Below are 56,074 nucleotides of genomic sequence, written 5' to 3' on the forward strand. Positions count from 1 at the left end.
ATCCTGGCAGACCTGGGGATCGGGCCGATCACGATCGCGGCCGCCCTGCTGCACGACACGGTCGAGGACACCGACTACCAGCTGGACCAGCTGCGCCAGGACTTCGGCGACGAGATCGCGATGCTCGTCGACGGCGTCACGAAGCTCGACAAGGTCAAGTACGGCGACAGCGCGCAGGCCGAGACCGTCCGCAAGATGGTCATCGCGATGTCGAAGGACATCCGCGTGCTCGTCATCAAGCTCGCGGACCGGCTGCACAACGCCCGCACGTGGGGCTTCGTCGAGTCGACCTCGGCCACCCGCAAGGCCAAGGAGACCCTCGAGATCTACGCGCCGCTGGCGCACCGTCTCGGGATCCAGATGATCAAGCTGGAGCTCGAGGACCTCTCGTTCGCGGTGCTGCACCCGAAGCTCTACGTCGAGATCGATAGCCTCGTCAAGGAACGGCAGCCGAAGCGCGAGCAGTTCGTGCAGAACGTCATCGGCACCCTCAAGAAGGACCTCAAGGCCGCGAAGGTCCGCGGCGAGGTCATGGGGCGGCCGAAGCAGTACTACTCGATCTACCAGAAGATGATCGTGCGGGGCCGCGAGTTCGACGAGATCTACGACCTCGTCGGCATCCGGGTGCTCGTTCCGACGGTCCGTGACTGCTACGCCATGCTCGGGTCCGTGCACGCGCGGTGGACGCCGCTGCCCGGCCGGTTCAAGGACTACATCGCGACGCCGAAGTTCAACCTCTACCAGTCGCTGCACACCTCGGTCCTCGGACCGCAGGGGCGCCCGGTCGAGATCCAGATCCGTACCCACGAGATGCACCAGCGCGCCGAGTTCGGTGTCGCCGCGCACTGGAAGTACAAGCAGCGTGCCGCCGGCCGCGACGTCGACAGCTCGAGCGCCACCGACCAGGACATGGCGTGGCTCGCGCACATCACCGACTGGCAGGCGGAGACCAGCGACCCGGGCGAGTTCCTCGACTCGCTGCGCTACGAGATCGGCGCGAAGGAGACCTACGTCTTCACGCCGCAGGGCAAGGTCATCGGCCTGCCCGCCGGTGCCACCCCCGTCGACTTCGCGTACGCCGTGCACACCGAGATCGGCCACCGCACCATGGGTGCGAAGGTGAACGGGCGGCTCGTGCCGCTCGAGAGCTCGCTGTCGAGCGGTGACGTCGTGGAGATCTTCACGTCGAAGAACCCCGACTCCGGCCCCTCGCAGGACTGGCTGACCTTCGTCCGGAGCCCCCGCGCCCGGAACAAGATCAAGCAGTGGTTCACCAAGGAGCGCCGCGAAGAAGCCATCGAGCAGGGCCGCGACGCGATCGCCCGGGCGATGCGCAAGCAGAACCTGCCGCTGCAGCGCATCATGAGCCAGGACTCCATCTCCGAGGTGGCCTCGGCGATGCGGTACGACGACGTCTCTGCGCTCTACGCCGCCATCGGTGAGGGCCACGTCTCCACGCAGTCGGTCATCGAGAAGGTGCTCGCCGGCGTCCAGACGGAGACCGAGACCGACGAACCCGAGCTGGCGTTCCCGCGCCAGGTCACGAGCCGGCAGCTGCGCAACAGCGACAGCGGTGTGCTCGTCCGTGGTGCGCCCGACATCCTCGTCAAGCTCGCAAAGTGCTGCACCCCGGTGCCGGGGGACCAGATCGTCGGGTTCATCACCCGCGGTCAGGGCGTCTCCGTCCACCAGGCGTCGTGCACGAACGTGAAGTCCCTGATGAACGAGCCCGACCGGATGATCGAGGTCGAGTGGGCCCCGTCGTCGAAGTCGGTCTTCCTCGTCCAGATCCAGATCGAGGCGCTCGATCGGTCGGGGCTCCTCAGCGACGTCACCCGGGTGCTGACGGACCACCACGTGAACATCCTGTCGGCGACGGTCTCCACGTCGTCCGACCGTCTGGCCCTGTCCCGGTTCGTGTTCGAGATGGGTGACACCACCCACCTGGACCGCGTGCTGAACGCGGTGCGCCGCATCGACGCGGTGTACGACGTGTACCGCGTCAGCGCAGGCTGAGCGACACCGCGCGGACCACGGCAGTCGTGCCGGTGCTGTCTGCGGCGCCCGCGAGCTCGGCCAGTCGTCGCTCGGCCTGACGCACCATCGGCACGGTCCCGAGCCGGTGCAGCCGCTCACGAACGTGGTCGGCCGTCACGTCCGTGACCGCGAGGAGCCCGACCACGGTCGCGGCGCGCTCGGCCCACCCGTCCGGACTGGCGGTGCGCAGCAGGTCCAGCGCCGTCCGGGTCGGCGAGGTCACCGAGGTCCCCGCCAGGAGGACCAGGTCGTCCTCGTCGATCGCGATCTCCCGGATCCGGTCGCCGCCGCTCTGGCGGACGCGTTCCCCGGCACGGACGCAGGCGTCGTGGGGGAGTGGCGGCCGGGAGCGGGCACCCCAGATCCACGCGGCGCTCCGCCCGGAGGCGATGACCCGGTCGTCACCGGTGCTCCACGCGAACGACGCCGCACGGAGTGCCGGGTCCTGCGGCTCGGCGACGGATGCCCAGCAGGCTCCCACGGCGACGAGCTCCCCCGCGAGCACGGCCGCGCGCAACTCCGCTTCGGGCCAGTCCTCGGTGGTGACAAGGCGGGAGGGAGGCACCCGCACATCCTGCCGCACCCACCGGCCCACCCGGTCCCCTTGTGGACAGCGCCGCGCGAAGCGCGCACGAGCGCGACAGCGCCCGGCGAAGCGCGCACGAGCGCGACAGCGCCCGGCGAAGCGCGCACGAGCGCGACAGCGCCCGGCTCAGCGCAGGACGTGCGCCCGGTGCACCAGCGCCGCCGCGCCGATCAACGGCCCGTCCTGCGAGAGCCCGGTCGGGACGATCCGCACCTTCGTGACGAACCCGAACTCACGACGCTCCGCGACCGCCTGCCGCGCGTACTCGAACAGGTCCGGCGTGACGTGCGAGAACCCGCCGCCGACCGCCACCACCTCGAGGTCGACCAGCGACGTCGCCGACGCGATGGCCTGCCCGAGCGCCCGTCCGCTGCGCTTGACCGCGGCGACCGCGATCTCGTCACCCGCCGCGTACGCGGCAGACAGTTCCTCGCCGGTGGTGCCGGCGAATCCCTGACGCTGCGCCCACGCGACGGTCTTCGGGCCGCTGGCCACGGCCTCCAGGCAGCCGGTACCGCCGCAGGCGCACGGATCGTCGTACCCGCCGCACTCGACGTGCCCGATGTGTCCGGCGTTGCCGGTGGGGCCGCTGACGGTCCGGCCGTGCAGGATCAGCCCGCCACCGACGCCGGTGGAAACGATCATGCCCATCACGTGGTCGGAGCCCTGCGCCGCGCCGAGCCAGTGCTCGGCGAGCGTGATCGCGAGCCCGTCCATGCGGAGCGTCACGGGCGTGCCGTCGGGCACGTGCGCGGCGATGCGGTCACGCAGCGGGTACCCGCGCCAGACCGGCATGTTGAGCGGCGAGACGAGCCCGTGCTCCTCGTCGACGGGGCCGGCGGAACCGATCCCGACGCCGGCGAGCGTCGCGTCGGCGGGGAGCGCACCGAGCGCGTCGGTGACGACCTCGTCGACCGCGGCCTGCAGCTCCTCCGAGGTGCGCTGCGGCCCGGTGGGGCTCCGGAAGCGGCTGCCGGGCAGCACGACTCCCTGGTCGCTGACCAGCGCGGCCTCCACCTTGGTGCCGCCGAGGTCGACGGCGAGGGCGAGGGCCCCGGGGTGGTCGGTCGTGGGTTCCGTGTTCGACATGCTCGCTCCGATGCGACGGTCTGGAGGCTCGGTGCGGCCCCGGGACGCGTCGTCGCGTCCGGTCCGCACCCCGGCTCAGGGCAGGTGGTGGGTGGTCGGGAGGGTGCGGTGCACCGCGGTGCAGTGCACTGCGGTGCAGTGCACTGCTGAGCAGTGCGCCGCGGTTCAGTACGAGCTGGTGTCGTCACCCGCGCCGGACGCTGCGCCGGTCTCGAGACGGTGCGCGACCTCGTCGAGGATGCGTGCCGAGGCGCTGGTGCCGATGCGGTCGGCACCGGCCTGGACCATGTCGATGAGGGTGTCGAGCCCGCGGACGCCGCCTGAGGCCTTCACGCCGGTGTCCGCGCCGACGGTCTCGCGCATCAGGGCGATGTGCTCCGTGGTGGCGCCACCGCCGGCGAACCCGGTCGAGGTCTTCACGAACGCGGCTCCACCGGCGACCGCGGCCCGGCTGGCGGCGACGATCTCGTCGTCGGTGAGGAACGCGGTCTCGAGGATGACCTTCACGACCGTGTCACCGGCGGCGTCGACGACGGCGCGGACGTCGTTGCGGACCCGGTCCCAGTCGCCGGACTTCGCGGCGCCGATGTTCTGGACCATGTCGAGCTCGAAGGCGCCGTCGGCCAGGGCCTGCAGCGACTCGGCGACCTTGGCCTCGGTCGAGGTGGTGCCGTGCGGGAAGCCGATGACCGTCCCGACGCCGACCCCGGTGCCCTGGAGGCGCTCCACGGCGTGCCGGACGTCGCTCGGCCGGACGCACACGCTGAAGACGCGGTACGTGGCGGCTTCGTCGAGCTGCGCGTCGACGTCGGCGCGGGCGAGTTCCGGCTTGAGGATCGCGTGGTCGATGAGTCCACGGACTGCGTCGGCGGTGACGGGGAAGGCTGCGTTGTCCACCCGACGAGCCTACCCTCAAGGCGCGCGGCGTACCGTGCCCCGCATGCGCGTCCTCGTCACCGGGGCCACCGGCTACATCGGCGGTCGTCTCGTTCCCCGTCTCCTCGAAGCAGGGCACTCCGTGCGGGTGCTCGTCCGCACCCCGCAGAAGCTCGACGACGTCCCGTGGCACGGTGACGTCGACATCGTGCAGGGGGACCTGCAGGACGCCGACGCCGTGGCCACCGCGGTCGACGGGATCGAGGCCGTCTACTACCTGGCGCACGCGATGGGGGCGGACGGCGACTTCGAGTCGGCCGAGCGGAAGGCCGTCGAGACCATGGCGTCCGCCGCGGAGGCCGCCGGCGTGCGCCGCTTCGTGTACCTCGGCGGCCTGCACCCGGACGGCGAGCTCTCGAAGCACCTGCGCAGCCGGAAAGAGGTCGGCGACGTCCTGCTCGGCTCCGGTGTCCCGACGATCGCGTACCAGGCCGGTGTGGTGATCGGCTCCGGCAGCACCTCGTTCGAGATGATCCGGCACGTCACCGACGTCCTGCCGTGGATGCCCGCGCCGAAGTGGGTCCGCAACCGGATCCAGCCGATCGCCGTGCGCGACGTGCTCTACTACCTCGTCGCGGCGCTCGACATCCCGGACGACGTCAACCGGACGTTCGACATCGGCGGGCCGGACGTGCTCCGGTACGGCCAGATGCTGAACGGCTACGCGGTCGAGGCCAAGCTGCCCCAGCGCCCGATCTCGTCGCTGCCGGTCATGACCCCGGGGCTCGCCGCCCACTGGTTCAACGCCGTCACACCCATCCCGCGCAAGCTCGCGACCCCGATCATCGAGTCGCTGCAGTTCGAGTGCGTGCAGCGCGAGCACGACATCGACGACGTGGTCCCGCGTCCCACCGGGGGACTCACCTCGTACCGACGGTCCGTGCGGCTCGCGCTGACGAAGATGCGCAAGGGCGAGGTCCAGACGAGCTGGCGCAGCGCCACGCTCGCGAGCACGCCGGCCGACCCGCTGCCGAGCGACCCGGACTGGGCCGGCCACACGGTCTACGTGGACGACCGGCACCGCCACAGCGCCGCGCCGCCGGAGGCCGTCTGGAGCGTCGTCGAGTCCATCGGCGGCGAGAACGGCTGGTACTCCTTCCCCCTCGCGTGGGTCGCACGCGGCTGGATGGACAAGATCGCCGGCGGTGTCGGGCTGAACCGCGGCCGTCGCGACCCCAAGCGCCTCGAGCAGGGCGACGCGCTCGACTGGTGGCGCGTCGAACGACTCGACCGCGGGCGCTACCTGCGGCTCCGGGCCGAGTTCAAGTCACCGGGTCGTGCGTGGCTCGAGATGACCGTGACGCCGACCGACGACGGCGGCTGCGACTACCACCAGCGGGCGCTGTACTTCCCGCAGGGACTCGCCGGACGGCTGTACTGGTACTCGATCCTGCCCTTCCACGGGGTCATCTTCCCCGGCATGGTGGAGCGCATCACGGCCCGTGCCGAGCGCGAAGCCCACCGCACCGACTCGACGCAGGCCAACAGCACGCACCAGAATGGGTCTCGCACGCCGGAGCACGAGGAGGCAGCATGAGCGACGACGAACGCGGCACGATCCTGTTCCTGGGGGACAGCATCACCGCAGGCGGGTCCTGGGACGAGCGTCTGCCGGACGAGCAGACCCTGAACCACGGCATCAACGGCGACACGACGGACGGCGTCCTCGAGCGGCTCGACGCCGTCGTGGCAGCCGCACCGGAAGAGATCGTGCTGCTCATCGGCACCAACGACTTCGGCAACCACCGCAAGAGCGCCGAGCACGTCGTGCGGAACGTCGAGACGATCCTCGTGACGCTCCGCCGCGAGCTCCCCGGGGTCCGGCTCCTGCTGGTCTCCATCCTCCCGCGGCAGGCCGAGTACACCCCGCGCATCGAAGAGGCGAACCGGCACCTCCGCCAGTTCGTCGCCACCTGTCACGCGCAGTACCTCGACGTCTGGCCGGCCCTGGCCGACGGGGACCACCTCGCCGAGCAGTTCACCGACGACGGCCTGCACCTCACCGACGAGGGCTACCGGGCGTACGTCGCCGAACTCGTCCCGGCGCTGGAACGGCTCCGCGGCCTCCCGCCGATGTCCCGGCCCATCACCGCGATCGAACTGGACGAGGCTTCCGCCTGATGGCAGCACGGAAGGGACGGCCCCCGGTCGGGTCGTCGTTCGGGGCTGCCGCGTCCAGCGCGCGCCCGGCCCCTGCGGCACCCGCCACCCCGGCGTTCACCCGTCCGGCGCTCGCACCGTCCCTGCTCGCGGCCATCGTGCTGCTGGCGTGCATCGCGTTCCTGGACGCCCCCGCGTTCGTCTTCGTGCGCTGGGGGATCACCGTCCTGGCCCTGATCGTGTTGGTCTTCTGCATCCGCGGCCGCTCCTGGTGGACCGCCGTGCTGATGGCCGCCGTCGCGGTCTGCTGGAACCCGCTCGTCGTCGTCCCGATCCCGGGGCAGGTCTGGGCGGCGCTGCAGGTCGTCGCCGCCGCGCTGTTCATCGTGGTCGGCATCGTCGTCAAGGTGCCCCGAACGACGGAAGCACCGCCCGCCCGGTAGGATCGGCAGCGTCGGGCACGTGGTCCGACCACACGAGACGAAGGGCATGGATGAGCAACGAGACCGAGCCGGTGACCGAGAGTCCTCTGCTGAACCCTCGACCGTCCTCCGGCGGTCTCGATCGATCCGACGTCGTGCTCCGGAAGGGGCGCTTCACCCTGCTGAACGGGCACCTGACCCCGCAGCAGTCCATGATCGAAGACCTGCTCTTCCTCGACGACGCGCTCACCGCCGCGGACGTCGACCACCTGCTCATCCGCGGCAACGACCAGCGCCCGGTGATCGCGCTGGACGAACGGGACCGCCAGCGCGCCGAGTCCGCCGTGATGGACGCAGCCGTCGGTGAGCCCTTCTACGCGAAGCCGCCGGGGAAGCCCGCGGTGCTCGTCGTCGACGACGGCCTCGGCTCGCCGGACGACCTGGTCCTGCGTGTCTTCCGTCCGCGCGTCGAGCCGCTCGGTCGACTCCGCTACGGCGCCGAGACCAGCGTCCAGATGGAGTTCTGGCGGGTGACGGACACCGAGGTCCTCGCACCGGTGGAGAACGCCCTGATGCGCCGCAGCCTGCCGGTCGAGGAGTTCGTCCTCGTCGACATCGAGCGCTACGGTCGCACCTGGCGCACCGTCGAGCACATGTTCGACGACCACGTCTCGGACATCCGCTTCCCGATCGACATCGTCTTCTCGTGGGTGGACGGCAACGCGATCGAGTACCAGCGCGCGCGCCAGGCAGCGCAGTCGTCCGCCGTCCTGGGGGAGGGCGACGACGCCCCCGCCCGCTTCCGGCAGATCAACGAGCTCAAGTACGCTCTCCGCTCCGTGTACATGTACGCGCCGTGGGTCCGGACGATCTACATCGCGACCGACTCCCCGGCACCGGCGTGGCTCGCCGACCACCCGCGCGTCCGGATCGTCCGCAGCGAGGAGTTCTTCGCCGACCCGTCCGTGCTGCCGACGCACAACTCCCAGGCCGTCGAGTCGCAGCTGCACCACATCCCGGGCATCAGCGAGCACTTCATCTACTCGAACGACGACATGTTCTTCGGCCGGCAGGTCGACCCGTCGGTGTTCTTCAGCCCGGGTTCCGTGACGAAGTTCATCCTCGCCACCACGCGGATCGGCCTCGGCTCGAACAACCCGGCACGCAGTGGCTTCGAGAACTCCGCGCGGGTGAACCGCCGGCTCCTCGCGCAGCGCTTCGGCGCCGTGACGACCCGGCACCTCGAGCACGCTCCCACCCCGCTCCGCTCGAGCATCATGACCGAGATGGAGCACGAGTTCGCGGACGAGTTCGCGGCGACCGCCGGCTCCCGGTTCCGTGCGGCGGAGAACATCTCGGTGACGAACTCGCTCTACCACTACTACGCGCTGCTCACCGGTCGCGCGATCGTGCAGGAGAACGCGCCCGTCCGCTACATCGACACCACGATGCAGTCCGGGCTCCGCGCACTCGAGGACCTGCTGAAGAAGCGGAACGTCGACTTCTTCTGCCTGAACGACGGCAGCTTCCCCGAGGTCAGCGACGACGAGCGCACCACACGCGTCACCGACTTCCTGGACCGCTACTTCCCGTTCCCGGCCCCGTGGGAGAACCCGGACGCGTAGCGCCGCGGGAGGACGCGTGCGCTGGCGCTGGCGCTGGCGCTGGCGCTGGCGCTGGCGCTGGCGCTGGCGCTGAGATCGCACTTCGTGTCGGGTCCGTCACAGACGATCCGACACGAAGTGCGATCTCACCAGGTACGGGACCAGCGCCGGGGCCGGGGCCGGGGCGCGTCAGCGGTGGACGGGGGAGACGGGGACCGAGTCGAGCGTGAAGACGGGGATGCTCGAGGTCACCGGAGCCGGCTCGACCGCCGCGGGGATGACGACCCCGGCCGCCGCGAGACGGGCGTCCGTCTGCTCGGACGACACCGGTTCACCGACCGTGGCGTACTGCCCGATCGGCACCACCGAGTGCACGACGTTGTGGCCGTACACGTGCACCAGGTTGAACGACTGCGCACCGTCGCGGCCGCGCGTCCCGCCCTGGAACTCGTTGAGGTCCTGCGTGTAGCACGTGGCACTCGCCACGGAGACCGGGATGCCGGCGAACACGGCGCTCGTCGAGTAGTGCAGGTGCCCGGCGATGATCGCCAGGATGTCGGATCCCTCGACGACCTCGGCCAGCGCCTGCTGCTCGCGGAGCTCCACGAGGACGGTCAGGTCCTGCACGCTCGGGACGGGCGGGTGGTGCATCGCGAGGATCGTGCCGTGCGGTGCGGCCTCGGAGAGCACCTCTGCGAGCCAGTCGAGCTGCTCGGGGGTGACGATGCCGTAGTGCTCGCCCGGGACGCTGGTGTCGAGGGTGATGACGCGGAGGCCGTTCACCTCGTACACGAAGTCCACCGGACGGTCGGTGGGGTGGAGTCCGAAGAGCTCCTGCCGGAACGCGCCGCGCTCGTCGTGGTTGCCCATCGCCCAGATCACCTGGGCGCCGATGCGCTCGGCAGCCGGCTCGATGATCCGTCGGACGCGGGCGTAGGCCCCTGGCTCGCCCTTGTCCGCCACGTCCCCGGTGATGATGATCGCCTCCGGACGGGCACCGGATGCCTCGATCTCGTCGATGATCTGCGACAGCCGTGCGGCCGAGTCGACGTCCCCGTAGAGGTCGCCGTCACCCGCGATGAGGTGGGTGTCGCTGAGGTGGAGCAGGAAGTGGTTCGGCCTGGGGTGCTCGGCCGTCCGGGATTCCATCGGGTTCTCATTCCGTTGGTGGGCCCCTCGGGGGAGGAGCCCGTTCCAGATGCGTGGTGCAACACGATGCCACACCGTCCTGGACGAGTCCAGCACGCCCTCGTGAATCGCGGGTGAACCGAATGCGGCGTGGCACGAAACAACCCCCACCACGATCGTGGCGGGGGTTGTTTCGTTGCGCTGTCCGGACTCAGTGTCCGCCGGCTCCGACCTGCGGGGCCTGGTGCGTGCCCTCGAGGTCTGGGCCGTGGTGCGCGGCGTGCGCAGCCTCGAGCTCGGACTTCGAGACGGGCGCGATGCGGTCCTCGAAGAAGAAGCGCGACATGCCGGCGCGGACCTTCTGGACCGGGGTGATCTGCCCCTTGGCGTTCGGACGGATCATGAGCGGCTTGTACTCGTTGAACTGCAGGAGCTTCCAGCGCTCGTACTCGTCGAGCTGCTCGTGGACCTCGATGTACTCACCGTGCGGGAGTCGGACGATGCGGCCCGACTCGTAGCCGTGGAGGACGATCTCGCGGTCCTTCTTCTGCAGCGCCAGGCACACGCGCTTCGTGATCCAGAAGGCGACGAACGGGCCGAGGACCGTCGTGGCCTGGATGACGTGGATCACGCTGTCGATCGACACCAGGAAGTGCGTTGCGATGATGTCCGAGCTCGCCGCGGCCCAGAGGCTGGCGTAGAGCGTGACACCGGCAGCGCCGAACGCGGTGCGGGTCGGGGCGTTGCGGGGACGGTCCGCGATGTGGTGCTCACGCTTGTCGCCGGTGACCCACGCCTCGATGAAGGGGTAGATGAAGATCGCCAGGATGAGTCCGACGAGCACCGCGATCGGCGCGAGGATGTTGAACGACACCGTGTAGCCGAACCACACGACTTCCCAGTGCGGGGGCACCAGTCGGAGCGCGCCGTCCGCGAAGCCGATGTACCAGTCGGGCTGGGTACCGGCGGACACCGGGGAGGGGTCGTACGGGCCGTAGTTCCAGATCGGGTTGATCGTGAACAGCGACGCGATGAGGGCGAGGATGCCCGCGACGATGAAGAAGAAGCCACCGGCCTTCGCGGCGAACGCCGGGAGGATCGGGACGCCCACGACGTTGTCGTTGGTCTTGCCGGGGCCCGCGTACTGCGTGTGCTTGTTGACCACGACGAGCACGAGGTGGACGCCGAGGACCGCCACGAGGATCGCCGGGAGCAGCAGGATGTGCAGCGTGTACAGGCGGCCGACGATCGCGGTTCCGGGGAACTCGCCGCCGAACAGGATGTAGCCGATCCAGACGCCGATCACCGGGACGCCCTCGATCATGCCGACGATGATGCGGAGACCGTTGCCGGAGAGCAGGTCGTCGGGGAGCGAGTAGCCGGTGAAGCCCTCGGCCATGGCGAGGACCCACAGCACGAAGCCGAAGACCCAGTTGAGCTCGCGCGGCTTGCGGAAGGCACCGGTGAAGAACACGCGGGCCATGTGCAGCATCACCGAGGCGACGAAGAGCAGGGCCGCCCAGTGGTGGATCTGCCGGACGAAGAGCCCGCCACGGATGTCGAACGAGATGTTCAGCGTCGACTGGAGTGCCGTCGACATCTCGACGCCCTTGAGCGGGACGTAGGAGCCGTTGTAGACGACCTCGGTCATCGAGGCACCGAAGAAGAACGTCAGGAACGTCCCCGACAGCAGGATGACGACGAAGCTGTACAGCGCGACTTCACCGAGCATGAAGCTCCAGTGGTCGGGGAAGATCTTGCGACCGACCTCCTTCACCAGACCGGAGATGCTCGTGCGCTCGTCGATGTAGTTGGCGACCCCGCCGATGATGCGGGACCCACGCTCCGGAGCGGGCTTGGTGCTCGCCGTGTTCGGTGCGTTCGTGGTGGTGGTGCTGGTCATCAGCGTTCACGCTCCCAGAAGGACGGTCCGACCGGCTCGTGGAAGTCGCTCTGCGCAACCAGGTAGCCGTCGTCGTCGATCGCGATCGGAAGTTGGGGGAGGGGGCGAGCCGCCGGACCGAAGATGACGTCGCAGTTGTTCGAGACGTCGAAGGTCGACTGGTGGCAGGGGCACAGCAGGTGGTGCGTCTGCTGCTCGTAGAGCGCGACCGGGCATCCGACGTGGGTGCAGATCTTGGAGTAGGCAACGATACCGTCGTAACCCCAGTTCTCGCGGCCCTTCGAGGGGTTGAGGTCCTTCGGGTCGAGGCGCATGAGGAGCACCGCGGCCTTGGCCTTCTCCTCGAGCATGTCTTCCTTGTCGAGGAGCCCGTCCGGGATCACGTGGAAGACCGAGCCGATGGTGACGTCCGAGGCCTTGATCGGCAGACCGGTCGGGTCCTTCGTCAGGCGCGTGCCCTTCGCCCACATGGTGTGGCGGAGGAGCTCGTTCGGGTCGGCGGCCGGGGCGAGGTCGCGGACCAGCACGATGCCGGGCAGCGGGAACGCCACGAGGGCGCCGATCATCGAGTTGCGGATCAGCTTGCGACGGCTGAAGCCGGACTCCTTGTCGGCGAGCTGGAAGGCCTCGACGGCCTTCGCGCGGGTCGCGTCGGTGCCACGGGTGGGGTGGCGGAGCTCGCTGATCTCTCGGTCGGAGACCAGGGACTTCGACCAGTAGACCGCGCCGATGCCGAGGGCGAGCAGCGCGAGCGAGATGGCCAGACCGAGGAAGAGGTTCGCGGTGCGGACCGTGCCGAAGTCGTCGGACTTGATCGGGAACGCGACGTACGCGGCGATCGACAGGACGCTGCCGACGATCGAGAGGTAGAAGAACGTCGCGACCTGGCGCTCGGCCAGCCGCTGCTTCTTCGGGTCGACGTCGGTGCGGCGCGCGCGGTGCGGCGGCTCACCCGGGTTCTCGAACGGTTCCGCGGGCAGGACCGCGGTGCCGGCCGGCACCGAGGTGCCGTGCTTCTCGACAGCCGAGGACGAGTTCAGCGCCTCGTCGTCGTGCTCTGCCATGGTGTTCCCTTCAGTGTCGTGCGACACGGACGATCAGTTGGACTTCGCGGTCAGCCAGACGGTCATCGCGACCACCGCGCCGAGTCCGAAGATCCAGATGAACAGACCCTCTGCCACCGGGCCGAGGGCGCCGAGGCCGAAGCCACCGGGCGAAGCGTTGTCCTGCACGTACTTGAGGTACGTGATGATGTCGGCCTTCTGCTGCGGCGTGATGTTCAGGTCGTTGAACACCGGCATGTTCTGCGGGCCCGTGACCATGGCCTCGTAGATGTGCTTGCCCGTGACGTTCGTCAGGTTCGGCGCGTACTTGCCCTCGGTCAGGGCACCACCGGCACCGGCGACGTTGTGGCACATCGCGCAGTTGATGCGGAAGAGCTCCGCACCGGCGGCGGCGTCACCGTCGGAGCCGTCGGTGAGCGACGTCGAGGGGATCGACGGGCCGGGGCCGAGCGAGGCGACGTACGCCGCGAGGGCGTCGACCTGCGTGTCGGTGAACTGCGAGGGCTTCTCTTCGGCCTGGGGGCCCTGGGCAGCCATCGGCATGCGACCGGTGCCGACCTGGAAGTCGACCGACGCTGCGCCGACACCGATGAGGGACGGGCCCTCGCTGGTGCCCTGTGCGGACAGGCCGTGGCAGGTGGCGCAGTTGGACGCGAAGAGCTTCTGGCCTTCGTTCACCTGCGACTGGCTCGCGGCCGCGACCGTGGTCGTGCTGCTGTCGTCGGCGGAGGCCGTGGAGCTGAACAGCGCGTACGCACCGCCGGTGGTCATCAGACCGACGACGATGAGCGAGACGGTCGCCAGCGGGGAGCGGCGGCCCTTCTTGGACTTGGTTCTGTTGAACATGCGGTGGGTGCTGTCCGATTCCTACTTGAGAAGGTAAATGACGGCGAAGAGGCCGATCCAGACCACGTCGACGAAGTGCCAGTAGTACGACACGACGATGGCCGTGGTGGCCTCCTTGTGGCCGAAGTTCTTCGCGGCGAAGCCACGGCCGAGCGTCAGGAGGAAGGCGATCAGGCCACCGGTCACGTGCAGGCCGTGGAAGCCGGTGGTGAAGTAGAACGCCGAGCCGTAGGCACTGGAGGAGAGCGTGATGCCCTCGTGCCAGAGGTTGGCGTACTCGAAGATCTGGCCGCAGACGAAGACCGCGCCCATGCAGTACGTGACGAAGAACCACTCCGTCATGCCCCAGTCACGGGGGTTCCAGCTCGTGCGGTGCACCTGGAAGCGCTCGGCGGCGAAGACCGCGAACTGGCACGCGAAGCTGGACAGGACCAGCACGATCGTGTTCACCGAGGCGAACGGCACCTCGAGGTGGGCGGTCTCGGTCGCCCAGAGCTCGGGGGAGGTGCTGCGCAGCGTGAAGTAGATCGCGAACAGGCCGGCGAAGAACATGACCTCGCTGCCCAGCCACACGATCGTCCCCACGGCAACGGGGTTCGGCCTGTTGAGGACCGTACCGCTGGCTGGTCTGGAGAGAGGGGTGCTTGTCACAGAGTCCATTATGGCCGAAACCACCGACAGTGTTTTGCCAGGCAACTGGCGGGTCGTTCGAAAACAGTACGATCGCGGGTATGTCTGACGTTCTCTCCTGGCCTGCCGTCATCAGTGCGCTCATGGCGCGCGAGGACCTGACGATCAGGCAGTCCACATGGGCCATGGAGGAGATCGTGCACGGGCGCGCCACCGACGCCCAGATCGCCGCCTTCGCCGTGGCCCTCCGCGCCAAGGGCGAGACCGTCGACGAGGTGGTCGGTTTCCGCGACGCGATCCTCGAAGCCGCCGTCCCGCTGGACGTCGACCCGATGGCGCTCGACATCGTCGGCACCGGCGGCGACGTGGTCGGCACCGTGAACGTCTCGACGATGGCGGCGATCGTGATCGCCGCCGCCGGCGTGCCGGTCGTCAAGCACGGCAACCGCGCGAGCTCCTCGAAGTCGGGCTCGAGCGACGTCCTCGCGGCGCTCGGTCTCGACCTCACGATGGACGCGGTGCGCGTCGCGGACACGTTCCGGCGTGTCGGGCTGACCTTCGCCTTCGCGAGCGCCTTCCACCCGGGCTTCGCGCACGCCGCCCCGGTCCGCCGTGAGATCGGCGTGCCGACCGTCTTCAACTTCCTCGGCCCGCTCGTGAACCCCGCACGGTGCGAGGCGAACGCCGTCGGCGTGGCGCAGCTCGAGCTGGTCCCGATCATCACGGGCGTGTTCCAGACACGCGGCGCGACCGCTCTGGTGTTCCGCGGCGACGACGGCCTCGACGAGCTCACCACGACCGGCCACAGCCACATCTGGGAGGTCACCGGCGGCCGCGTGACCGAGCACGACCTCGACCCGCGCGACCTCGGCATCGCCCGTGCCCGGATGGAGGACCTGCTCGGCGGCGAACCCGCGGAGAACGCGGCGATCGTCCGGCGTGTCCTGGCGGGGGAGACCGGTCCGGTCCGCGACATCGTGCTCCTGAACGCCGCGGCCGGCCTGGTCTCGTTCCGCCTCGCCGAGGACCCGGAGCAGTGGGACCGGCCGATCCTGCACCGCTTCCGCGAGCAGCTCGTCGTCGCGGCCGAGGCGATCAACTCCGGTGCCGCCGAGCGGAAGCTCGCCGACTGGGTCGACGCGGCACCCGTCGCGTAGCCGACGGACCGCGCGGGTCACGTCGGACGCACCGCGGCCCTGGACCACGGACGGGAGGCCCGGTGCCGGTCCCAGGGACCGGCACCGGGCCTCCCGGCTGGTGCGTCGCGTCAGCTGACGACTACTGGACGTCCTCGTCGACCCAGTCGAAGGTCTTCGTGACGGCCTTCTTCCAGAGGCGCAGCGTGCGGTCGCGCTCCGCGGCGTCGAGCTGCGGCTCCCAGCGCTGGTCCTCCTGCCAGTTGGCACGGAGCTCGTCGAGGTTCGCCCAGAAACCGACGGCGAGGCCGGCTGCGTAGGCGGCGCCGAGCGCGGTGGTCTCCGCGACGACCGGTCGGACGACCGGCACGTCGAGGATGTCCGCCTGGAACTGCATGAGCTCGTTGTTGGCGGTCATGCCGCCGTCGACCTTGAGCTCGGTCAGGTCCACGCCGGAGTCCGCGTTCACGGCGTCGAGGACCTCGCGGGTCTGCAGCGCCGTGGCCTCGAGGGCCGCACGGGCGATGTGGCCCTTGTTGACGTAGCGCGTCAGGCCGACGATCGCACCGCGGGCATCCGGACGCCAGTACGGCGCGAACAGGCCGGAGAACGCCGGGACGAAGTACACGCCGCCGTTGTCGTCGACCGTCTTCGCCAGCGCCTCGACCTCCGGGGCGCTCTGGATGAGGCCCAGGTTGTCGCGGAGCCACTGGATGAGCGACCCCGTGACGGCGATCGAGCCCTCGAGCGCGTAGTGCGTCTCCTGGTCACCGAGCTTGTAGCCGACGGTCGTCAGCAGCCCGTTCTCGGAACGGACGATCTCCGTGCCGGTGTTGAAGATCAGGAAGTTGCCGGTGCCGTACGTGTTCTTCGACTCGCCCTTGTCGAACGCGGCCTGGCCGAACGTCGCGGCCTGCTGGTCGCCGAGGATGCCGGCGATCGGGACCTCGCGGAGGAGGTTCGACGACTCGACGTGGCCGTAGACCTCGGAGGAGCTGACGATCTCCGGGAGCATCGACTTCGGCACACCGAAGTCCGCCAGGATGTCGTCGCGCCACTGCAGCGTCTCGAGGTCCATGAACAGCGTGCGGGACGCGTTCGTGACGTCGGTCTTGTGCACGCCGCCGTCGACGCCACCGGTCAGGTTCCAGAGGACCCAGGTGTCGGTGGTGCCGAAGAGCAGGTCCCCGGCCTCGGCCTTCTCGCGTGCACCCTCGACGTTCTCGAGGATCCACATGATCTTGGTGCCCGCGAAGTACGTCGCGAGCGGGAGACCGACGACCGACTTGTAGCGGTCGGTGTCGCCGTCGGCGAGCTTGTCGACGATCGACTGGGTGCGGGTGTCCTGCCAGACGATCGCGTTGTAGACGGCCTTGCCGGTGGTCTTGTCCCACACGACCGCGGTCTCGCGCTGGTTCGTGATGCCGACCGCGGCGACGTCGTGGCGGGTGATGTCGGCGCGGGAGAGTGCCTGGCCGATCACCTCACGGACGTTGTCCCAGATCTCGGCGGGGTCGTGCTCGACCCATCCCGCGCGCGGGAAGATCTGCTCGTGCTCCTTCTGTCCGACGGAGATGATCGAACCGGAGTGGTCGAAGACGATTGCACGGGTGCTGGTCGTGCCCTGGTCGATGGCGACGATGTAGTCGGCCATTGGTGCTCCTTACGGGTGTTCGGTGCTGCGGCCGGCCCCGGCGTTGGGGCCGGCCGACGGGGACGGGTGTGGGATCAGGCGAGGGGGAGCAGTGCGTACGACAGACCTGCCGCGATCGCACCACCGATGAGCGGACCGACGACCGGCACCCAGGCGTAGGCCCAGTCGCTCGAGCCCTTGCCCTTGATGGGCAGGAAGGCGTGCGCGAGGCGCGGGCCGAGGTCACGGGCCGGGTTGATCGCGTACCCGGTCGGGCCACCGAGGGAGACACCGATCGCGATCACGAGGAAGGCCACGGGGATGGCGCCGAGCTCGGACGGGGTCTTGCCGTTCGTGAACGCGATGACCACGAAGACGAGGACGAAGGTGCCGATGATCTCGGTGACGAGGTTCCAGCCGTAGGAGCGGATGGCCGGGCCGGTGGAGAACACGCCGAGCTTGGCGGCCGGGTCGGGCTCCTCGTCGAAGTGCTGCTTGTAGGCGAGCCAGACGATGACCGCACCGATGATCGCGCCGATCAGCTGGGCGAGCCAGAAGAGGAACATCTCACCGACGGTGATGTTGCCGAGGATGGCCTGGGCGAGGCTGACGGCCGGATTCAGCTGGCCGCCGGACTTGTACGAGACGGTGACGCCGGCGAAGACCGCGAAGCCCCAACCGATCGTGACCATGAGGAAGCCTGCGCCGAAGCCCTTGGACTTCTTGAGTGACACGGCGGCGACGACACCGCCACCCAGGATGATGAGCATCGTGGTGCCGACGAGCTCGGAAAGGAACTTGACGCCGATGTCGTCCATCGGTGACCTCCATTGCGCTGGTTGGGGGTCCCGATGCTGCTCGGCACTCCCCATCGAGTGATTGTGGCGAGCATACTGCCGGGGATTTCCGACGGGTGATGAACACGTGAGCGATCTGCGGGAAGTTGCACGAACGTGCATGAGGAGTGTGCGTCAGGCCATTCCGGGGCAGGATCCCCACGGGCACCCCGTGCACGAACGTGCAGGTCCGGGGAACGCACGCCCGTTGTAGCCTTGGCCCACTCCGGACGACGTCGGCGGTGTGCAGGCCTCGTCCGGGCGTCCGACCCGTGGAGGCCCCGTCATGAAGAAGCTCATCAACGACCCGCAGGACGTCGTCATCGAGACCGTGCGGGGGTTCGCCCAGGCGCACGCCGGTCACGTGGTCCTCGTCGAGGACCCGATCCACCTGCACCGCGCCGACGCCCCGGTGTCCGGCAAGGTCGGCATCGTCAGCGGCGGCGGCAGCGGGCACGAACCCCTGCACGCGGGCTTCGTCGGGTACGGCATGCTCGACGCCGCCGTTCCCGGTCCCGTCTTCACGAGCCCCACCCCTGACCCGATCGTCGCGGCGACGAAGGCCGTGGACGGCGGAGCGGGCGTGCTCCACATTGTGAAGAACTACACCGGCGACGTGCTCAACTTCGAGACGGCCGCGGAGCTCGCCGGGATGGACGACATCAGGGTCGAGTCCGTCGTGGTCGACGACGACGTCGCCGTGCAGGACTCGCTCTACACGGCCGGCCGCCGCGGCGTGGCCGGCACGGTCGTCGTCGAGAAGTGCGCCGGTGCCGCTGCCGAGCGCGGCGACGACCTCGACGCGGTCGCGGCCGTGGCCCGCCACGTCAACGACGTCACGCGGTCGATGGGCCTCGCGATCGCGCCGGGCACCGTGCCGCACGCGGGGGAGCCGTCCTTCTCGCTCGGAGACGACGAGGCCGAGCTCGGCATCGGGATCCACGGCGAACCCGGACGCGAACGCATCGCGATGGCGCCCGTGGACGCCCTGGTCGACCGGGTCCTCGAGCCGATCCTCACCGACCTCGCTGCCCCTGCCGGCTCCCGGCTGCTGCTCCTGGTGAACGGGATGGGCGGGACGCCGCTCTCCGAGCTCTACATCGCCTACCGACGCGCCGCCGAGGTGCTCGCGGACCGCGGCCACGAGGTCGCGCGTAGTTTGGTGGGCGACTACGTCACGTCCCTCGAGATGCAGGGGTTCTCGATCACCGTCACGGTGCTCGACGACGACCTGATCACCCTGTGGGACGCACCGGTCGAGACCCCGGCGCTGCGCTGGGGCCGCTGACACCGACCGGCCGGCACCGTCCGGCCGCCGATCCGGGCCGTGCTCGGCCCGCAGGAAGGAACACCAATTGGCGCTCGACACCGCATGGGCCATCGACTGGGTCCGACGCACCGCCGCGACGATCGACGAGCACCGGGCGGAACTCGTCACGCTCGACCGCGAGATCGGTGACGGCGACCACGGCGAGAACCTCGACCGCGGCTTCCGCGCCGTGCTCGAGGCCGTCGACGTTGGCTCGTTCGACACCCCCGGGTCGGTCTTCAAGACGGTCGCCACGAAGCTCATCTCGACGGTCGGCGGTGCCGCCGGCCCGCTGTTCGGGACCGCGTACCTCAAGGCCGCGCAGGCCGCCGGTGACGCCGCCGAGCTCGACGCGGACACCCTCGTCGCGGTGCTCACCGCGGCGCGCGACGGCGTCGTCTCGCGCGGCAAGGCCGCCGTCGGCGACAAGACGATGATCGACGCGTGGACCCCGGCGGTCGACGCGGCCGCCACCGCTGCGCAGGCGGGGGAGAGCCCGGAGCGGGTGCTCGCGGCCGCTGCGGACGCCGCGGTCACCGGCGCCGAGTCCACCGAGCCGCTCGTCGCCCACAAGGGCCGCGCCAGCTACCTCGGCGAACGCGCCGTCGGGCACCGCGACCCCGGCGCACAGTCCACGGCCTACATCCTCCGCGCAGCGGTGGACGCGGCGTGAGCGTCGGCATCCTGATCGTCTCGCACAGCGCGGCGATCGCGTCCGGCACCGTGGAGCTCGCCCGGCAGATGGCGGCGGACGTGCAGCTCGTCGCCGCGGGCGGCACGGACGACGGCGGGATCGGGACCTCGTTCGAGGCGATCACCGCGGGCATCGAGGAGCTCTCCGGAGCCGACGCGATCGTCGTCCTGTGCGACCTCGGCTCCGCCTACCTGACCACCGACACGGCGCTGGACTTCCTCGACGACGACGTCCGGGAACGGGTCCACGTGTCCGACGCCCCCATCGTGGAGGGTTCGGTGGCCGCCGCGGTCGCGGCCCAGACCGGTGGTGACGTCGACGCGGTGCTGGCCGCCGCGGCGTCCGCCGCAGCGTCCGAGGCGGACGCGGGCACGGCCTCCGGTCCGGATGCCGGCGACCGCCTGTCGGACGGAGGACGGCCTGGAGGCCCGGTGCCGGATGACGGCGCCGGTCCCGTCGGCGATGTGAGCGCGTCCACGACCGTCGAGCTGGTCAACGAGACCGGGCTGCACGCCCGCCCAGCGGCCGAGTTCGTGAAGACCGCCGCGAAGTACGACGCCGCGGTCCGCGTGAACGGCGTCGACGCGAAGAGCCTCCTCGGGATCATGGCGCTCGCGCTGCCCAAGGGGGCGACGGTGACCATCGTGGCCAGCGGCGACGACGCCCAGGACGCGGTCGACGCGCTCGACGAGCTGGTGCGCTCCGGCTTCGGGGAGTGACTCGGCGAGGGCGGGTCGCCGGGGTCAGTCGGTGATGCTGACGGTCGCGGCGACGTCCACGTCGGACGGCCCGCCGACGGCGCCAGCGGTGGCGAACAGGGTGGCCCCGAAGACCGCGCTCCAGAACGTCCGCGCATCGCGGGGGATCCCGTGCGCGCTCGTCCAGCCGTGGTCGCCGACGATGCGCTCGAGGTAGCGCTCGGATTGCCGGAACAACACGGCGAGCAGCGTGCCGGTGCGCTCGCGCAGGGCGTCGTCGTCCTGCGCGAGCCCGAGCGCGGTGACGAGGAGCCCGGTGGAGGGCATCGCGAGTGCTGTCCGGGCCAGGACGTCGCGGAACGCCGGCGCCGTCGTCGCCCGTCGACCGGCCGCCTGCAGCCGCGTGGTGTCGCGGAGGAACCGGACGAAGGCGGCGTCGATCACGAGCCGGTCCTTCGAGCCGAAGTGGTGCGTGATCTGGTTCGGGTAGACCCCGGCGGTCCGCGCGACCTCGCTCACGGTCAGCGCGCGTGGACTGCGGTCGGCGAGGAGATCGGCCGCCGCCGAGAGGATCCGGGCGCGTGTCGCCGTGCCCCGTGTGGTTGCCATCGCTGAATTGTACGTGGTACAACTCCACTTGTGCAGCATACAAATCGAGACTCCGACGACATCGTCATCACCGGCTACGGCGCCGTCTCGCCGTTCGGGCACGGGGTCGCCCCGCTCTGGGACGCGCTCGTCGCCGGGCGGTCCGGCGTCCACGAACTGCAGCGGGACGGCGACCTCTGGGCGCAGGTCCCGATCCGGATCGGCGCCGACGCAGACCTGGACGCCGACGCGGCACTCGGCCGGGTGCGTGCGAAACGCCTCGACCGGAGCCAGCAGCTCGCACTCGTCGCGTCGGAGGAGGCGTGGGCCGACGCCGGCGCGCCGTCCGTCGACCCCGAGCGGCTCGCGGTCGTCCTCGGGACCGGGATCGGCGGGATCGAGACCCTGCTCGACGCACACGACGAGCTGGGTCGGAACGGCGCCAGGCGGGTGTCGCCGCGGACGGTGCCGATGCTCATGGCGAACGGCGCCGCCGCGCAGATCAGCATCGACCTCGACGCCCGGGCCGGTGCGTACACGACCGTCTCGGCGTGCGCGTCGGGTGCGGAAGCCATCGCGATGGCCGCCCGGCTGATCCGGAGCGGTGAGGCGGACGTGGTCGTCACCGGGGGAGCGGAGGCCGCGGTCACCCCGGTCACGATGGCCTCGTTCGCGCAGTCCCAGGCGCTCGCCAAGCCGAACGGTGAGGACCCGGTGACGCTGTCCCGGCCGTTCGACGTGTCCCGACGCGGCTTCGTGCTCGGGGAGGGCGCCGGGATCGTCGTGCTCGAACGGGCATCGCACGCGGCGGCCCGGAACGCCCGGGTGCACGCGGTGCTGGCCGGGTGGGGGATCACCTCCGATGCCTTCCACATCACCGCGCCGCGGCCGGACGGGTCGGGTCAGGAGCGCGCCATGACCTCGGCGCTCCGGATGGCCGGGCTCACGGGTGCCGACGTCGACCACGTCAACGCGCACGCCACGTCGACGCCGGTCGGGGACGCGAGCGAGGCGCAGGCGATCGCACGGGTCGTCGGTCGGGAGGCGGTGGTCACCGCGCCGAAGAGCGCGATCGGCCACATGTTCGGTGCGGCAGGGGCTGTCGAGACGATCCTCACCGTCCGCGCGCTGGAGACCGGGGTGGTGCCGCCGACGCTGAACCTGGAGCACCTCGACCGGGCGATCGACCTCGACGTGGTGTCGGGGACGGCTCGGTCGACGACGATCCGGGCGGCGCTGAACAACTCGTTCGGGTTCGGCGGGCAGAACGCGTCGCTGGTGCTCAGCGCGGCGTGAGCGTCTGCAGTCCGGTCACCCGGAGGAGGTCGAGTTTCGCGGCGTCCTCGGAACCCGGCACCGCGGTGTAGACGACGATCCGGAGGTCCCCGCCGGGCACGCTGAGCACGTCGCAGTCCACCGCGATCGGCCCCACCGGCGTCCGGAGCGTCTTCCGGCTCGCCCGGTGCTCGGCCACGCGCGCCGTCGCCCACCGCCGCTCGAACTCCGGGGACTCGCGGCGCAACTGCGCGACGAGGTCGGCGAGCTGGCGGTCACCCGGGTACCGCCCGAGCGCCGCACGGAGGTCGGCGACCAGGTCGCTGGAGAACTCCTCCTGGTGGTCGTCGTCGTACTCGACGCCGTCGTGGCCGACCATGAAGTGCCGCCACACCAGGTTCCGCTCCGGCCCGACGAGTCGCTCGGGGTCGCCGGTGAGCGCCGCCCAGAGGCCGTTCCACAGCAGGATGTCGTGGGTCGCCGTGAACACGGCGAGGGGCACGTCGCCGAGCCGGTCGACCACACGCTGCACCCCCGGGGTGATGTGCCGGGGCACGACACCGCGCGACGGGGGAGCGGCGTCGGCGACACGGAACAGGTGGTCGCGCTCCTCCGTGGTGAGGCGGAGGGCGGTGGCGAGCGAGCCGAGGAGCTGCGGGGAGGGGTTCGTCGACCGGCCCTGTTCGAGACGCACGACGTAGTCGACGCTCACCCCGGCGAGTGCTGCGAGTTCCTCGCGGCGGAGCCCCGGCGTCCGACGGCCGGGTGCCGCGGGCAGCCCGACCTCCTCCGGGGTCACCCGGTCGCGCCAGGACCGCAGCACGTTCGCGAACTCGCTCATGCGTCCATCCTCCCTCGGACCCGCCACCCCGAGGTGGTACTCCCGGTCCCACTGTCTAAGGGCACCTGGGTCATCCGCGACCACGGGACGAGGCTGGGCCCATGACCAGCACACTCATCACCGGAGCCAACCGCAGCCTGGGGCTCGAGACCACCCGCCGACTCGTCGAGGCCGGCCACACCGTGTACGCCGGGATGCGCGACCCCGCGGCCGGCGACGCGGCCCGGGCACTCGGCGCACACGTCGTCGCGATCGACGTCACCGACCAGGCGAGCGTCGACGCGGCCATCGCGTCCCTGCCGGAGCTCGACGTCCTCGTGAACAACGCCGGGATCCTCGGCACCTCGTTCGGCGTCGACGACCTCGACGCCGCCGCGATCGCCCACGTCCTCGACACCAACGTCACCGGCATCGTCCGGGTCACCCAGGCCGCGCTCCCGCTGCTCCGCGCGTCGTCGAACCCGGTCGTCGTCAACGTCGCGTCAGGGGTCGGCTTCGCACGGTGGCTCAGCACGCCGGGCCGCGACGAGTACCCGGTGCCCGCGATCCCGTACGCCGCGTCGAAGGGTGCCGTGATCGCGCTCACCGTGCAGTACGCGAAGAACCTGCCGACCTTCCGGGTGAACGCGAGCGACCCCGGGTACACCGCGACGGAGTTCAACGGGTTCGGCGGGCACCAGACCGTCACCGAGGGCACGGACGCGACCGTCGCACTGGCCACGCTCGGCGCGGACGGGCCGACGGGCGAGTTCCACGACCGGACGGGCCGCATCGAGTACTGACCCGCAGCCTGCGGCCGGCCCGGCCCGGCCCGGCCCGGCCCGGTCGGGACGGGGTCGGCCGGCCCGGTCGGGACGGGGTCGTCCGTCGCGGTCGCCGCGTCGAGCCGGCTCAGTCGTCGGACGGGGTGCGGCGGCGGAGCGTCGCGACCACCACGAGCGCCGCGGCGAGGACGAGCGCGCCACCGCCGACCCAGAGTGCCGCCCAGGGCGTGCCGCTCTCGTCGGCGGCCGACGCGGGTGCCGTGGCCTCGAGCGTCACCTCGATCTCGGTCGGGTCCGGGCTCGGGTCCTCACTCGGGCTCACGCTCGGGGCAGCAGCCGTCGGGGTGGTCGCGGGCAGCGCCGCGGTGAACCCGAGTTCGCCCGTGATCGGGTGCCCGTCGGGGGAGACGTACCGCCAGCGCACCGTGTACGCGCCGTCGGTCAGCGCGACGGCCTTCGACATCGTCGTGCCGTCGACCAGGACCTGGCCGGTGGAGACGTCCGCACCGGCTCCGTCCCGGACCTCGATGCGGAGTCCCGCGTCGAGTCCGGTGAGCGGCGCCTCGGAGAACGTGAGGTCGACGCGGTCGATCGGGGCGTGCACCGTCTGACCATCGGTCGGGTTGCTCGACACGAGTGCCGAGTGGGCGTCGGCGGGATCGGCGAGCACCAGGCTCGTCAGACCGACCACGACGGCGAACGGGGACATCCGGACGCTGCGGCGGACCGCGGTGGGGGACATGCGGCAATTCTACGAGATGTCGAACGCTCGCCGTCGCCCCGGACTGGCAGGGTGGACGCATGCGCGCAGTCCGGTACCAGCAGTTCGGGACGCTCCCCGAGATCGTCGACGTCGACCGACCCACGTGTCCTTCGGACGGCGTCGTCGTGGAGGTGGCTGCCACGGGCGTCTGCCGGAGCGACTGGCACGCCTGGCGCGGCCACGACGACTCCGTGCACCTGCCGCACGTCCCGGGACACGAGTTCGCGGGCGTCGTCGTCGAGGTCGGCGCCGAGGTCCGACACCACCGGCTCGGTGCCCGTGTCACCGCGCCGTTCGTCTTCGCGTGCGGCACCTGCCGGGAGTGCCTGGCGGGACAGACCCAGGTCTGCACACGCCAGGAGCAACCAGGCTTCACGCTGCCCGGCTCGTTCGCCGAGCTCCTCGCCGTCCCGCACGCCGACGTGAACCTCGTCGCGCTGCCCGACGCGGTCGCGTTCGTCGACGCCGCCGGACTCGGATGCCGCTTCGGGACCGCCTACCACGCCCTCCACGAGCGCGGGCGGGTGCGTGCCGGTGAGCACGTCGTCGTCGTCGGCTGCGGAGGAGTCGGGCTCTCCGCGATCGTGGTCGCCGTCGCCGCCGGAGCCCACGTCGTCGCGGTCGACGTCTCGCCCGCAGCACTCGCGCGTGCGGCTGCGCTCGGTGCGGACACCGTGACGTCCGGTCCGGCCGCCGTCGACGAGGTCCGTGCACGCACCGACGGGGGAGCGCACCTCTCGATCGACGCGTTCGGCAGCCGCGCCACCTCGGTCACCGCGGTCGCGTCGCTCCGCCCGCGTGGTCGCCACGTCCAGGTCGGACTGCTGCTCGACGAAGAAGCCGCCCCGGCGATCCCGATGGGCCGCGTCATCGCCGAGGAGCTCGAGCTGCTCGGCAGCCACGGCATCTCCGTGGGGGAGTACGCCGCGATGCTCGACGACATCGTCACCGGACGCCTCGACCCGGGTGTCACGCTGGGGCGCACCATCACCTTCGACGAGCTCCCGGACGCGCTCGTGGCCATGGACGGTCCGGCGGCGCAGGCGGGGATGACGGTCGCGCTCGTCTGAGACGACGCCCACCAGGGCTCGCCTACGGTCGCGGTCATGACGACGACCATGAAGACCGTCTCGGCGTTGCTCGCCGCCGCAGGGATCGCCCTCGTGCTCAGCGGCTGCGTCGGGAACGCGCAGAAGCTCGACCCCGCCGCGACCGGACCGCTGGCGGAGAACACGACCCCGGCGGCCGAGTGCGGGTCCGCCTCGGGCGCCGCGGTCGCCGCCCTCACCCAGACCGCGAAGGGCCTCGACGGTGACGTGCTCGCGAAGGTCCAGCCGGGGGACGGCGGCTGGTACATCGGTGCCGCGATCACGCCCGCGTCCGGCAGCCAGCTGTCCGACGACGACGTCGCGGTGTGGGGCAGCACGAAGGACCCGAGCAGCGGTGACTTCGACGGGCAGCTCGTGCCGGTGAACGACCTCGCGAAGGACGCGGACACGGCAGCGGCGCCGGCGACGTCCGACTCATTCAGTGCGACGTCCAACGCGGCCGAGCTCGTGCAGGACTGCGTCGTCTACAGCTCGGAGCACTGAGCGGCGGAGCGCGAAGCCTCATCCGCAAGGGGTGAAGCAGGCCGCCTGCGCCGCTCCTACGCTCGGCCCATCATGCAGCGCAGCCAGGAACCCGCCCCGAGCACCGACCGTGCCGGCACCGCGTCATCGCAGGACGGTCGACGCCTCGACCTCCACGGCGCGATCGAGGGCGGCCTCGCGATCGGGTCGATCGTCACCGTGACCGACGATGCCGGGGTCCAGGTCGGGCAGGTGCACGACCTCTCGCTCTCGTCGGACGGCTCGTCGCGGGGGAGCGGGTCCCTCCTCGGCGCGCTCGCGGACGACGGCGCGCTGACGCCGGGCGCGACACGCGCGTTCGGGAGTGCCGTGCTCGCGTCGGCGGCCCCGGACGTGTCGACGAGTCTGTTCGGGGGATCCGGCGAGCTGCTCGAGCTCGGGACCCTGCGTGTGGGTCACCCGGTCCCGGTCGGCGTCCTCGCCGCACGGCTCAACCGACACACGTTCTGGTGCGGGCAGAGCGGCTCGGGGAAGACCTACGCGCTGGGCGTCCTGCTCGAACAGGTCCTGCTGCACACGCGGCTCCCGATGGTGATCCTGGATCCCAACAGCGACTTCGTCGCCCTGGGGGAGCGTGCCGGGACCGCGTCGACGGCGGCCGGCCGTGCCGCGCAGGACGAGCTGCAGCACCGGAGCGTCAGGGTGCTCCGACCGCGTCCCGGCGATCACGAAGCACTCCGTGTCCGGTTCACCGCACTGTCGATGGAGGGGAAGGCCGCTGTCCTGCGGCTCGACCCGGTCGCGGACCGCGACGAGTACAACGAGCTGGTCCACCTCGAGCTCGAGGTGGGGAGCCAGGACACGACGCAGATCGTGCCGCAGCTCCGCACGCGCGACTCCGCCGCGGCCCGGGCGCTCTCGGCACGGGTCGAGAACCTCGGGCTCCTCGGATGGGACCTGTGGGCGCGCGAGCACCGAGCCGCTGCGGAGGTCCTCGACGAACGGCCCGACGCGACGGTGCTCGACCTCGCGGGCTTCTCGAACCCGGACGAGTACCTGGTCGTTGCGATGTCCGTCCTCGACGACCTCTGGGCGAAGCGGGAACGACGACGGCCGTGCTCATCGTCATCGACGAGGCGCACAACCTCTGTCCGTCGGACGACGGCTCGCCCCTGCAGAACGCGGTCCGCGACCGGATCGTCCAGATCGCCGCCGAGGGGCGCAAGTACGGGCTCTGGCTGTTGCTCTCGACACAGCGACCGGCGAAGGTCCAGCGGAACGTGATCTCGCAGTGCGACAACCTCGCACTGATGCGGATGAGCTCACCGTCGGACATCGCGGAGCTGGCGACGGTCTTCGGCTTCGTGCCGGTTCCGATGCTCGAGGAGTCGCCGTTCTTCCGCCAGGGGGAGGCGCTCCTGGCCGGCGGCTTCGTCCCGGCGCCGACCGCGATCACGATGGGCGAGCGGCTGACCCGTCAGGGCGGTGGGGACGTTCGTGTGCCGCTCAGGTCATGAGCCTCGCGCCACGTGACCTGACATAATATGCATTATCGGCGCATGGCCGAGCGTGCTCCGGAGGACGTCAGAGCGGTCCGGCGAGCCCCACCAGGTTGCCCGCAGGGTCCGCGATGTGCGCCACCGCGACGAAGCCGTCCTCGTTCCGCTGCACGTCCATCACCAGCGTCCCGCCGAGCTCGACGGCGTGACGGACCGAAGCGGCCACGTCGTCCACACCGACGTAGAACACCGTGTGCGCGCCGAACCCGGGGCCGCCGCCGATGCCGCCTGCCGCTGCGCCCGCGCTCGGGTCCGGCTCGACGAACGCGTACGAAGACGGCTCGGACACCGCGGGCGCGACCGGCGCTCCGGCCGGTGCGTCCCAGCCGAACAGCGCGCCGTAGAACCTGCGGAGCCGCTCGGGGTCCGGGCCGATGACCTCGACGTGCACGATGGGTCGTCCCATGCAGTCAGCCTGCTCCGCCCGGCTCGTCCTGTCCGCCGTCGGCACCGGAACGACTCCGGCCGATCCGTCGCCAGCGGTGCCGACGTGGTAGTCAGGCACGAGCGTACTGACTCCCCCGGCGGAAGGAACCACCCGTGCAGCACGAACTCCAGGACCGAACAGCGCTCGTGACCGGATCGACGCAGGGCATCGGACTCGCCATCGCCGTCGACCTGGCGCGCGCCGGCGCATCCGTCGTGGTCAACGGCCGCGGCGAGGACGGGGTCGCCCGCGCCGTGGAGCACGTCCGTGGTGCCGTACCGGGTGCCGTCGTCGACGGCGTCGCCGCGGACCTCGCCACGGAGGCCGGCGCGACGACGATGGCCGAGCACGTCCGTGACGTCGACGTGCTCGTCAACAACCTCGGCATCTTCGAGAGCAGGCCGCCCCTGGAGATCACAGACGACGAGTGGCGTCGGTACTTCGAGGTGAACGTCCTGTCCGCCATCCGGCTGATCCGGACCTACCTGCCGGGGATGACCGAGCGGCGGTGGGGACGCGTCATCTCGATCGCCAGCGACTCCGCCGTCGTGGTCCCGGCGGAGATGATCCACTACGGCATGACGAAGACCGCGCTGCTCGCCGTGTCCCGCGGTTTCGCGAAGGCGGCGAAGGGCTCAGGCGTGACCGTGAACACCGTGATCGCCGGGCCGACGCACACGGGCGGCGTCGAGGACTTCGTCGCGCAGCTCGTCGGGACCGAGCGGCCGTGGGACGAGGCGCAGCGCGAGTTCATGCGCGAGCACCGCCCGCAGTCCCTCATCGAACGACTCATCGAACCCGAGGAGATCGCGCACATGGTGACCTACCTCGCCTCACCGCGGGCATCAGCGACGACGGGCGGCGCGCTGCGTGCCGACGGCGGCTACGTGGACTCGATCCTGCCCTGAGCGCTGTCCGTCGAGCCGGAACACGACGTACCAGGAACCACGAAACGGACACGCCACCCCGGTCCTCCGAGGTGTCGTGTCCGTTCTGTGGTGTGGTGCTTGCTGCTCCCGGTCGTGCGGAGCGATCTGCTCAGGCGTCGGAGGTCGGCACGTCGTCCGCGTCGATCTCCAGCGCCGCGTCCTCGCGCCCGGACTCCTCCACCGCGTCGGTGTCGGTGTCCGGCTGCTCGGGAGCCTCGCTCTGCGTGGTTTCCTCGGCTGGGTCTGGCTGGCTGTAGCTCATGCGCCGGACGCTACGCGCGCCAGTCTGGGCGCGTCGCAAGCCGTCCGGGCGGCGCACCACGTGCGGTGGGCGCCTCACCCACCGGTCTGGAGGCTCGACACCCGACCGCCACCGAGCCTCCCGTCCGCCGCGTGGCCGGGCCGAGCGGAACGGCGCTATCGTCGAGCACCGTGGAACGCGTGTTCGTCGGGTTGATCGGTTCGGGGCTCAGCAGGTCGCTCACGCCGCTGATGCACGAGACGGAGGGCGCGCGCCTCGGCCTCGACTCGGAGTACCGGCTCCTCGACCTCGATGCGCTCGGGCGCCCGGCGTCCGATCTGCCGGCCGTGCTCGACGAGGTGCAGGCGCAGGGCTTCGCCGCCGTCAACGTGACGCACCCGTGCAAACAGGCCGTGATCCCGCTGCTCGACGAGCTCGACCCGGACGCGGCGCGCATCGGCGCGGTGAACCTCGTCGTCTTCCGTGACGGCCGCCGGATCGGCCACAACACCGACTGGCTCGGCTTCCGGATCGCGATCGAGCAAGGTCCGGGCGGTGTCGCCGGCGCCGCAGTGGTGCAGTTCGGCGCGGGCGGCGCCGGCGCGGCGATCGCGTACGCACTGGTGTCACTCGGCGTCGCGCGGTTGACGATCGTCGATGCGGACGCCGACCGGGCCGAGGGGCTCCGGGTGTCGCTGGGATCGGACGTGGTCGACACCGTCGCCCTCGACGACGCGCCGTCGGTGCTGGCGCAGGCGGACGGCGCCGTCAACGCCACTCCCCTGGGCATGAACGACGACGGACGCGCCGCGTTCGATCCGTCGGTGCTGCCTGCCGACGCCTGGGTCGCGGACGCCGTCTACTTCCCGATCGACACGCCGTTGCTGCGCGCCGCCCGGGCCGCCGGGCGGAGGACCGTTGACGGCGGCTGGATGGCGGTCGGCCAGGCGGTGGCCAGCATCCGGGAGATCACGGGCCGCTCCCCCGACCTCGACCGGGTCCGTGCCGACTTCCTCGGGTTCCTCCGCGACGGACGGACCGCGGGATCGCGCTGACCTGGATCGCGCTGACCTGGATCGCGCTGACCTGGGTCATGTTGACCGGATGTCGTCGTCCGGGGTCGTCGTCGTCCGGTTCAGCCCCTGACGTAGTCCGCCAGGTGCTTCCCGGTCAGGGTCGTGCGGTCGGCGACGAGTTCGGCGGGCGTGCCCTCGAACACCACACGACCGCCGTCGTGTCCGGCGCCGGGCCCGAGGTCGATGATCCGGTCCGCGTGCGCCATCACGGCCTGGTGGTGCTCGATGACGACGACGCTCTTGCCGGAGTCGACGAGCCGGTCGAGGAGCCCGAGCAGCTGCGCGACGTCGGCGAGGTGCAGCCCCGTCGTTGGTTCGTCGAGGACGATGATGCCGCCCGGTTCGCCGAGGTGTGTCGCGAGCTTGAGGCGCTGCCGTTCGCCGCCTGACAGCGTCGTGAGCGGCTGTCCGATGGTCAGGTACCCGAGCCCGACGTCGACGAGCCGCTGCAGGATTGCGTGCGCGGCGGGGATCCGGGCGTCACCGGCGGCGAAGAACTGCTCCGCTTCGGCGACGGGCATCGCGAGCACCTCGCTGATGTCCTTGCCGCCGAGTCGGTACTCGAGCACGGACTGGTCGAACCGCTTGCCGTCGCACTCCGCGCACGTGGTCGAGACGCCGGCCATCATGCCGAGGTCGGTGTAGATCACGCCGGCCCCGTTGCACGACGGGCAGGCACCCTCCGAGTTGGCGCTGAAGAGGGCCGGCTTGACGCCGTTCGCCTTCGCGAAGGCCTTGCGGATCGGCTCGAGGAGCCCGGTGTAGGTGGCCGGGTTGCTCCGACGAGAGCCCTTGATGGCGCTCTGGTCGATGGCCACGACGTCGTCGCGCGGGGCCAGCGAGCCGTGGATGAGCGTGCTCTTGCCGGAGCCGGCGACCCCGGTGACGACGGTGAGCACCCCGAGCGGCACGTCGACGTCCACGTGCTGCAGGTTGTGCCGGTCCGCGCCGCGGATCTCGATCGCGCCGGTGGGGCTCCGGAAGGAGGACTTCACGGACACCCGGTCGTCGAGGTGCTTCCCGGTGACCGTCCCGCTCCCCCGCAGTCCGTCGATCGACCCCTGGTAGCAGAGTGTTCCGCCACCGGTGCCGGCGCCCGGGCCGAGGTCGACGACGTGGTCGGCGATCTGGATCACCTCGGGCTTGTGCTCGACCACCAGCACGGTGTTGCCCTTGTCGCGGAGGCGGAGCAGCAGCCCGTTCATCCGCTCGATGTCGTGCGGGTGCAGCCCGGTGCTCGGTTCGTCGAAGACGTAGGTGACGTCGCTGAGGCTCGACCCGAGGTGCTTCACCATCTTCACGCGCTGCCCTTCCCCGCCGGAGAGCGTGCCGGTGGGACGGTCGAGTGAGAGGTACCCGAGCCCGATCTCCACGAAGGAGTCGACGGCGTCCCGGAGGCCGTCGAGGAGCGGTCCGACCGAGGGTTCGTCGAGCCCGTGCAGCCACGCGGCGAGGTCGGTGATCTGCATCGCGCAGACCTCGGCGATGTCCTTGCCGGCGACCTTCGACGACCGCGCAGTCTCGTTGAGGCGGGTCCCGCCGCAGTCCGGGCAGGTGGTGAACGCGACGGCGCGGTCCACGAACGCCCGGATGTGCGGCTGCATCGCTTCGCGGTCCTTCTGCAGGAACGACCGGCGGACCCGGTGCACGAGCCCCTCATAGGTCATGTTGATGCCGGCGATCTTCTGCTTCGTCGGCTCGCGGTACAGGAAGTCCTGCCGTTCCTGCTCGGTGAAGTCGCGGATCGGCTTGTCCCCGTCGAAGTACCCGGATTCGGCGTACAGCCGGACGTTCCAGCCGTCGGTGCCGTACCCGGGGATCGTCAGTGCGCCGTCCCGCAGCGCGCGCGAGTCGTCGAAGAGCTGCGTGAGGTCGATGTCGGTGACGCTCCCCCGCCCTTCGCACCGGGCGCACATGCCGCCGAGGCGGTTGAAGGACACCTTCTGCGCCTTCGCGTCGGCGCCCTTCTGCACGGTGATGGCCCCGCCCGCCGACACCGTCGCCAGGTTGAACGAGAACGCGTTCGGCCCGCCGACGTGCGGCTGCCCGAGCCGGCTGAACAGGATCCGGAGCATCGCGTTGGCGTCGGTGACCGTCCCCACCGTGGACCGCGGGTCCGCGCCGATCCGTTCCTGGTCGACCACGATCGCCGTGGTCAGGCCGTCGAGCACGTCGACGTCCGGACGGCCGAGCGACGGCATGAACCCCTGCACGAAGGCGCTGTAGGTCTCGTTGATCATCCGCTGCGACTCGGCGGCGACGGTGCCGAAGACGAGCGAGCTCTTGCCGGAGCCGGACACCCCGGTGAAGACGGTCAGTCGGCGCTTCGGCAGGTCGACGTCGATGCCCCGCAGGTTGTTCTCCCGCGCGCCACGGACCCGGATCCGGTCGTGGCTGTCGGCCTCCGGCGACTCACTGGTATGCATGTCGATCAGGGTACTGGTCGGCGCCGACACGGAGAAGGCGGACGAGACCACCGTGCGCGGCCATACTGGCGCCATGGCACTCCGCTGGTACTCCGTCGTCGTCGACAGCTCCGATCCCCACGCCCTCGCGCGCTGGTGGGGCGAGACGCTCTCCTGGCCCGTCGTGTACGAGTCCGACGACGAAGCGGTGATCGCGCCGGCCTTCGCCGAGGGGCTCGAGGGGACGATCCCGCGTGAGCAGCTGCCGCAGGGCATCGTCTTCGTGCCGGTGCCGGAGGGCAAGGCGGTGAAGAACCGCCTGCACATCGATCTGGTCCCCGCGCCGGACGACTCCCACCAGGACGCCGTGGACGGGCTCGTGGCACGCGGTGCGAGCCTCGCCGACGTCGGTCAGGGCGACGTGCCGTGGGTCGTGCTCGCGGACCCCGAGGGCAACGAGTTCTGCGTGCTCACGCCGCGGGAGTGACCGCGCGTCAGCCGAACCGGCGCACCAGGTCCGGCAGCTCCGCGGGCTCGAACGGCTCGTCCGTGGCGTCGAGTTCGTCCGCGGTCCACCAGCGGGAGTCGAGGATGTCGACGCGCTCGTCGTCGGTCCACTCGTCTGCGGAGAGCACGAAACCGGTCGTCCGCACCACGTAGAACTCTGCGTGCCCACGGTCGTGGTCCGCCTGGTCCCAGACGACGTCGAAGTCCCACGACCAGACCGGCTCCCCCGGGTCGTCGATGACGATGCCCGTCTCCTCACGGAGCTCGCGGATCGCCGCATCCCGGTGGCCCTCCCCCGGGTCGACCCCGCCGCCCGGCGTGATCCAGCGGTGGAAGCCGTCGCTCGACGGCGCGTTCGTGTCCATCAGGAACACGCGGCCCTCGGGGTCGAGCAGCAGGATCCGCGAGGTGCGGCGGAGGCCGGGACGAGCGGTCATCGCGGAGCCCGTCAGCCCTGCGTGAAGCCGGAGACGTCGCCGACGAGGCGGGTGTGGTCGGCGGGGATCGGCTCGACGGCGGCGAGGGCGATCTCGGCAGCGAACTCGGACACGCTGTAGAGCTTGCCGACGGCGCCGCGACGTTCCTCGATCGCGCCGGGGTTGATGCGGTTCAGCAGGGTCGCGGTGATCGTGCCCTCGATCATGTCGCCGGAGACGACGACGAACTCGATGCCGGCGGCGTCGAGCTGCGGGACGAGTTCGCGCAGCGCGGTCTCGCCGGCGTGCTTGCTCTTGGCGACGGGCAGGTACTCGGGCAGCGTCTCGGCGGTCTCGACGAAGTGCGCCTGGTGGCTCGTGACGAACACGACGCGGGAGCCGGCGGCCATGTGCGGCACCGCGGTCTGGAGCATGTCGACCTGGGCGTCCCGGTTCAGCCGGAGCGCGTAGTCGTCACCCATGCCGGACTCCATGCCGCCGGACGCGTTGAGGACCAGGAGGTCGATGCCGCCCCATGCCTGCACCACGGCGTCGACCATGGCCTGCACGGAGTCGTGGTCGGTCAGGTCCGCGCCGACGGCCAGGGCGTCCCCGCCGGCGGCGACGATGCCCTCGGCGATCTGCTCGGCACGGCGCGCCTTGTTGCGGTAGTTCACGACGACCTTGGCGCCGGCTTCGGCGAGGTACCCGACCGTGTCGGCGCCGATGCCGCGGGACGATCCGGTGACCAGGGCGCGCTTGCCGGCGAGTGCTGCGGGGGCGAGGGGGTTGCTCACGTGGTTCTCCTGTTCGGGGGCAGGCCCGACGACGGTTCGAGGGACGGGTCTGGCGACCCGGACGAGCCTACCAATCACCTGCGAGTCGCCCGTTCTCGTTTGATATGTTGAACGGACTTGAACCGGCCGTCGCGACGCTGCGCTGCCGCGCGCGACCGAGGGAGGGAGATCGCGTGAACATCGATGACTGGATCCAGACCATCGTCTGGATCGCTTTGGTGCTGGTCCTGGGGGTGGTCGAGATCTTCACGCTCGACTTCATCTTCATCATGCTGGCCGCGGGAGCCGCCGGTGGGTTGATCGCCGCGCTGATCGGCGCGCCCTGGTGGCTCTCCGCGATCATCGCCGCGGCACTCGCCCTCGTGCTCCTGTCGCTCGTCCGTCCCCGCCTCCTCCTGGCGCTCGGCCGTGGCGCCGACCCGCACCGCACCGGTGTGCAGGGGCTGATCGGCATGCCGGGCACCGTCGCCGTCGCGTTCACGTCATCCGCTCCCGGCCAGGTCCGCCTGGCGAACGGCGAGACCTGGAGCGCCCGCATCGACGCCACCGCTCCGGACCGCACCCCGCCGCTCGGCACCCATGTCGTCGTCGAGTCCATCGAGGGCTCGACCGCCGTCGTCCGAACCCAACAGAAGGCTGCTTCATGACCCTCACACCCGGGACGATCGTGCTCTTCGTACTGATCGTCGTCATCGTCATCTTCGTGATCGTCGTCCTCGCCAAGGCGATCCGGATCGTCCCGCAGGCGACGGCCGGGGTCGTCGAACGCCTCGGCAAGTACCACAAGACGCTCACGCCCGGGCTGAACCTGCTGGTGCCGTTCATCGACCGGCTCCGGCCGCTGCTGGACATGCGCGAGCAGGTCGTGTCCTTCCCGCCGCAGCCGGTCATCACCGAGGACAACCTGGTCGTCTCGATCGACACGGTCGTCTACTTCCAGGTGACCGACGCCCGCGCGGCGACGTACGAGATCGCGAACTACCTCGGCGCCGTCGAGCAGCTCACGACCACCACGCTCCGCAACGTGGTCGGTGGCCTCAACCTCGAAGAGGCACTGACCAGCCGCGACAACATCAACGGCCAGCTCCGCGTGGTCCTCGACGAAGCGACCGGCAAGTGGGGCATCCGTGTCGGCCGTGTCGAGCTCAAGGCGATCGAGCCGCCCGTGTCGATCGTCGACGCGATGGAGCAGCAGCTCCGTGCGGAGCGGAACCGTCGTGCCGCGATCCTGCAGGCCGAGGGCACCAAGCAGTCCCAGATCCTCGAGGCCGAGGGGCAGCGGCAGGCCGCGATCCTCCAGGCCGAGGGTGCCGCCAAGGCGCAGGTCCTCCGCGCCGAGGGTGAAGCCCAGGCCATCGCGACGGTCTTCGACGCCATCCACGTCGGTGACCCCGACGAGAAGCTGCTGTCCTACCAGTACCTGCAGATGCTCCCCAAGATCGCCGAGGGCACCGCGAACAAGGTCTGGATGATCCCGAGCGAGTTCACCGAAGCGCTCTCCGGCATCGCGAAGGGCTTCTCGACCCAGCGAACGGGCGGCGCTCCCGCAGCGGGCGGTGCCGGCAGCACCGACTTCCTCGCGAAGATCTCCAAGCTCGCGAACGAGAGCCTGGCGAACACCACCGCCACCGACGGCGCCGGCGCCAACCCGAACGCCACGGCGTCGGACATCGTCCCCGACTCGGTGCTCGACGAGCGCCTGGCGGAGTCCAACCGCAGCGTCGAGGAGAAGCTCGCCGCCGCGGCCGAGGCGACGCGCAAGCAGCTGAACGACGACCGGCAGCAGGGCGACCGGCAGCAGGGCGACCAGCAGTAGCGACGAACTGCACGTGACGCACGAAGGCCCGCTCCCTGATCAGGGAGCGGGCCTTCGGTGTCGACGGCTACGCGCCGCGTCGTGCACGCAGGAACGCGAGGCGCTCCTGCAGCAGTTCCTCGAGCTCTTCGCGTGAGCGACGCTCGAGCAGCATGTCCCAGTGGGTACGGGGTGCCTTGACGTCCTCTGCTGCGACCTCGACGGGAACGCCGTCGTCGCCGAGCAGTCGTCCTTCTCGGCCGCTGCGCGGGTCGTTCCAGCTCTGCGGGACCTCGGCATCGGCCGAGAACACCACGTCGAAGGTCTCGCCCGAGTCGGCCTGGTAGACCGCGCGCTTGCGATCCGAGAGCTCGACGCCCTCTTCGCTCTGGAGGCTCTGACTCCCGAGCCGCATGCCGCGGAGACTCCGATCAGCCATGGTGGACTCCTCTCGCTCGTTCCCCCCTTGCAACACTGTCCCACGGGGGTTCGTTCCGGAACGCCTGCATTCACAGAGGGTTCCCAGTGCCACCTGGGGGCACGGTCAGGACCGCGAGCGGACCACCGCCCGCACGGTCAGGCCCGGCGACGGCTCCACGGCGCGCACGCCAGCAGCACCAGCAGCCCGCCGAGCGAGAGCACCAGCGCGATGAGCCCCGACGCGACGGTCGCGGGCGTGGTCGACGTCCCGAGCGGCACGTCGGTGATCATCGACGACGCGGTGTACTCCGGCACCCGGTCGATCGTCCGGCCGGTGGGGTCGATCACCTGCGACGCCCCGACGGTCGAGATGTTCACGAGCGAACGCCCGGTCTCGATGGCCCGCATCCGGGCGATCTCGAGCTGCTGGAGGTTCTCGTCGGTGCCGGAGAAGTCGGCGTTGTTCGTCTGCGCGAGGATCACCTGCGCTCCCCCGCGAGCCATGTCCCGCGTCAGGCCGTCGTCGACGATGTCGAAGCAGATCGCGATGCCCGCCTTGACCCCGGCGACGGAGAGCACGTTCGGCTTCGTCCCCGGCGTGTAGTCGCGCTGCAGCAACCCGATGAGCGACGGCGCGAGCTTGGAGAAGAACCAGCGGTCCGGCACGTACTCGCCGAAGGGCACCGGGCGCTTCTTGTCGTAGGAGGACTGCCAGCCGTCCGCCGTCCACACGAACGACGTGTTGTGCAGCACCCCCGAGGACGTCTGGGTGATGGCCCCGGCGACGATCGGTGCCCCGACCGACTGCACGACGGAGTCGAGCGCACTCGCGATCACCGGCTGTGCGCGCGGGTCGAACTCCGCCGACCCCTCCGGCCACACCACCAGGTCGACACCCTTCGCGCTGACGTCGGTCGCGGTGACCTGCGACTCGAGCACCTCGCCGGGGGCCGCGTTGTCGAAGTACCCGGCCGGCCCGTTCCCCTGCACGGACTCGATGCGGATCGTGCCGTCCGTGGCGGTCGGCCACGCGGGCACGGCGAGCACCGCGGCGACGAGGAGACCCGCCGTGGCGACGCGGGCGGGCAGCCGGACGGAACCGCCCGGAACGGTCGGCACGACGAGTCCGAGCGACACCACCACGGCGACGCAGTACACGACGACGAACGAGACCCCGAGCACGCCGACGTACGCGGCCAGGTGCGCGAAGGGGCTGTCGGACTGCGAGAGGCCGACGCGTCCCCAGGCGAAGCCCCCGTACGGCCAGCTCCCGGAGAACCACTCACGTCCGGTCCACAGTGCGGCGATCACGGCCGGGAGGCCCCACACGCGTCCGCCGGTCGAGGTCACGACCCGGGCGACCCAGCGGTACGCGAGCGCGATGGCCACGCTGCCGAGCGCGAACATGGCGGCCTCGAAGAGCGCCAGCGCCAGCCACGGGACCGGCCCGAGGTACCGGCCGGCCCAGGAGATCGCCGGCACCCAGAACGCGACACCGCCGACGTAGCCGATCCAGGCAGCACGCCGCCAGCCCTGTCCCATCGCGGCGAGGAGCAGGCACGCGACGGCCGGGTAGGCCAGGAACCACCAGCCGGGTGACGGGAACGACAGCGCGAACAGCAGCCCGCCGATGACCGCCAGCGACAGGGCGACCCGCACCGGGAGCGCAGCGAACGGTGACGGCCGCGAGACGCCGCCGAACCCGCCAGACACTGCCGGAAGCGGCGGCGTCTCGGTGGGACGGCGGCGTCTCGGTGGGACGCCACCGTCGTGCGGAGGCGCGACGGACTCGCGGACGGACACCGGGCCTCCCGTCAGACCGTCGCGTACGCGACGATGCCGCGGCGGACCGCGTCCGTCGCACGTCGGGCGGTCTCGGCGAGCTCGGGGTCGCCGGCGTTCTTGATCTGGTCGAGGAGGTCGATGACCTGCTTCGACCAGCGGACGAAGTCACCGGCAGCGAGGTCGAGCGCCCGCAGGACGTCGTCGAGCGCGGAGCCTGACGCCCAGCGGAACATGCCGAGCGCGATCGCGGGGGTCGGCGGCTGCGAGCCGGCGAGCCGGGCGTCCCGCTCGACGTCGTCCAGGCGCGACCAGATCGTCAGGGTCTCGTCGAGGGCCGGGCGGAACGCGCCGCGGGGCAGGGCGTGCTCGGTGCCGGGCGCGTCTTCGCGGCGGGGCTGGTAGACGATCGTGGCGGCCATCGCGGCGAGCTGCCCGGGGGTGAGTTCCTTCCAGACCCCGGCCTCGAGGCACTCGGCGACGAGCAGGTCCCGCTCGCCGTAGATCCGCTGCAGACGGCGGCCACCGGCGGCGACGGTGAGCTCGCCCTCCTGCTCGGACGGCACCAGGTAGCCGAGCTGCACGAGCACGTCCGTGACCCGGTCGAAGGTCGTCGCGACGGCACCGGTGCGGGACCGGATCTGCTGCACGAGCTTGTCGTTGACGCGCTTGAGCTTGTACCAGCGCTCGGCCCAGCGGGCGTGCGCTTCACGATCGGGGCAGGCGTGGCAGGGGTGGCGCTGCAGGGCACGGCGCACCTCGGTGATGGACGCCTGCCGCTCGGCACGCGCACCGTGCGACGCTTCCCGCCCACCGGGGACGTTCGTGCGCTCGAGGTCGGACAGCTGCCGACGGAGCGCCGCGTACTCGGTGAAGTCGCCGAGGTGGCACTGCATCGACTGCTGGTAGCCGTCGAGGGACTCCTGCTGCGACCGCACCTTGCGGGCCAGGTCGACCACGGAACGGTCCGCCTGGAACTGGGCGAACGACGTCTCCAGCACTTCGCGGGTGCGCTGACGCCCGAACTGCTCGATGAGGTTCACGGCCATGTTGTACGTCGGCTTGAACGAGGAGTTGAGGGGGTACGTGCGACGGCTCGCCAGCGAGGCGACGGCCTGCGGTTCGAGGCCGTCGGTCCACTGGATCACCGAGTGGCCCTCGACGTCGATCCCGCGGCGCCCGGCACGACCCGTCAGCTGGGTGTACTCCCCCGGCGTGATCGGCACGCGGGCTTCGCCGTTGAACTTCTCGAGCTTCTCGAGCACCACCGTGCGGGCCGGCATGTTCACCCCGAGCGCCAGGGTCTCCGTCGCGAAGACGACCTTGAGGAGCTTGCGCTGGAAGAGGTCCTCCACGACCTCCTTGAAGGCGGGCAGGAGTCCGGCGTGGTGTGCGGCGACCCCGCGCTCGAGGCCCTCGAGCCATTCCCAGTACCCGAGGACGGCGAGGTCCTCGTCGAGGAGCGTGCGGCAGTGGTACTCCGCTGTCTCGCGGATCTCGTTGCGTTCTTCCCGCGTCGTCAGCGAGACCCCGGACCGGAGCACCTGCCGGACGCCCTGGTCGCAGCCGTTGCGGCTGAACACGAAGAAGATCGCGGGGAGGAGCATCCGTTCGTCGAGCATCCGCGCGATGTGCTCACGGTGCAGCTTCTCGGTGCGCGGCCCACGGCGGTCGACGTAGCCGCCTCGGCCACGGCGCCCGCGGTGTCCACCGCGGCTGTCGTTCCGCGCGCCACCGCCGACCAGACGGAGCAGTTCCGGGTTCACCCGGTTCGTCGCGGCGGCGCCGGACGAGTCGAACAGGTCGACCATCTTGTTGCCGACGAGGACGTGCTGCTCGAGCGGGACCGGACGGTCCTCGGACACGATGACGTCGGTCTCGCCACGGACGGTCTGCAGCCAGTCGCCGAACTCCTCGGCGTTGGAGACCGTGGCGGAGAGCGAGACGAGCCGGACCTCGGTCGGGAGGTGCAGGATCACCTCTTCCCACACGGCGCCGCGGAACCGGTCGGCCAGGTAGTGCACCTCGTCGAGGACGACCCAGGCCAGGTCGTCGAGCAGGTCGGAGTCCGCGTAGATCATGTTGCGGAGCACCTCGGTCGTCATCACGACGACGCGGGCCCGCGGGTTGACGTTCGTGTCACCGGTGAGCAGCCCGACCTCGGACTCGCCGTAGGCCTCGACCAGCTCGGCGTACTTCTGGTTGCTCAGCGCCTTCATCGGCGTCGTGTAGAACACCTTCGCCGTCGGCTGGCGCATCGCGAGCCAGATCGCGAACTCCGCGATGATCGTCTTGCCGGCGCCGGTCGGTGCGGCCACCAGGACGCTCCGGCCCTGGTCGAGGGCGTCGCACGCGGCGAACTGGAACGGGTCGAGGTCGAACCGAAGGTCGGCGCGGAAGAGCTCGAGGTTGCGCGAGCGGTTGCGGACGCGGGCCGCCTGGAACCGTTCCGCTGCGCTCAGACCGGTGTCCGTCACAGCCCGTACTCGGCGTCGAGCTTGGCCTGCCGCTTCGCGAGCCGCCGGTCGTGGAACCACGTCACCACGCAGGCGGCGACGTACAGCACCGTCATCGGCACCGCGAGGAGGAACATCGAGATGACGTCGGCGCTCGGCGTGACGATCGCGCAGAAGACCAGGATGCAGAGGATCGCGACGCGCCACGACTTGATGATCGCCTTGGCCGTCAGCACCCCGACGAAGTTGAGCAGCACCAGGAACACCGGCAGCACGAACGCGATGCCGACCGCCACGATGAGCTTGATCGTGAAGTCGTAGTACGCCTTCGCGTCGACGATCGACGTGTCCTGACTCGACACGAAGCTGCCGAGGATCCCGACGATGTGCGGCAGGACGTACCAGCCGAAGTAGCAGCCGGCGAAGAACAGCGGGATCGCGGTGCCGAGGAAGCCCCACACGTACTGCTTCTCACGCCGAACGAGCGCCGGGACGATGAACGCCCAGATCTGGTACAGCCACACCGGGCTCGCGATGACGATGCCGATCGTGATCGCGATCTGCAGCCGGAGGTCGAACGCCCCCGTGATCATCGGGAAGTTCAGCTCAGCGGTGTGTCCGCCGACCTTCGCGAGTTCGGCCACCGGGGCGCGGAGCGAGTCGAGCACGAACGGCGTCAGGAACCAGCCGCCGACAGCACCGAGGAGCACTGCGAGGACGGCCTTGAACAGGCGGTTGCGCAGTTCGATGAGGTGTTGCCCGAGGGACATGCGGCCTTCGGGTTCGTTGGGACGGCGACCCTGCCGCTTCTCTCGCCCGCGCGCGGTCGTCGAAGCCATGCGTCGATCTTACGGTGTCGGGACCGACACACGGTGGCGGGGGTACGAACGCACAGCGGACGTCCCGTCGCGGGTGAGCCGCGGGTGAACGTGGTGCCGCGGTGCGGCAGGTCGCGCGGGTCCCGCCGGTCAGCGCGGGAGGGCGGACGCGGCGAAGGCACGCACCGCGTCGCGCGCGGCCGGCGGGTCCAGCACGACCGCGCGGCCGGGCAGGCCCGCGACGAGCCGCACCACGCCGTCGAAGCCCGCCGACGCCGCGAGCCGGATGCGCACCCGCCCGTCGGCGTCGGGCGCGTCGGCGGTGTCCGCGAGGAAGTCCGCGACGAGGGGCAGCGACGACGCGTCGAGCTCCAGCGTCACGATGACGTCCTCCGGGGTCTGCTGGAACAGGGTGTCCGGGATGTCGACGTCGTCGATGGAGTGCGTCGCGACACGGTCGTCGACCGCGACGCCGGACATCCGGTCGAGCCGGAAGGTCCGGAGCGCCCCGCGGTCGAGGTCCCACGCGCGGAGGTACCAGTCGGTGTCGATCGACTCGACGCGGAGCGGGTCCACCCGGCGGGTGCTGCCCTGGGTGCGGGGGCCGGCGTACCCGAACACGAGCCCCTTGCCCCCGGACATCGCCCGACGGATCGTGGTGAGCGCGGCGTCGTGGAGTTCCTGCCCGACGGCGACGTTCGCCGCGGCACCGCCGGCACCGCGGGAGAGCTTCGCCATCAGGGTCCGGATGGCGTCGCGGTCGGCGGCCTCCGGCAGCGCGGAGAGGTACTGCAGGCCGGCGATGAGCGCCGAGGCCTCGCGGGCGGAGAGTCGCGGGGAGTCGTCGATCGCGACGAGGTTCGTCAGGACGATCATGTCGTTCTGCTCGAAGTCGTCCCAGGCGATGTCGAACAGGTCACCGTGCTGGTACTGCATCGTCTCGCCGGGGATCCCGGACACCGCGATGAGCTCGACGGCCCGGCGGATCCGGGTCTCGGGCACGCTGAAGTGCCGCGCCGCCTCGGCCACGGAGACGCGCTCCCGATCGATCAGGTACGGCACGAGCGCCAGGAGGAATGCGAGCTTGTCCTGCGCCTGCAGCGGTTGGGCGTCAGCCACGGAGCACCCCTTCGCTGTGGTCGGCGACGAGTCCCTCGAGTCGGGCGACCACGCGGTCGCGCACCTCGGTCGGTTCGAGCACCCGGACTTCCGGTCCGAAGGCGGCGAGCTCCTCGGCGAGGATCTGCGGGTCGACGTAGTGCAGGACGAGGACGCCGTCGTCGCCGACGGTGGTGTCCCGACGTCGGCCGAGACGACGCTCGGCGTCGGACCCGGCTGCGACGGCGATCGTCGCCGTGCGCGCCGACCAGATGCGGTCCAGCTCGGCGAGGGCACGCTCCCCCGCGCCGGCCGGTGCCGGGTGCTGCCCGGACTCGAACTGCGACACCGGGCCGACGATCCGGGACAGCAGGTAGTTCTTGTCCCCGCCGGTCGATGGCTCGTGCGCGGCGAGCATCCAGCGCCCGCCGTGCTGCACGAGCGCGAGGGGCTCGAGTTCGCGGCGACGGGGCTCGTGCTCCCCCGGCGTGATGTAGTCGAAGCGCACCGCGGCGGCGCGGTCGAGCGCCGCACGGAGCGGTTCGAAGGCGGCGTCACGGGCGCGGAGTCGCGGAGCGTACGCGGTCATCCCGGCCACCCCGGCGGCGTCGTCGTCCTGCCCGGCGGAACGGACCTTGAGCAGGGCGCGGCGGGAGTCCGAGGAGAGCGCGCCTTCACGCCACGCCATCGCGGCGAGCGAGAGCAGGGCGGACTCGTCCGGCGTGAACCGGACATCGAGCGGCAGGTCGTACTCGCCCTTCGGGATCCGGTAGCGGAGCGTCTGGTTGTTGCCGGCGGCTCCGGGGGTCTCGATGGTCTCGAGCGGGATGCCGAGTTCGCGGACGTCGTCCTTGTCGCGCTCGAACTGGCGCTCGAGCGACGCGTTGTCACCGCCGGTCGTGAACCGCTGCCGGTACCCCTGCACGTTCGCGAGGATCTCGGACTTCGTCAGGCCGGCTTCGGTCGACAGCAACGCGAGCACGAGGCTGAACAGGCGTTCTTCCGCCGGTACGCGGGGCACACGGGTCGTCGGCACGAGGCGATTCTAGGACGTGACCGAGCCGAGCACGTCGATGACGTACGCGTAGGCGACACCCTGCTGGTGGACGATCGCGAGCACCTGGTCGCCGACCTTGCGGCCGAGGAGCACCGTGCGGATGCCGTCGTCGACCTGGCCCTTGGCGAGCGGCACGGTCTGCGCGCCGGTGCCGTCGGTCCAGCTCGACCCCGCGACGGTGGAGTCGGTACCCCAGGTCACGGCGGTGTACTTGATGATCGCGGTGTCCTTGGCGGTGAGGACGGAGCCGGAGCCCTTGCGGAGCAGGTGGGTCTCGTTCGAGGACGGCGCGGCCTTGGTCGGCACCGTGATGCCGGGCGCGCCGTCGGGGGCGAGGACCACGGCGGGCATGTCGTCCCCGGCGAGCTGCGGGGTGCCGGTCGCGCGGGCGTCGAACGCCTTCTTCACGTCGATCACGGCGACGACCGCGGACTCGGTCTTCTTCGTCGAGGTGGTGCCGTCGCTCAGGGCGCTCTGCGGGAGTGCCACGGCGAGGCGGTCACCGACGTTGGCGCACTGGAGCGCTTCGCCGAGCGCGCCGGCGTTCGTCGAACCGGCGGTGATCGGGGAGGTCGTCCCGGCGTACCCGCTCGTCTGTGCGACCTTGCCGGTCGAACCGTCGACCAGCGTGTACTCGATGAGCACGGGGGTGCCCTTGTCGATGCGTCGTCCGTCGCCCTGCTTCAGGATGGAGACCTGCGTGCCCTTGACCGTGAGACCGGCCGGGACGGACACCTTCGGCTGCTTGCCGAACGCGCCGGTCGCGGTCACGGCTTCGGAGGCGGCACCGGGAGCGTCGCAGCTGGACGGCGTGGTGCCGGCCCCGCTCGACGCGCACGCGGTCAACGACGCGACCAGTCCGATGGTGACCAGGAGTGCGGGGATGGTGCGCACGGACCCTCTTTCCGTTCGATGCAGGACGAGCGACTGACGTAGCCTACCGGTCGTCGCCATCAGCCTCGGCCGGGGTGCCGGTGGCGTCGAGCGCCTCTGCCGCCGCGACCTTCCGCGCCTGTGCCGCCGCCTGCCGCGCCACCTTGCGGAGCTTCTTGTCACTGGCGGACCGTTCGCCCACCGCACCGGGGGTCCAGGCCTCCACGTCCTCGTCGGAGAACTCGGCCTTGCCTGCGCGACGCTTCAGGTTCGGGAGCACCACACCGTCCGCCAGACGACGTGCGGTGACGAGGAACCCGGTGTGCCCGACCATCCGGTGGTCCGGCCGGACGGCGAGCCCCTCGACGTGCCAGGTGCGCACCAGGGTCTCGCTGGACTGCGGGTCGGTGAAGCGTCCGGTGTCGCGGAGTGCCTCTGCGGTCCGGCTCAGCTGCGTCACCGTGGCGACGTAGCAGACGATGAGGCCGCCGGGCACGAGTGCGTCCGCCGCGGCGTCGACGCACTCCCACGGCGCGAGCATGTCGAGCACCACGCGGTCGATGCTCTGCGGCTCGGTGGCTCCGGGGAGCTCCTCGACGAGGTCGCCGACGGTGACGCTCCAGTTGTCCGGGACGGCGCCGAGGAAGGTGCCGACGTTGCCGCGGGCGATCTCGGCGAACTCGTCACGACGCTCGAACGACTGCAGGCGACCGGTCGGGCCGATCGCACGGAGCAGCCAGAGCGAGAGCGCGCCGGAGCCGACCCCGGCCTCCACCACGCGGGCGCCGGGGAAGACGTCGGCGAACGCGACGATCTGGGCGGCGTCCTTCGGGTAGACGATGGCGGCGCCGCGGGGCATCGACATCACGTAGTCGTTGAGCAGCGGCCGCAGCGCGAGGTACTCGTCCCCGGAGCTGGCCGTGATGACGGAGCCGTCCGGCTGCCCGATGACGTCGTCGTGCGCGAGCATGCCGCGGTGCGTGTGGTAGATCACGCCGGGCTCGAGGGAGAGCGTCGTGAGCTTGCCCTTCGGCCCGGTCAGCTGCACCCGGTCCCCGGCGCGGAACGGGCCGCGCGGCGGGGTGTGCGGCGCGCCGCCGGCGGTGTGCGGCAGTTCGGCGGTCATCGGGCGTTCCCCTCGGAGGTCTGACGGGCCGCCAGCGCCGGCGACGTGAGCTCGACCAGGCGGTCCACGTCGACGCCGGCCAGCGAGGTGAGGTAGACGTCCCCGGCGGTCTCCGGCAGCGGGACGATGTGCTCGACGGCGATGGTGACGGCGCCCGAGGCGACGGCAGCGGCGACGCCGGTGGCCGAGTCCTCGATCGCGACGCACGCGGTCGCGTCGACACCGAGGTGCGCTGCAGCGGTCAGGTACGCCTCGGGGTGGGGCTTCGGGTGCTCGACGTCGTCACCCGCGACGACGACCTGGAACCCGCGGTCTGCGAGTGCCTCGGCGGCGACGAGCGCCATCCGACGGCGGGACATCGTGACGAGCGCGGTCGGGATGCCGCGGGCGTGGAGTTCCTCGACGAGCTCACGCGCACCCGGACGCCACGGCAGGTCGCCGTGCTCCAGCCGCTCCATCACGTAGGAGGTCATCCACTGGACGATCTCCTCGACCTCCATGTCGACGCCCTTGTCGCGCAGGATCTCCCCCGAGCGCTCGAGGCCGCTGCCCACCAGGGACAACCCGTCCTCGTGGGTCCACTCGGCGCCGTACTTCTGGGTCAGTTCCACTTGGGACTGCTGCCAGATCGGTTCGGTGTCGATGATCGTGCCGTCCATGTCCCACAGCACGGCTGCGGGCAGGACGAGGGCGGGAGGATGCGCGGTCACGGGCGACGAGTCTACCGGCGCACGCGGAGCGGACCCGCCCGAGGGGCCTACAGTGGATGCCTGATCGTGTCCGGTCGGTTGTGGAGCGTTCGTCCCCCACGCCGCCCCGCTCCACTCCATCACCAGGAGGTCCGCTCCGTGCCACAGCACTCCCCCTTCAACGACGGCCGGCTCCTGGTCGTCGCGTTCGAGGGCTGGAACGACGCCGGTGAGGCCGCCAGCGGTCTCGCGCGGCGGATCGTCGACGCGCTCGGCCTCGACGAGCTGCGGGAGATCGACGGGGAGCGGTACGTCGACTACCAGTTCAACCGGCCGAACGTCGGGAGCGACGACAACGGCGTCCGCGGCATCCAGTGGCCCCGCATCGTCCTGCACGGCCCCGGTGAGCTCGGCCGACCGGTGATCGGCGCCGGCGGGTCCCCCGCGGAGCGCGACGTGTTCGTCCTCGTCGGCCCGGAGCCGTCCCGCACGTGGCGGGCGTTCTGCGCGGAGATCATCGACCTCGCCGACGTCTACTCGATCGACGCGGTCGTCTTCGTCGGCGCGATGCTCGCCGACGTCCCGCACACCCGGCCGATCTCGGTGTTCGTGTCGAGCGAGAACGCCTCCGTCCGGCAGGCCTTCGACGTCGACAAGTCCTCCTACGAGGGCCCGACCGGCATCCTCGGCGTGCTCTCCGACACCATGGACAAGGCCGGCCTCACCACGCTCTCGCTCTGGGCCTCGGTGCCGCACTACGTGCACAACGCGCCGTCCCCGAAGGCCACGCTCTCCCTGCTCGACAAGATCGAGGAGCTCACCGACGTGACGGTCCCGCGGGGCACGCTCCTCGATGACGCGACCCAGTGGGAAGAGGGCATCGACGCGCTCGCCGCGGACGACGAGGACATGGCCTCCTACATCGGGCAGCTCGAGCAGGCCCGGGACACCGTGGACTCCCCCGAGGCGTCCGGCGACGCGATCGCCCAGGAGTTCGAGCAGTACCTCCGCCGTCGGGAGCGCAAGGACGGCAAGGACGGACCCGGCCAGGCCGGCGAGGGTCCCTGGCGGCCCCCGCAGCCGCCGCAGTAGCGGCAGGTCACGTCCTGGACGTGGCCACATCCGGACGGGAGGCCCGGTGCCAGCTGGCACCGGGCCTCCCGTCCGTCTGATGGCGGGGCACACCGCCGGACGCTGAGATCGCAGTTCGTGTCGCGTCCAGTGCAGGTGGGCGACACGAAGTGCGATCTCAGCGCGGCGTCAGCCGATGCGGATGCCGAGGAGGGCGTCGATCAGGTCGACGAGCTCGGGCGTGCTGCGCGTGCCGCCCGCGATCGCGGTGTCGACCGCGGCGACCGCCCCCGGCGTGTCGAGGTCGTCCGCCACGCGGGCGCGGATCCGCGTCACGACGTCGGCCGCGTCGTCGGCGTGTCCCGCACCACCGGTGGCCCAGGCATCCCAGGTCTCGAGACGGCGCGTCGCGCTCGCGAGCTCGGCGTCGAACCACTCCCAGTCGTCCGAGTAGCGGTGCGAGAGCAGCGCGAGCCGGATCGCCCGCGGGTCCGCGCCGTCGTCGAGCAGGCCACGCACGGTGACCAGGTTGCCGAGCGACTTCGAGATCTTCTCGCCCTGGTACGCGATCATCCCCGTGTGCACGTACGCGTTCGCGAGCGGCTGGTGCGCCAGCGCTGCTGCATGGCCGGCACTCATCTCGTGGTGCGGGAAGACGAGGTCGCTGCCGCCGCCCTGCACGCTGATCGGCAGGCCGAGGCGGTCCCCCGCGATGACGCTGCACTCGATGTGCCAGCCCGGGCGGCCCTCGCCGACGGGCGACTCCCAGCTCGGCTCGCCGGCACGGACTGCACGCCAGAGCAGCGGGTCGAGCGCGTCGCGCTTGCCGGCACGGTCCGGGTCGCCGCCGCGCTCCGCGGAGAGCGTGAGCATGGTGTCCCGGTCGAGTCCGCTCTCGTCGCCGAGCACCCACGCCTCGGTCGGGCGCTGCACGTCGAAGTAGACGTCGTCGCCGGCACTGTCGGGCGTCGGCACGCTGTAGGCGTAGCCGGTCTCCTGCAGGAACGCGACGGCCTCGGCGATGCGCTCGACCTCGTCCGTGACGGCGACGAAGTCGTCCGGGGGCAGGATGCGGAGCGACTCCATGTCGCGGCGGAAGAGGTCGATCTGCGACGCCGCGAGCTCGCGCCAGTCGACACCGTCCCGCGTGGCGCGCTCGAGGAGCGGGTCGTCGACGTCGGTGGTGTTCTGCGCGTACTCGACGTCGAGGCCCGCGTCGCGCCAGACCCGTCCGAGCGTGTCGAACGCCAGGTACGTCGCCGCGTGGCCGAGGTGGGTGGTGTCGTACGGGGTGATGCCGCAGACGTACAGCGCGGCGCGGTCGTCGCCACGGGTCGGGTCCACGGGCTTGCCGGCGGCCGTGTCGTGCACGACCGGACGCGGGGCGTTCCCGGGGACATCGGGGACGTCTGGGGCCTCCCAGGCCCTCACGGCTGGATCACTCCGAGCGACAGCAACACGATGAGAACGATACCGAGTGCCACCCGGTAGTACACGAAGGGCATGAAGCTGCGCTTGCTGATGTAGTTCATGAACGCCGCGATCACGACGAAGCCGACGACGAACGCGACGACCGTGGCGATCACCGTGTCCACGACACCGAACGGTGCGCCGGTGTCACCGAGGGACGTCGCCGCCTCGTAGAAGCCGGAGAGGAACACCGCGGGGACGGCGAGGAGGAACGCGAAGCGAGCAGCGGCGGCGCGCGTGTAGCCGAGCGCGAGGCCCATCGACACGGTCGCCCCGGAGCGGGAGACGCCGGGCACCAGGGCCAGGACCTGCGCGAGGCCGATCAGGATGCCGCCGCCGAACGTCATGTGCTCGATGCGCCGTTCCTTGCGGCCGACCCGGTCGAGCACGCCGAGCACGATGCCGAACCCGATGAGGACGATCGCGACGATCCAGAGCGACCGGAAGGTGGTCTCGATCGTGTCCTGCAGCAGGAGCCCGACGATGCCGATGGGGATCGTGCCGAGGATCACCAGCCATCCCAGCCGCGCGTCGGGGTCGTTCCGCGGGACCTTCCCGGAGAGCGACTGGAACCACCGCCGGACGATGCGGGTGATGTCGCTCCAGAAGTAGATGAGCACCGCGGTCTCGGTGCCGAGCTGGGTCACGGCGGTGAACGCGGCGCCCGGGTCCTGCGCGTCGGGCAGGAACAGGCCGACGATGCGCAGGTGCGCGCTGGAGGAGACGGGCAGGAACTCGGTGAGTCCCTGCACGAAGCCGAGGAAGATGGCCTCGAGGATGTGCACGGGCGCGGCCTTTCGGGAGCGGGTCGGCGTCGGGAGGTCGCGTCAGGCGACCCAGCAGTATATCAGTACGAACCGAGCAGGTCGCCGAGCACACGCCGACCGAAGGCGAGCGAGTCGAGCGGCACGCGCTCGTCAACGCCGTGGAACATCGCCGGGAAGTCCACGCCGGCCGGCAGCTGCAGCGGGACGAAGCCGTAGCCCGCGATGCCGAGCGTCGAGAGCGCCTTGTTGTCGGTGCCGCCGGACAGCAGGTACGGCAGGACCGGTGCGCCCGGGTCGTGCCGGCCGAGCACGTCCCGCACGGCGTCGACCAGCGGGCCGCCGAAGTCCTGTTCGAGGCCGATGTCGCGGAAGGACATCACCACCTCGACGTCGTCGCCGGCGAGCTCCCGTACCCGCTCGAGCACCGACTCCTCGTCACCCGGGAGGCAGCGGATGTCGATCAGCGCCTCGGCCGCGTCGGGGATGACGTTGTGCTTGTAGCCGGCCTGCAGCACCGTCGGGTTCGTCGTGGTGTGGAGTGCGGCGTGGATGAACCGCGACGCGGAGCCGGTGGCCAGGGCGACCTCGTCCGGGCCGGTCACCGCGGGGTCGACGCCGAGGAACCGGGCGACCTCCGACACCATCGCGTCGGTGGTGGCGGAGAGGCGGACCGGCCACTCCTCGCTCCCGATGCGGGCGACCGCCGCGGCGAGCTTCGTCACCGCGTTGTCCTTGATCACGTGGGAGCCGTGCGCGGCGGTGCCCGTCGCGACGAGCTTGATCCACATCAGGGCCTTCTCGCCCGTCTGCAGCAGGTACGCGCGCCGGTCGCCGAGCGTGATCGAGTACCCGCCGACCTCGCTGATGGCGGCCGTGGCGCCGTCGAACACCTCGGGGTGGTTCGACACGACGTGGTGCGAGCCGAGGACTCCCCCGGCCTCCTCGTCCGCGAAGTACGCGATCACGAGGTCACGCTCGGGGGCGCCCTGCGCCGCGACGACGTCGCCGAGGGCGGTGAGCATCATCGCGTCCATGTTCTTCATGTCCACGGCGCCGCGGCCCCAGAGCGAGCCGTCCTTGACGACGCCGCCGAACGGGTCGACGCTCCAGTTCGCCGGGTCGGCCGGCACGACATCGAGGTGCCCGTGCACCACCAGGGCTGGCTTGTCCCGGTCGCGGCCCGGGATGCGCGCGACGACGCTCACACGGTCGGGCTCGGACTCGAAGAGCTGCGGGGTGAACCCGAGGTCGCGGAGCTTCGCCTCGACGTAGTGGGCGGCCTCGGTCTCACCCCGGGACTTGCCCTCGCCCCAGTTCGTGGTGTCGATCCGGATGAGGTCCCTGGCGATCGCGGCGGTGGCTTCGAGCTCGCGGCCTTCGCCACGCGCCGCGTCAGCTGCCGGGCCGGTCTCGGTGGCCGTCGTGGTGCCCTGGGGATCCGTCATGCACACCACGCTACCGGCCGCCTCCGATGCCCTCGTTCGCCGTGACTCCGCGGGACGCGCCCGGGATGCACGCCCGTGTTCAACTGCCGTTCAGAGCCGTGCTAATGTCTTCTCCGGCAGCAACGCCGGGGAAACCCGCCGGAGCGGCCGACACAAGTGAAGAACACCTGTCCGGGTGGCGGAATTGGTAGACGCGCTAGCTTGAGGTGCTAGTGCCCGTATTAGGGCGTGGGGGTTCAAGTCCCCCCTCGGACACGCAGTGTTGAGACACGCGGCGAAAGGCTCACCTTCGGGTGGGCCTTTCGTTTTTGTGCGCCCGGATTTTCCTGACTGGTCCCGCGCGTGCGTGCGTACGTCCGCATCTTCCGACATCACACGCGTCGAACGACTCCCGCGGTGTCGATCGATGCGCACGCAGACGCGCACGCAGCCGCGCACGCCCGCCACACGACGGACGGGAGGCCCGGTGCCAGCTGGCACCGGGCCTCCCGTCTGTGGAGCGGTCTCCGCTACTTCGTCGCGTCGACGAACGCGCGACGCGGATCCGTCTCCTTGATCAGCGACGTGGCGTCACGGCCGGAGACCGCGCCGGTCACCCAGCCGATGATGATCCGCGCCTTGCGGTTCAGCGTCGGCATCGCGTACACGTGGTACGCCCGGTGCGCGAGCCAGGCGAAGAGGTTCGTCATCTTGATGCCCTTGATGTTCGCGGCACCCTTGGCGACACCGTACGACGCGACGGTGCCGATCGACGGGTGGCGGTACTCCTCGAGCGGCTTGCCCGTGATCGTCGCCACGACGTTGTCCGCGGCCACGACGGCCTGACGGACGGCGTTCTGCGCGTTCGGCGGGTAGTACGCCGGCTGCTTGTCTGCCGTGAGGTCCGGCACCTGCGCGACGTCACCGAGGCCCCAGACACCCGGGACGACCTCGTGCGAGGTCTCGTCCTCGACCTGGAGCTTCGCGTTTGCGGCGAGGTGGCCCTTCGGACCGCGGGGCAGGTCGGACGCGTCGAGGAGCGGGTTCGGCTTGACGCCGGCGGTCCAGACGAGCAGCCCGGTGGCGAACTCGTCACCGTCGGAGAGCTTCACGACGCCGCCCTCGCAGCTCGGCATGGTGGTCTTCAGGCGGACGTCGATGCCGCGGGCGCGCAGCGACTCGAGGGTCCACTTCGAGAGCTCCGGGCCGACTTCTGGTGCGACCCGGTCGAGCGCGTCGATGAGCACCCAGCGCGGCTGCTCCCCCGCGAGCGACGGGTAGGTCTTGATCGCGGCCTGCGACACGTCGAAGAGCTCGCCGATCGCCTCGACGCCGGTGTAGCCACCGCCGATGAAGATGCTGGTGAGCAGACGGCGACGCTCGTCCTCGTCACGCGTGGCAGCGGCCTTCGCGATGTTGTCGAGGAGCTTCGCGCGGACGTAGGCGGCCTCTTCGACGCTCTTGAAGCCGACGCCCACTTCCTCGAGCCCGGGGGTCGGGAAGGTCCGCGTGACGGAGCCGAGCGCGACGACGAGCTGGTCGTAGCCGAGGGTGCGGTCGTCACCGCCGGCCGTGGCGATCGACACCGTCTTGTCGGCGGCCGAGATCGCGGTCACCTTGCCCTGGATGACGCGGGTCTTGCGGAGCGCACGGCGCAGCTCGACGGTGACGTCCTTCGGGTTGATGTGGCCGCCGGCGACCTCCGGCAGGAACGGCAGGTACGTGTAGTACGTGTTCTGGTCGACGAGGGTGATGCGCATCGGCACCGTCGCGGCGTGCTTCTGCAGCTGCTTGACGGTCGTGTAGCCGGCGGAGCCGCCACCGAGGACGAGGACGTGAGGGATCGAATCTGCCATGCGTCCGGTCTACCCGATCAGGGCTTGCAACGTCATGATCGCCGCGCAGATTGCCCAGAACGTCACCAGATCAACGACGGCCGTCGCGCAACCGCCACCACGCGGTCTCGGCGAGGTCGAGACCCATGAAGACGCCGTGAGCCGTCCGGCGCGACTCGACGAGGCTGAACCGACGGAGCCGGTAGCCGCCGCCGAAGCGGTCGATGATCGCCTCGGGCGAGGAGTCCTCGGAGCGCTTGACGAGCCAGGTCCGATCGTCGACGGCGACGATCACGCCAGCACCGTCACCGACGCCCGCCGATCCGGGAGCGCAGGATGTCGATGCGCTTCTGGATCTGCTCGATGCTCGCCTGCGCCACGGCCGGGCCACCGCTGATCCGCCGGAGCTCGGCGTGGATCGACCCGTGCGGCTCGTTGGCGTGCCGCGACCAGATCGACACGAGCCGCTGGAGCTCGGAGCGCTGCTCCTTGATGGTCATGTACATCGGCCGGTCGGGCTCGGGAGCCTTGGGGGTCCCGTCCTTCACCGCGCGGCCCTTGGAACCCCGTCCTCGTTGGCGCTGTGCCTGGGTGGCCTGGCGCGCCCGGAGCAGGTCGCGCACCTGGTCGGGTTCGAGGAGCCCCGGGATCCCGATGAAGTCGAGTTCTTCGAGGGAGCCGATCTCGCCGCCGGTCCCGAACTCGCCGCCGTCGTAGAGGACCCGGTCGAAGGAGGCCTGCGAGTCGAGCGCCTCGAACGGCTGCACGTCGAGCAGGCTCTCCGAGGCACGGTCTTCCTTGTTGGCCTCGGCGACCATCGCGTCCTCGGGGTTGTACATCCCGTCGTCGGCGTCCTTCGGGCGGTCGAGCGCGTGGTCCCGCTCGAGCTCGAGCGTCGCTGCGAGGGCCATCAGCCCCGGGACGCTCGGCAGGAACACGGAGGCGGTCTCCCCACGGCGCCGGGCCCGCACGAAGCGGCCGATCACCTGGGCGAAGAACAGCGGTGTGCTGGCGCTCGTGGCGTACACGCCGACACAGAGCCGTGGGACGTCGACGCCTTCGGACACCATCCGGACCGCGACCATCCACCGCGAGGTGTCGGCGGCGAACGCCCCGATCCGGCTGGACCCGGCGGCTTCGTCGGAGAGGACGACCGTCGGCCGCTCCCCCGTGATCTGCTGCAGGATGCGGGCGTACGCGCGTGCCGTGGTGGTGTCGGTCGCGATGACGAGCCCGCCGGCGTCGGGCACGCCGCGACGGACCTCGGTCAGGCGCTTGTCCGCGGCGGAGAGCACCGCCGGCATCCACTCGCCTTCTGGTGAGAGCGCGGTGCGCCAGGCCTGCGCGGTGATGTCCTTGGTGACCTGTTCACCCAGGGACGCCGACATCTCGTCGCCCATCCGGGTCTTCCAGCGCATCTGCCCGGCGTACGCCATGAACAGCACCGGGCGGACGACGCCGTCGGCGAGGGCGCGTCCGTAGCCGTAGTTGTAGTCGGAGATCGAGGTGCGGATGCCCGCTTCGTCCGGGGCGTACTGCACGAACGGGATCGGTGCGGTGTCCGAGCGGAACGGGGTGCCGGAGAGGGACAGTCGGCGCGTGGCCCCGCTGAACGCCTCCCTGATGCCGTCGCCCCAGGTCAGGGCGTCGCCGCCGTGGTGGACCTCGTCGAGGACGACCAGGGTGCGGCCGCCCTCGGTGATCTTCTTGTGGACCTCGGGGTTCATGCCGACCTGGGCGTACGTGATCGCGACGCCCTGGTAGTGCCGGCCGAACATCCCGTCGCCGTTCTTGAACATCGGGTCGATGCGGATGTTGACGCGGTCGGCGGCGTCGGCCCACTGCCGCTTCAGGTGCTCGGTCGGTGCGACGACGACGATGCGGTCGACGGTGCCGCGGGCCAGGAGCTCGGTGGCGAGCCGGAGCGCGAACGTGGTCTTGCCGGCGCCCGGGGTGGCCGCCGTGAGGAAGTCGCGCGGCTCGGTCTCGAAGTACTTCGTGAGCGCTTCGACCTGCCAGGCGCGGAGCTTGGACGCGGTCCCCCACGCGGCGCGGTCCGGGAACGCCGGCGACAGGTGCTCGGCGGCCGCGTTGCCCGCGATCTCCGCCAGTTCAGCCGGTGCCAGTTCGCCCGACGACTGCGGGACCCCGGCCGACGACGAGGCGAGTTCGGCCGACGACGAGGCGAGTTCGGCCGACGACGCCGGGGCCGGATCGGGATGGACACCGCCGGCCGCGGCGGACTGCTGCTGTTCGTACTCCGCTGCGCTCACTTCAGGCGATTCTACCGTCACCCGATGTCCTGCCGGGCATGCGGCGGACGCTGCTCGGGCGTGCCGCGGACGAGCGATGCGGGTCGCAGCACGCCGGCGCCGAACCGGGCGGTGACCGCGTCGACCGTGGTCTCGGTCTCGCGCCACGGCGCGTCGTCGTCCCACAGCGCGTTGCTCGCCGCGGTCGGCACGAGGTTCTCCCCGCGGACGCCGATCAACCGGATCCGGTTGCCCTGACGGTGCAGTACGTCGTAGAGCTCGACGGCTTCGCGGTGGATCCGGCGGGCGACGTCGGTCGGTTCGGCGAGGG

General features: G+C 70.8%; 55 protein-coding genes and 1 tRNA gene (2 of these 56 running past the window's edge). 22 read left to right on the forward strand and 34 right to left on the reverse strand.

Annotation, left to right across the window (positions count from 1 at the left end):
- Positions 1 to 2,016 carry the 3' portion of a bifunctional (p)ppGpp synthetase/guanosine-3',5'-bis(diphosphate) 3'-pyrophosphohydrolase gene (locus tag EDF27_RS16625; RefSeq protein WP_243698397.1) on the forward strand. Its footprint begins 336 nt before the window's first position, so the window shows 2,016 of its 2,352 coding nt (coding positions 337-2,352); its start codon lies off the left edge, out of view; its stop codon occupies positions 2,014 to 2,016.
- Here EDF27_RS16625 and EDF27_RS16630 read toward each other — a convergent pair.
- The 3 genes from EDF27_RS16630 to deoC all read right to left on the reverse strand — a co-directional run bounded on the left by EDF27_RS16630 (position 2,003) and on the right by deoC (position 4,609).
- A complete protein-coding gene (locus EDF27_RS16630; protein WP_123703602.1) occupies positions 2,003 to 2,602 on the reverse strand; it encodes a hypothetical protein in 600 nt (199 codons plus the stop codon). The genes EDF27_RS16625 and EDF27_RS16630 overlap by 14 nt on opposite strands.
- A 147-nt stretch (positions 2,603 to 2,749) precedes the next feature.
- Positions 2,750 to 3,712 (reverse strand): ROK family protein, encoded by a 963-nt coding sequence (locus EDF27_RS16635; RefSeq protein ID WP_132050062.1) that lies wholly within the window; start codon positions 3,710 to 3,712, stop codon positions 2,750 to 2,752.
- Positions 3,713 to 3,877: 165 nt separating this feature from the next.
- Complete coding sequence (deoC, locus tag EDF27_RS16640; RefSeq protein ID WP_132050064.1) at positions 3,878 to 4,609, reverse strand: deoxyribose-phosphate aldolase; 732 nt, start codon at positions 4,607 to 4,609, stop codon at positions 3,878 to 3,880.
- A gap of 43 nt (positions 4,610 to 4,652) precedes the next feature.
- On the opposite strand from deoC, the gene EDF27_RS16645 reads away from it, so the two are divergent.
- Genes EDF27_RS16645 through EDF27_RS16660 form a run of 4 tightly spaced genes read left to right on the forward strand, consistent with a single transcriptional unit; the run spans position 4,653 to position 8,795 of the window.
- Positions 4,653 to 6,185, forward strand: coding sequence for an SDR family oxidoreductase (locus EDF27_RS16645; protein ID WP_123653438.1), 1,533 nt, complete (start codon positions 4,653 to 4,655; stop codon positions 6,183 to 6,185).
- On the forward strand, positions 6,182 to 6,769 hold the full coding sequence (locus EDF27_RS16650) for a GDSL-type esterase/lipase family protein (protein ID WP_123653439.1): 588 nt from the start codon (positions 6,182 to 6,184) through the stop codon (positions 6,767 to 6,769). The genes EDF27_RS16645 and EDF27_RS16650 overlap by 4 nt, the downstream gene beginning before the upstream one ends.
- Positions 6,769 to 7,191, forward strand: a complete 423-nt coding sequence (locus EDF27_RS16655; RefSeq protein WP_185017073.1) for a DUF6804 family protein — start codon at positions 6,769 to 6,771, stop codon at positions 7,189 to 7,191. The genes EDF27_RS16650 and EDF27_RS16655 overlap by 1 nt, the downstream gene beginning before the upstream one ends.
- 50 nt (positions 7,192 to 7,241) lie before the next feature.
- Positions 7,242 to 8,795 (forward strand): stealth conserved region 3 domain-containing protein, encoded by a 1,554-nt coding sequence (locus EDF27_RS16660; protein WP_132050066.1) that lies wholly within the window; start codon positions 7,242 to 7,244, stop codon positions 8,793 to 8,795.
- Positions 8,796 to 8,963: 168 nt separating this feature from the next.
- Here the strand turns inward: EDF27_RS16660 and EDF27_RS16665 are convergent, their stop codons facing one another.
- From EDF27_RS16665 to EDF27_RS16685, 5 genes are all read right to left on the reverse strand, one after another.
- Positions 8,964 to 9,923, reverse strand: coding sequence for a phosphodiesterase (locus tag EDF27_RS16665; RefSeq protein WP_123653441.1), 960 nt, complete (start codon positions 9,921 to 9,923; stop codon positions 8,964 to 8,966).
- 190 nt (positions 9,924 to 10,113) lie between these two features.
- A complete protein-coding gene (locus EDF27_RS16670; protein ID WP_123653442.1) occupies positions 10,114 to 11,805 on the reverse strand; it encodes a cytochrome bc complex cytochrome b subunit in 1,692 nt (563 codons plus the stop codon).
- Positions 11,805 to 12,869: a Rieske 2Fe-2S domain-containing protein gene (locus EDF27_RS16675; protein WP_123653443.1), complete on the reverse strand. Its 1,065-nt coding sequence runs from the start codon at positions 12,867 to 12,869 to the stop codon at positions 11,805 to 11,807. Before EDF27_RS16675 ends, EDF27_RS16670 begins: the two co-directional genes overlap by 1 nt.
- A gap of 33 nt (positions 12,870 to 12,902) precedes the next feature.
- Positions 12,903 to 13,715 (reverse strand): cytochrome c, encoded by an 813-nt coding sequence (locus tag EDF27_RS16680; protein WP_123653444.1) that lies wholly within the window; start codon positions 13,713 to 13,715, stop codon positions 12,903 to 12,905.
- A 21-nt stretch (positions 13,716 to 13,736) separates the two neighbouring features.
- The gene (locus tag EDF27_RS16685) at positions 13,737 to 14,375 is read right to left on the reverse strand and encodes a heme-copper oxidase subunit III (protein ID WP_123653445.1); all 639 of its coding nucleotides are present in this window, start codon (positions 14,373 to 14,375) and stop codon (positions 13,737 to 13,739) included.
- Positions 14,376 to 14,446: 71 nt separating this feature from the next.
- On the opposite strand from EDF27_RS16685, the gene trpD reads away from it, so the two are divergent.
- Positions 14,447 to 15,502, forward strand: coding sequence for an anthranilate phosphoribosyltransferase (gene trpD / locus EDF27_RS16690; protein ID WP_132050068.1), 1,056 nt, complete (start codon positions 14,447 to 14,449; stop codon positions 15,500 to 15,502).
- A 121-nt stretch (positions 15,503 to 15,623) separates the two neighbouring features.
- On the opposite strand, the gene glpK is transcribed toward trpD, so the two are convergent.
- A complete protein-coding gene (gene glpK, locus EDF27_RS16695) occupies positions 15,624 to 17,135 on the reverse strand; it encodes a glycerol kinase GlpK (protein WP_123653447.1) in 1,512 nt (503 codons plus the stop codon).
- A gap of 74 nt (positions 17,136 to 17,209) precedes the next feature.
- Complete coding sequence (locus EDF27_RS16700) at positions 17,210 to 17,932, reverse strand: MIP/aquaporin family protein (protein ID WP_123653448.1); 723 nt, start codon at positions 17,930 to 17,932, stop codon at positions 17,210 to 17,212.
- A 304-nt stretch (positions 17,933 to 18,236) separates the two neighbouring features.
- On the opposite strand from EDF27_RS16700, the gene dhaK reads away from it, so the two are divergent.
- The 3 genes from dhaK to dhaM all read left to right on the forward strand — a co-directional run bounded on the left by dhaK (position 18,237) and on the right by dhaM (position 20,672).
- Positions 18,237 to 19,238 (forward strand): dihydroxyacetone kinase subunit DhaK, encoded by a 1,002-nt coding sequence (dhaK, locus tag EDF27_RS16705; RefSeq protein WP_123653449.1) that lies wholly within the window; start codon positions 18,237 to 18,239, stop codon positions 19,236 to 19,238.
- Between the two features lie 67 nt (positions 19,239 to 19,305).
- Positions 19,306 to 19,932, forward strand: a complete 627-nt coding sequence (gene dhaL / locus EDF27_RS16710) for a dihydroxyacetone kinase subunit DhaL (protein WP_132050070.1) — start codon at positions 19,306 to 19,308, stop codon at positions 19,930 to 19,932.
- On the forward strand, positions 19,929 to 20,672 hold the full coding sequence (dhaM, locus tag EDF27_RS16715) for a dihydroxyacetone kinase phosphoryl donor subunit DhaM (protein ID WP_132050072.1): 744 nt from the start codon (positions 19,929 to 19,931) through the stop codon (positions 20,670 to 20,672). The genes dhaL and dhaM overlap by 4 nt, the downstream gene beginning before the upstream one ends.
- 24 nt (positions 20,673 to 20,696) lie before the next feature.
- On the opposite strand, the gene EDF27_RS16720 is transcribed toward dhaM, so the two are convergent.
- A complete protein-coding gene (locus EDF27_RS16720) occupies positions 20,697 to 21,260 on the reverse strand; it encodes a TetR/AcrR family transcriptional regulator C-terminal domain-containing protein (RefSeq protein ID WP_243698398.1) in 564 nt (187 codons plus the stop codon).
- A 30-nt stretch (positions 21,261 to 21,290) separates the two neighbouring features.
- Here EDF27_RS16720 and EDF27_RS16725 point away from each other — a divergent pair, with 30 nt between their 5' ends.
- Complete coding sequence (locus EDF27_RS16725) at positions 21,291 to 22,535, forward strand: beta-ketoacyl-[acyl-carrier-protein] synthase family protein (protein ID WP_207909655.1); 1,245 nt, start codon at positions 21,291 to 21,293, stop codon at positions 22,533 to 22,535.
- Here EDF27_RS16725 and EDF27_RS16730 read toward each other — a convergent pair.
- Positions 22,522 to 23,355, reverse strand: coding sequence for a helix-turn-helix transcriptional regulator (locus EDF27_RS16730; protein WP_132050076.1), 834 nt, complete (start codon positions 23,353 to 23,355; stop codon positions 22,522 to 22,524). The genes EDF27_RS16725 and EDF27_RS16730 overlap by 14 nt on opposite strands.
- Positions 23,356 to 23,456: 101 nt before the next feature.
- Here EDF27_RS16730 and EDF27_RS16735 point away from each other — a divergent pair, with 101 nt between their 5' ends.
- Complete coding sequence (locus tag EDF27_RS16735) at positions 23,457 to 24,137, forward strand: SDR family NAD(P)-dependent oxidoreductase (RefSeq protein ID WP_132050078.1); 681 nt, start codon at positions 23,457 to 23,459, stop codon at positions 24,135 to 24,137.
- 109 nt (positions 24,138 to 24,246) lie between these two features.
- Here the strand turns inward: EDF27_RS16735 and EDF27_RS16740 are convergent, their stop codons facing one another.
- Entirely contained in the window at positions 24,247 to 24,861 is a 615-nt protein-coding gene (locus tag EDF27_RS16740; protein WP_132050080.1) for a copper resistance CopC family protein, read from the reverse strand.
- Positions 24,862 to 24,920: 59 nt separating this feature from the next.
- On the opposite strand from EDF27_RS16740, the gene EDF27_RS16745 reads away from it, so the two are divergent.
- From EDF27_RS16745 to EDF27_RS20145, 4 genes are all read left to right on the forward strand, one after another.
- Positions 24,921 to 25,952 (forward strand): alcohol dehydrogenase catalytic domain-containing protein, encoded by a 1,032-nt coding sequence (locus EDF27_RS16745; protein ID WP_132050082.1) that lies wholly within the window; start codon positions 24,921 to 24,923, stop codon positions 25,950 to 25,952.
- 36 nt (positions 25,953 to 25,988) lie between these two features.
- A complete protein-coding gene (locus EDF27_RS16750; RefSeq protein WP_132050084.1) occupies positions 25,989 to 26,474 on the forward strand; it encodes a hypothetical protein in 486 nt (161 codons plus the stop codon).
- A 72-nt stretch (positions 26,475 to 26,546) separates the two neighbouring features.
- Complete coding sequence (locus tag EDF27_RS16755; RefSeq protein WP_243698399.1) at positions 26,547 to 27,737, forward strand: DUF87 domain-containing protein; 1,191 nt, start codon at positions 26,547 to 26,549, stop codon at positions 27,735 to 27,737.
- Positions 27,734 to 27,970 (forward strand): hypothetical protein, encoded by a 237-nt coding sequence (locus tag EDF27_RS20145; RefSeq protein WP_243698400.1) that lies wholly within the window; start codon positions 27,734 to 27,736, stop codon positions 27,968 to 27,970. The genes EDF27_RS16755 and EDF27_RS20145 overlap by 4 nt, the downstream gene beginning before the upstream one ends.
- A gap of 67 nt (positions 27,971 to 28,037) precedes the next feature.
- Here the strand turns inward: EDF27_RS20145 and EDF27_RS16760 are convergent, their stop codons facing one another.
- Positions 28,038 to 28,418: a VOC family protein gene (locus EDF27_RS16760; RefSeq protein WP_123653459.1), complete on the reverse strand. Its 381-nt coding sequence runs from the start codon at positions 28,416 to 28,418 to the stop codon at positions 28,038 to 28,040.
- Positions 28,419 to 28,552: 134 nt separating this feature from the next.
- Here EDF27_RS16760 and EDF27_RS16765 point away from each other — a divergent pair, with 134 nt between their 5' ends.
- A complete protein-coding gene (locus tag EDF27_RS16765) occupies positions 28,553 to 29,347 on the forward strand; it encodes an SDR family oxidoreductase (protein ID WP_132050086.1) in 795 nt (264 codons plus the stop codon).
- 130 nt (positions 29,348 to 29,477) lie between these two features.
- Here the strand turns inward: EDF27_RS16765 and EDF27_RS19840 are convergent, their stop codons facing one another.
- Positions 29,478 to 29,630, reverse strand: coding sequence for a hypothetical protein (locus EDF27_RS19840; RefSeq protein ID WP_165931544.1), 153 nt, complete (start codon positions 29,628 to 29,630; stop codon positions 29,478 to 29,480).
- Between the two features lie 170 nt (positions 29,631 to 29,800).
- Here EDF27_RS19840 and EDF27_RS16770 point away from each other — a divergent pair, with 170 nt between their 5' ends.
- Positions 29,801 to 30,664 (forward strand): shikimate dehydrogenase, encoded by an 864-nt coding sequence (locus EDF27_RS16770; RefSeq protein ID WP_132050088.1) that lies wholly within the window; start codon positions 29,801 to 29,803, stop codon positions 30,662 to 30,664.
- 80 nt (positions 30,665 to 30,744) lie between these two features.
- On the opposite strand, the gene EDF27_RS16775 is transcribed toward EDF27_RS16770, so the two are convergent.
- Positions 30,745 to 33,111: an excinuclease ABC subunit UvrA gene (locus EDF27_RS16775; RefSeq protein ID WP_132050091.1), complete on the reverse strand. Its 2,367-nt coding sequence runs from the start codon at positions 33,109 to 33,111 to the stop codon at positions 30,745 to 30,747.
- Here EDF27_RS16775 and EDF27_RS16780 point away from each other — a divergent pair.
- Complete coding sequence (locus tag EDF27_RS16780) at positions 33,110 to 33,577, forward strand: VOC family protein (RefSeq protein ID WP_311317139.1); 468 nt, start codon at positions 33,110 to 33,112, stop codon at positions 33,575 to 33,577. The genes EDF27_RS16775 and EDF27_RS16780 overlap by 2 nt on opposite strands.
- 7 nt (positions 33,578 to 33,584) lie before the next feature.
- Here EDF27_RS16780 and EDF27_RS16785 read toward each other — a convergent pair whose 3' ends face one another.
- Together EDF27_RS16785 and EDF27_RS16790 are read right to left on the reverse strand one after the other, a co-directional pair.
- Entirely contained in the window at positions 33,585 to 34,034 is a 450-nt protein-coding gene (locus EDF27_RS16785; protein WP_132050093.1) for an NUDIX domain-containing protein, read from the reverse strand.
- An 11-nt stretch (positions 34,035 to 34,045) separates the two neighbouring features.
- On the reverse strand, positions 34,046 to 34,810 hold the full coding sequence (locus tag EDF27_RS16790) for an SDR family oxidoreductase (RefSeq protein ID WP_123653464.1): 765 nt from the start codon (positions 34,808 to 34,810) through the stop codon (positions 34,046 to 34,048).
- A gap of 173 nt (positions 34,811 to 34,983) precedes the next feature.
- On the opposite strand from EDF27_RS16790, the gene EDF27_RS16795 reads away from it, so the two are divergent.
- The gene (locus tag EDF27_RS16795) at positions 34,984 to 35,457 is read left to right on the forward strand and encodes an NfeD family protein (RefSeq protein ID WP_243698401.1); all 474 of its coding nucleotides are present in this window, start codon (positions 34,984 to 34,986) and stop codon (positions 35,455 to 35,457) included.
- Positions 35,454 to 36,626 carry an SPFH domain-containing protein gene (locus EDF27_RS16800; RefSeq protein WP_132050096.1) on the forward strand — a complete coding sequence of 391 codons (1,173 nt, stop codon included), beginning with the start codon at positions 35,454 to 35,456 and terminating at the stop codon, positions 36,624 to 36,626. Before EDF27_RS16795 ends, EDF27_RS16800 begins: the two co-directional genes overlap by 4 nt.
- Positions 36,627 to 36,693: 67 nt before the next feature.
- Here the strand turns inward: EDF27_RS16800 and EDF27_RS16805 are convergent, their stop codons facing one another.
- The 9 genes from EDF27_RS16805 to EDF27_RS16845 all read right to left on the reverse strand — a co-directional run bounded on the left by EDF27_RS16805 (position 36,694) and on the right by EDF27_RS16845 (position 46,945).
- Positions 36,694 to 37,044: an RNA polymerase-binding protein RbpA gene (locus EDF27_RS16805; protein WP_123653466.1), complete on the reverse strand. Its 351-nt coding sequence runs from the start codon at positions 37,042 to 37,044 to the stop codon at positions 36,694 to 36,696.
- Positions 37,045 to 37,181: 137 nt separating this feature from the next.
- Positions 37,182 to 38,738, reverse strand: coding sequence for an apolipoprotein N-acyltransferase (gene lnt / locus EDF27_RS16810; protein WP_132050098.1), 1,557 nt, complete (start codon positions 38,736 to 38,738; stop codon positions 37,182 to 37,184).
- Positions 38,739 to 38,839: 101 nt separating this feature from the next.
- A complete protein-coding gene (locus tag EDF27_RS16815; protein WP_123703566.1) occupies positions 38,840 to 41,284 on the reverse strand; it encodes a DEAD/DEAH box helicase in 2,445 nt (814 codons plus the stop codon).
- Positions 41,281 to 42,102, reverse strand: a complete 822-nt coding sequence (gene tatC, locus EDF27_RS16820) for a twin-arginine translocase subunit TatC (RefSeq protein ID WP_311316810.1) — start codon at positions 42,100 to 42,102, stop codon at positions 41,281 to 41,283. Before tatC ends, EDF27_RS16815 begins: the two co-directional genes overlap by 4 nt.
- Positions 42,103 to 42,231: 129 nt before the next feature.
- Positions 42,232 to 43,200 (reverse strand): WYL domain-containing protein, encoded by a 969-nt coding sequence (locus tag EDF27_RS16825; RefSeq protein WP_123653469.1) that lies wholly within the window; start codon positions 43,198 to 43,200, stop codon positions 42,232 to 42,234.
- Positions 43,193 to 44,215, reverse strand: coding sequence for a WYL domain-containing protein (locus tag EDF27_RS16830; RefSeq protein WP_123653470.1), 1,023 nt, complete (start codon positions 44,213 to 44,215; stop codon positions 43,193 to 43,195). The genes EDF27_RS16825 and EDF27_RS16830 overlap by 8 nt, the downstream gene beginning before the upstream one ends.
- Positions 44,216 to 44,224: 9 nt before the next feature.
- A complete protein-coding gene (locus EDF27_RS16835) occupies positions 44,225 to 45,130 on the reverse strand; it encodes a hypothetical protein (RefSeq protein ID WP_132050100.1) in 906 nt (301 codons plus the stop codon).
- A gap of 43 nt (positions 45,131 to 45,173) precedes the next feature.
- The gene (locus EDF27_RS16840; protein WP_123653472.1) at positions 45,174 to 46,235 is read right to left on the reverse strand and encodes a tRNA (adenine-N1)-methyltransferase; all 1,062 of its coding nucleotides are present in this window, start codon (positions 46,233 to 46,235) and stop codon (positions 45,174 to 45,176) included.
- Complete coding sequence (locus tag EDF27_RS16845; RefSeq protein WP_243698402.1) at positions 46,232 to 46,945, reverse strand: HAD family phosphatase; 714 nt, start codon at positions 46,943 to 46,945, stop codon at positions 46,232 to 46,234. Before EDF27_RS16845 ends, EDF27_RS16840 begins: the two co-directional genes overlap by 4 nt.
- Positions 46,946 to 47,083: 138 nt before the next feature.
- On the opposite strand from EDF27_RS16845, the gene EDF27_RS16850 reads away from it, so the two are divergent.
- On the forward strand, positions 47,084 to 48,016 hold the full coding sequence (locus tag EDF27_RS16850) for a PAC2 family protein (RefSeq protein ID WP_123653473.1): 933 nt from the start codon (positions 47,084 to 47,086) through the stop codon (positions 48,014 to 48,016).
- 168 nt (positions 48,017 to 48,184) lie between these two features.
- Here the strand turns inward: EDF27_RS16850 and mshC are convergent, their stop codons facing one another.
- The 3 genes from mshC to EDF27_RS16865 all read right to left on the reverse strand — a co-directional run bounded on the left by mshC (position 48,185) and on the right by EDF27_RS16865 (position 51,677).
- A complete protein-coding gene (gene mshC / locus EDF27_RS16855) occupies positions 48,185 to 49,426 on the reverse strand; it encodes a cysteine--1-D-myo-inosityl 2-amino-2-deoxy-alpha-D-glucopyranoside ligase (RefSeq protein WP_132050102.1) in 1,242 nt (413 codons plus the stop codon).
- Positions 49,423 to 50,250 (reverse strand): undecaprenyl-diphosphate phosphatase, encoded by an 828-nt coding sequence (locus EDF27_RS16860; RefSeq protein ID WP_132050104.1) that lies wholly within the window; start codon positions 50,248 to 50,250, stop codon positions 49,423 to 49,425. Before EDF27_RS16860 ends, mshC begins: the two co-directional genes overlap by 4 nt.
- Positions 50,251 to 50,312: 62 nt before the next feature.
- Positions 50,313 to 51,677: a M20/M25/M40 family metallo-hydrolase gene (locus EDF27_RS16865; RefSeq protein ID WP_243698403.1), complete on the reverse strand. Its 1,365-nt coding sequence runs from the start codon at positions 51,675 to 51,677 to the stop codon at positions 50,313 to 50,315.
- A gap of 169 nt (positions 51,678 to 51,846) precedes the next feature.
- Between EDF27_RS16865 and EDF27_RS16870 the strand changes: the two genes are divergently transcribed.
- Positions 51,847 to 51,932: transfer RNA gene (locus EDF27_RS16870), tRNA-Leu, on the forward strand.
- A 254-nt stretch (positions 51,933 to 52,186) separates the two neighbouring features.
- Here the strand turns inward: EDF27_RS16870 and EDF27_RS16875 are convergent.
- From EDF27_RS16875 to dinB, 4 genes are all read right to left on the reverse strand, one after another.
- The gene (locus EDF27_RS16875) at positions 52,187 to 53,512 is read right to left on the reverse strand and encodes an FAD-dependent oxidoreductase (protein ID WP_123653476.1); all 1,326 of its coding nucleotides are present in this window, start codon (positions 53,510 to 53,512) and stop codon (positions 52,187 to 52,189) included.
- A 70-nt stretch (positions 53,513 to 53,582) separates the two neighbouring features.
- The gene (locus EDF27_RS16880; protein ID WP_123653477.1) at positions 53,583 to 53,786 is read right to left on the reverse strand and encodes a hypothetical protein; all 204 of its coding nucleotides are present in this window, start codon (positions 53,784 to 53,786) and stop codon (positions 53,583 to 53,585) included.
- A 10-nt stretch (positions 53,787 to 53,796) separates the two neighbouring features.
- Positions 53,797 to 55,617, reverse strand: a complete 1,821-nt coding sequence (locus EDF27_RS16885) for a DEAD/DEAH box helicase (protein ID WP_132050152.1) — start codon at positions 55,615 to 55,617, stop codon at positions 53,797 to 53,799.
- Positions 55,618 to 55,781: 164 nt separating this feature from the next.
- Positions 55,782 to 56,074: the final stretch of a DNA polymerase IV gene (gene dinB, locus EDF27_RS16890; protein ID WP_123653478.1), read on the reverse strand. It continues 958 nt past the right edge of the window; 293 of the gene's 1,251 nt are visible here — the last part of the coding sequence; the start codon falls outside the window, past its right edge — the gene reads right to left on this strand; its stop codon occupies positions 55,782 to 55,784.

The organism is Curtobacterium sp. PhB136 (assembly GCF_004346855.1).
Lineage (GTDB): Bacteria > Actinomycetota > Actinomycetes > Actinomycetales > Microbacteriaceae > Curtobacterium.

What these genes read in the sequence shown, in the direction of transcription:
- EDF27_RS16800 (WP_132050096.1), top strand. Translation starts at nt 35,454, where the DNA reads ATGACCCTCACACCCGGGACGATCGTGCTCTTCGTACTGATCGTCGTC.
- EDF27_RS16680 (WP_123653444.1), bottom strand. Translation starts at nt 13,715, where the DNA reads ATGTTCAACAGAACCAAGTCCAAGAAGGGCCGCCGCTCCCCGCTGGCG.
- EDF27_RS16665 (WP_123653441.1), bottom strand. Translation starts at nt 9,923, where the DNA reads ATGGAATCCCGGACGGCCGAGCACCCCAGGCCGAACCACTTCCTGCTC.
- EDF27_RS16875 (WP_123653476.1), bottom strand. Translation starts at nt 53,512, where the DNA reads ATGGCAGATTCGATCCCTCACGTCCTCGTCCTCGGTGGCGGCTCCGCC.
- dhaK (WP_123653449.1), top strand. Translation starts at nt 18,237, where the DNA reads ATGAAGAAGCTCATCAACGACCCGCAGGACGTCGTCATCGAGACCGTG.
- EDF27_RS16675 (WP_123653443.1), bottom strand. Translation starts at nt 12,869, where the DNA reads ATGGCAGAGCACGACGACGAGGCGCTGAACTCGTCCTCGGCTGTCGAG.
- EDF27_RS16740 (WP_132050080.1), bottom strand. Translation starts at nt 24,861, where the DNA reads ATGTCCCCCACCGCGGTCCGCCGCAGCGTCCGGATGTCCCCGTTCGCC.
- EDF27_RS16645 (WP_123653438.1), top strand. Translation starts at nt 4,653, where the DNA reads ATGCGCGTCCTCGTCACCGGGGCCACCGGCTACATCGGCGGTCGTCTC.
- EDF27_RS16635 (WP_132050062.1), bottom strand. Translation starts at nt 3,712, where the DNA reads ATGTCGAACACGGAACCCACGACCGACCACCCCGGGGCCCTCGCCCTC.
- EDF27_RS16730 (WP_132050076.1), bottom strand. Translation starts at nt 23,355, where the DNA reads ATGAGCGAGTTCGCGAACGTGCTGCGGTCCTGGCGCGACCGGGTGACC.
- EDF27_RS16745 (WP_132050082.1), top strand. Translation starts at nt 24,921, where the DNA reads ATGCGCGCAGTCCGGTACCAGCAGTTCGGGACGCTCCCCGAGATCGTC.
- EDF27_RS16775 (WP_132050091.1), bottom strand. Translation starts at nt 33,111, where the DNA reads ATGCATACCAGTGAGTCGCCGGAGGCCGACAGCCACGACCGGATCCGG.
- trpD (WP_132050068.1), top strand. Translation starts at nt 14,447, where the DNA reads ATGTCTGACGTTCTCTCCTGGCCTGCCGTCATCAGTGCGCTCATGGCG.
- EDF27_RS16735 (WP_132050078.1), top strand. Translation starts at nt 23,457, where the DNA reads ATGACCAGCACACTCATCACCGGAGCCAACCGCAGCCTGGGGCTCGAG.
- tatC (WP_311316810.1), bottom strand. Translation starts at nt 42,102, where the DNA reads ATGGCTTCGACGACCGCGCGCGGGCGAGAGAAGCGGCAGGGTCGCCGT.
- EDF27_RS16780 (WP_311317139.1), top strand. Translation starts at nt 33,110, where the DNA reads ATGTCGATCAGGGTACTGGTCGGCGCCGACACGGAGAAGGCGGACGAG.
- EDF27_RS16865 (WP_243698403.1), bottom strand. Translation starts at nt 51,677, where the DNA reads ATGACGGATCCCCAGGGCACCACGACGGCCACCGAGACCGGCCCGGCA.
- glpK (WP_123653447.1), bottom strand. Translation starts at nt 17,135, where the DNA reads ATGGCCGACTACATCGTCGCCATCGACCAGGGCACGACCAGCACCCGT.
- EDF27_RS16700 (WP_123653448.1), bottom strand. Translation starts at nt 17,932, where the DNA reads ATGGACGACATCGGCGTCAAGTTCCTTTCCGAGCTCGTCGGCACCACG.
- EDF27_RS16840 (WP_123653472.1), bottom strand. Translation starts at nt 46,235, where the DNA reads ATGACCGCCGAACTGCCGCACACCGCCGGCGGCGCGCCGCACACCCCG.
- EDF27_RS16660 (WP_132050066.1), top strand. Translation starts at nt 7,242, where the DNA reads ATGAGCAACGAGACCGAGCCGGTGACCGAGAGTCCTCTGCTGAACCCT.
- EDF27_RS16785 (WP_132050093.1), bottom strand. Translation starts at nt 34,034, where the DNA reads ATGACCGCTCGTCCCGGCCTCCGCCGCACCTCGCGGATCCTGCTGCTC.
- EDF27_RS16670 (WP_123653442.1), bottom strand. Translation starts at nt 11,805, where the DNA reads ATGACCAGCACCACCACCACGAACGCACCGAACACGGCGAGCACCAAG.
- EDF27_RS16720 (WP_243698398.1), bottom strand. Translation starts at nt 21,260, where the DNA reads ATGGCAACCACACGGGGCACGGCGACACGCGCCCGGATCCTCTCGGCG.
- EDF27_RS16750 (WP_132050084.1), top strand. Translation starts at nt 25,989, where the DNA reads ATGACGACGACCATGAAGACCGTCTCGGCGTTGCTCGCCGCCGCAGGG.
- EDF27_RS16650 (WP_123653439.1), top strand. Translation starts at nt 6,182, where the DNA reads ATGAGCGACGACGAACGCGGCACGATCCTGTTCCTGGGGGACAGCATC.
- EDF27_RS16805 (WP_123653466.1), bottom strand. Translation starts at nt 37,044, where the DNA reads ATGGCTGATCGGAGTCTCCGCGGCATGCGGCTCGGGAGTCAGAGCCTC.
- EDF27_RS16655 (WP_185017073.1), top strand. Translation starts at nt 6,769, where the DNA reads ATGGCAGCACGGAAGGGACGGCCCCCGGTCGGGTCGTCGTTCGGGGCT.
- EDF27_RS16755 (WP_243698399.1), top strand. Translation starts at nt 26,547, where the DNA reads ATGCAGCGCAGCCAGGAACCCGCCCCGAGCACCGACCGTGCCGGCACC.
- EDF27_RS16685 (WP_123653445.1), bottom strand. Translation starts at nt 14,375, where the DNA reads ATGGACTCTGTGACAAGCACCCCTCTCTCCAGACCAGCCAGCGGTACG.
- EDF27_RS16760 (WP_123653459.1), bottom strand. Translation starts at nt 28,418, where the DNA reads ATGGGACGACCCATCGTGCACGTCGAGGTCATCGGCCCGGACCCCGAG.
- EDF27_RS19840 (WP_165931544.1), bottom strand. Translation starts at nt 29,630, where the DNA reads ATGAGCTACAGCCAGCCAGACCCAGCCGAGGAAACCACGCAGAGCGAG.